The organism is Ureibacillus sp. MALMAid1270 (assembly GCF_049202975.1).
In the GTDB taxonomy this organism is placed as follows: domain Bacteria; phylum Bacillota; class Bacilli; order Bacillales_A; family Planococcaceae; genus Ureibacillus.
The window spans coordinates 1-57,671 of sequence record NZ_JBMIRP010000090.1 but is presented as its reverse complement, the minus strand read 5'-3'; the positions used below and the strand labels follow the sequence as shown (position 1 = coordinate 57,671).

58 protein-coding genes, 1 riboswitch and 2 other annotated features (1 of these 61 running past the window's edge) are annotated in these 57,671 nt (G+C 34.6%); of the genes, 54 read left to right on the top strand and 4 right to left on the bottom strand.

Annotated elements, in window-relative coordinates; translation table 11 throughout:
• The 8 genes from ACOQFO_RS12015 to trhA all read left to right on the top strand — a co-directional run.
• A protein-coding gene (locus ACOQFO_RS12015; protein WP_421689905.1) for an ABC transporter permease crosses the window boundary here: on the top strand, window positions 1–100 show its end. Its footprint begins 875 nt before the window's first position; the window shows 100 of its 975 coding nt (coding positions 876–975); its start codon lies off the left edge, out of view; the stop codon is at window positions 98–100.
• A gap of 11 nt (window positions 101–111) precedes the next feature.
• Window positions 112–1,170 (top strand): ABC transporter ATP-binding protein, encoded by a 1,059-nt coding sequence (locus tag ACOQFO_RS12010; RefSeq protein ID WP_421689904.1) that lies wholly within the window; start codon window positions 112–114, stop codon window positions 1,168–1,170.
• Window positions 1,163–2,110, top strand: coding sequence for an ATP-binding cassette domain-containing protein (locus ACOQFO_RS12005; protein WP_421689903.1), 948 nt, complete (start codon window positions 1,163–1,165; stop codon window positions 2,108–2,110). Before ACOQFO_RS12010 ends, ACOQFO_RS12005 begins: the two co-directional genes overlap by 8 nt.
• A complete protein-coding gene (locus ACOQFO_RS12000) occupies window positions 2,107–3,039 on the top strand; it encodes a S66 peptidase family protein (protein WP_421689902.1) in 933 nt (310 codons plus the stop codon). The genes ACOQFO_RS12005 and ACOQFO_RS12000 overlap by 4 nt, the downstream gene beginning before the upstream one ends.
• Before the next feature lie 9 nt (window positions 3,040–3,048).
• Entirely contained in the window at window positions 3,049–3,852 is an 804-nt protein-coding gene (locus ACOQFO_RS11995; protein WP_421689901.1) for a serine hydrolase, read from the top strand.
• Window positions 3,833–4,660, top strand: coding sequence for an NlpC/P60 family protein (locus ACOQFO_RS11990; RefSeq protein ID WP_421689900.1), 828 nt, complete (start codon window positions 3,833–3,835; stop codon window positions 4,658–4,660). Before ACOQFO_RS11995 ends, ACOQFO_RS11990 begins: the two co-directional genes overlap by 20 nt.
• A 150-nt stretch (window positions 4,661–4,810) precedes the next feature.
• Window positions 4,811–5,227, top strand: coding sequence for a universal stress protein (locus ACOQFO_RS11985; RefSeq protein ID WP_421689899.1), 417 nt, complete (start codon window positions 4,811–4,813; stop codon window positions 5,225–5,227).
• A 232-nt stretch (window positions 5,228–5,459) separates the two neighbouring features.
• Window positions 5,460–6,101, top strand: a complete 642-nt coding sequence (gene trhA / locus ACOQFO_RS11980; protein WP_421689898.1) for a PAQR family membrane homeostasis protein TrhA — start codon at window positions 5,460–5,462, stop codon at window positions 6,099–6,101.
• A gap of 62 nt (window positions 6,102–6,163) precedes the next feature.
• On the opposite strand, the gene ACOQFO_RS11975 is transcribed toward trhA, so the two are convergent.
• Together ACOQFO_RS11975 and ACOQFO_RS11970 are read right to left on the bottom strand one after the other, a co-directional pair.
• On the bottom strand, window positions 6,164–6,712 hold the full coding sequence (locus tag ACOQFO_RS11975) for a hypothetical protein (protein ID WP_421689897.1): 549 nt from the start codon (window positions 6,710–6,712) through the stop codon (window positions 6,164–6,166).
• Window positions 6,713–6,800: 88 nt separating this feature from the next.
• Window positions 6,801–7,553 (bottom strand): glucose 1-dehydrogenase, encoded by a 753-nt coding sequence (locus ACOQFO_RS11970; protein WP_421689896.1) that lies wholly within the window; start codon window positions 7,551–7,553, stop codon window positions 6,801–6,803.
• A 210-nt stretch (window positions 7,554–7,763) separates the two neighbouring features.
• Between ACOQFO_RS11970 and ACOQFO_RS11965 the strand changes: the two genes are divergently transcribed.
• The 36 genes from ACOQFO_RS11965 to pheA all read left to right on the top strand — a co-directional run bounded on the left by ACOQFO_RS11965 (window position 7,764) and on the right by pheA (window position 44,631).
• Window positions 7,764–8,069: a PadR family transcriptional regulator gene (locus ACOQFO_RS11965; RefSeq protein WP_421689895.1), complete on the top strand. Its 306-nt coding sequence runs from the start codon at window positions 7,764–7,766 to the stop codon at window positions 8,067–8,069.
• A gap of 11 nt (window positions 8,070–8,080) precedes the next feature.
• The gene (locus ACOQFO_RS11960) at window positions 8,081–9,133 is read left to right on the top strand and encodes a DUF4097 family beta strand repeat-containing protein (protein ID WP_421689894.1); all 1,053 of its coding nucleotides are present in this window, start codon (window positions 8,081–8,083) and stop codon (window positions 9,131–9,133) included.
• A gap of 24 nt (window positions 9,134–9,157) precedes the next feature.
• The gene (locus ACOQFO_RS11955; RefSeq protein WP_421689893.1) at window positions 9,158–10,042 is read left to right on the top strand and encodes an NAD-dependent epimerase/dehydratase family protein; all 885 of its coding nucleotides are present in this window, start codon (window positions 9,158–9,160) and stop codon (window positions 10,040–10,042) included.
• A gap of 105 nt (window positions 10,043–10,147) precedes the next feature.
• Window positions 10,148–10,255, top strand: a riboswitch (TPP riboswitch).
• Between the two features lie 120 nt (window positions 10,256–10,375).
• The gene (gene thiT, locus ACOQFO_RS11950; protein ID WP_421689892.1) at window positions 10,376–10,936 is read left to right on the top strand and encodes an energy-coupled thiamine transporter ThiT; all 561 of its coding nucleotides are present in this window, start codon (window positions 10,376–10,378) and stop codon (window positions 10,934–10,936) included.
• A gap of 354 nt (window positions 10,937–11,290) precedes the next feature.
• Window positions 11,291–12,298 (top strand): hypothetical protein, encoded by a 1,008-nt coding sequence (locus ACOQFO_RS11945; RefSeq protein WP_421689891.1) that lies wholly within the window; start codon window positions 11,291–11,293, stop codon window positions 12,296–12,298.
• A gap of 104 nt (window positions 12,299–12,402) precedes the next feature.
• On the top strand, window positions 12,403–13,695 hold the full coding sequence (gene tig / locus ACOQFO_RS11940) for a trigger factor (protein WP_421689890.1): 1,293 nt from the start codon (window positions 12,403–12,405) through the stop codon (window positions 13,693–13,695).
• Between the two features lie 199 nt (window positions 13,696–13,894).
• Window positions 13,895–15,160, top strand: coding sequence for an ATP-dependent protease ATP-binding subunit ClpX (gene clpX / locus ACOQFO_RS11935; RefSeq protein WP_421689889.1), 1,266 nt, complete (start codon window positions 13,895–13,897; stop codon window positions 15,158–15,160).
• Between the two features lie 249 nt (window positions 15,161–15,409).
• Window positions 15,410–17,743, top strand: coding sequence for an endopeptidase La (gene lon, locus ACOQFO_RS11930; protein WP_421689888.1), 2,334 nt, complete (start codon window positions 15,410–15,412; stop codon window positions 17,741–17,743).
• Complete coding sequence (yihA, locus tag ACOQFO_RS11925; RefSeq protein ID WP_421689887.1) at window positions 17,730–18,311, top strand: ribosome biogenesis GTP-binding protein YihA/YsxC; 582 nt, start codon at window positions 17,730–17,732, stop codon at window positions 18,309–18,311. The genes lon and yihA overlap by 14 nt, the downstream gene beginning before the upstream one ends.
• Before the next feature lie 279 nt (window positions 18,312–18,590).
• Complete coding sequence (hemA, locus tag ACOQFO_RS11920) at window positions 18,591–19,943, top strand: glutamyl-tRNA reductase (protein ID WP_421689886.1); 1,353 nt, start codon at window positions 18,591–18,593, stop codon at window positions 19,941–19,943.
• A 129-nt stretch (window positions 19,944–20,072) separates the two neighbouring features.
• The gene (gene ccsA, locus ACOQFO_RS11915) at window positions 20,073–20,900 is read left to right on the top strand and encodes a cytochrome c biogenesis protein CcsA (RefSeq protein WP_421689885.1); all 828 of its coding nucleotides are present in this window, start codon (window positions 20,073–20,075) and stop codon (window positions 20,898–20,900) included.
• Between the two features lie 76 nt (window positions 20,901–20,976).
• A complete protein-coding gene (hemC, locus tag ACOQFO_RS11910; RefSeq protein WP_421689884.1) occupies window positions 20,977–21,906 on the top strand; it encodes a hydroxymethylbilane synthase in 930 nt (309 codons plus the stop codon).
• The gene (locus tag ACOQFO_RS11905; RefSeq protein WP_421689883.1) at window positions 21,899–22,645 is read left to right on the top strand and encodes a uroporphyrinogen-III synthase; all 747 of its coding nucleotides are present in this window, start codon (window positions 21,899–21,901) and stop codon (window positions 22,643–22,645) included. Before hemC ends, ACOQFO_RS11905 begins: the two co-directional genes overlap by 8 nt.
• Window positions 22,646–22,659: 14 nt before the next feature.
• Complete coding sequence (gene hemB, locus ACOQFO_RS11900; protein WP_421689882.1) at window positions 22,660–23,640, top strand: porphobilinogen synthase; 981 nt, start codon at window positions 22,660–22,662, stop codon at window positions 23,638–23,640.
• Window position 23,641: 1 nt separating this feature from the next.
• Window positions 23,642–24,931 (top strand): glutamate-1-semialdehyde 2,1-aminomutase, encoded by a 1,290-nt coding sequence (gene hemL / locus ACOQFO_RS11895; protein WP_421689881.1) that lies wholly within the window; start codon window positions 23,642–23,644, stop codon window positions 24,929–24,931.
• Window positions 24,932–25,120: 189 nt separating this feature from the next.
• Window positions 25,121–26,029, top strand: a complete 909-nt coding sequence (locus ACOQFO_RS11890; protein ID WP_421689880.1) for a hypothetical protein — start codon at window positions 25,121–25,123, stop codon at window positions 26,027–26,029.
• Between the two features lie 339 nt (window positions 26,030–26,368).
• Window positions 26,369–26,619, top strand: a binding site (T-box leader).
• Window positions 26,620–26,676: 57 nt separating this feature from the next.
• Window positions 26,677–29,325 carry a valine--tRNA ligase gene (locus ACOQFO_RS11885; RefSeq protein ID WP_421689879.1) on the top strand — a complete coding sequence of 883 codons (2,649 nt, stop codon included), beginning with the start codon at window positions 26,677–26,679 and terminating at the stop codon, window positions 29,323–29,325.
• Window positions 29,326–29,399: 74 nt separating this feature from the next.
• Window positions 29,400–30,668, top strand: a complete 1,269-nt coding sequence (locus tag ACOQFO_RS11880; protein ID WP_421689878.1) for a bifunctional folylpolyglutamate synthase/dihydrofolate synthase — start codon at window positions 29,400–29,402, stop codon at window positions 30,666–30,668.
• A gap of 25 nt (window positions 30,669–30,693) precedes the next feature.
• Window positions 30,694–31,956, top strand: a complete 1,263-nt coding sequence (locus ACOQFO_RS11875; RefSeq protein ID WP_421689877.1) for a bifunctional folylpolyglutamate synthase/dihydrofolate synthase — start codon at window positions 30,694–30,696, stop codon at window positions 31,954–31,956.
• Window positions 31,957–32,121: 165 nt separating this feature from the next.
• Window positions 32,122–32,778, top strand: coding sequence for a hypothetical protein (locus ACOQFO_RS11870; RefSeq protein ID WP_421689876.1), 657 nt, complete (start codon window positions 32,122–32,124; stop codon window positions 32,776–32,778).
• Window positions 32,779–32,873: 95 nt separating this feature from the next.
• Entirely contained in the window at window positions 32,874–33,470 is a 597-nt protein-coding gene (locus tag ACOQFO_RS11865; protein ID WP_421689875.1) for a Maf family protein, read from the top strand.
• A 34-nt stretch (window positions 33,471–33,504) separates the two neighbouring features.
• Window positions 33,505–34,176 carry a RadC family protein gene (gene radC, locus ACOQFO_RS11860; protein ID WP_421689910.1) on the top strand — a complete coding sequence of 224 codons (672 nt, stop codon included), beginning with the start codon at window positions 33,505–33,507 and terminating at the stop codon, window positions 34,174–34,176.
• A 441-nt stretch (window positions 34,177–34,617) separates the two neighbouring features.
• Window positions 34,618–35,640, top strand: a complete 1,023-nt coding sequence (locus tag ACOQFO_RS11855; protein ID WP_421689874.1) for a rod shape-determining protein — start codon at window positions 34,618–34,620, stop codon at window positions 35,638–35,640.
• A gap of 12 nt (window positions 35,641–35,652) precedes the next feature.
• Window positions 35,653–36,552, top strand: a complete 900-nt coding sequence (gene mreC / locus ACOQFO_RS11850; RefSeq protein ID WP_421689873.1) for a rod shape-determining protein MreC — start codon at window positions 35,653–35,655, stop codon at window positions 36,550–36,552.
• Window positions 36,552–37,079, top strand: coding sequence for a rod shape-determining protein MreD (mreD, locus tag ACOQFO_RS11845; protein ID WP_421689872.1), 528 nt, complete (start codon window positions 36,552–36,554; stop codon window positions 37,077–37,079). The genes mreC and mreD overlap by 1 nt, the downstream gene beginning before the upstream one ends.
• A 23-nt stretch (window positions 37,080–37,102) precedes the next feature.
• Window positions 37,103–37,771 (top strand): septum site-determining protein MinC, encoded by a 669-nt coding sequence (locus ACOQFO_RS11840; RefSeq protein ID WP_421689871.1) that lies wholly within the window; start codon window positions 37,103–37,105, stop codon window positions 37,769–37,771.
• Window position 37,772: 1 nt separating this feature from the next.
• On the top strand, window positions 37,773–38,570 hold the full coding sequence (gene minD, locus ACOQFO_RS11835; RefSeq protein ID WP_421689870.1) for a septum site-determining protein MinD: 798 nt from the start codon (window positions 37,773–37,775) through the stop codon (window positions 38,568–38,570).
• Window positions 38,571–38,767: 197 nt separating this feature from the next.
• Window positions 38,768–39,322, top strand: a complete 555-nt coding sequence (locus ACOQFO_RS11830) for a M23 family metallopeptidase (protein WP_421689869.1) — start codon at window positions 38,768–38,770, stop codon at window positions 39,320–39,322.
• Entirely contained in the window at window positions 39,295–39,933 is a 639-nt protein-coding gene (locus ACOQFO_RS11825; protein WP_421689868.1) for a site-2 protease family protein, read from the top strand. The genes ACOQFO_RS11830 and ACOQFO_RS11825 overlap by 28 nt, the downstream gene beginning before the upstream one ends.
• 42 nt (window positions 39,934–39,975) lie before the next feature.
• Window positions 39,976–40,052 (top strand) — a sequence feature (ribosomal protein L21 leader region).
• Between the two features lie 14 nt (window positions 40,053–40,066).
• Window positions 40,067–40,375, top strand: a complete 309-nt coding sequence (gene rplU / locus ACOQFO_RS11820; protein ID WP_421689867.1) for a 50S ribosomal protein L21 — start codon at window positions 40,067–40,069, stop codon at window positions 40,373–40,375.
• Between the two features lie 16 nt (window positions 40,376–40,391).
• Window positions 40,392–40,748 (top strand): ribosomal-processing cysteine protease Prp, encoded by a 357-nt coding sequence (locus tag ACOQFO_RS11815; RefSeq protein WP_421689866.1) that lies wholly within the window; start codon window positions 40,392–40,394, stop codon window positions 40,746–40,748.
• Window positions 40,749–40,753: 5 nt separating this feature from the next.
• Window positions 40,754–41,044: a 50S ribosomal protein L27 gene (rpmA, locus tag ACOQFO_RS11810; protein ID WP_421689909.1), complete on the top strand. Its 291-nt coding sequence runs from the start codon at window positions 40,754–40,756 to the stop codon at window positions 41,042–41,044.
• Window positions 41,045–41,319: 275 nt separating this feature from the next.
• Window positions 41,320–41,844: a Spo0B domain-containing protein gene (locus ACOQFO_RS11805; protein ID WP_421689865.1), complete on the top strand. Its 525-nt coding sequence runs from the start codon at window positions 41,320–41,322 to the stop codon at window positions 41,842–41,844.
• 12 nt (window positions 41,845–41,856) lie between these two features.
• Complete coding sequence (gene obgE, locus ACOQFO_RS11800) at window positions 41,857–43,146, top strand: GTPase ObgE (RefSeq protein WP_421689864.1); 1,290 nt, start codon at window positions 41,857–41,859, stop codon at window positions 43,144–43,146.
• A 97-nt stretch (window positions 43,147–43,243) separates the two neighbouring features.
• Window positions 43,244–43,699 (top strand): ACT domain-containing protein, encoded by a 456-nt coding sequence (locus ACOQFO_RS11795; protein WP_421689863.1) that lies wholly within the window; start codon window positions 43,244–43,246, stop codon window positions 43,697–43,699.
• Window positions 43,700–43,755: 56 nt separating this feature from the next.
• Window positions 43,756–44,631 (top strand): prephenate dehydratase, encoded by an 876-nt coding sequence (gene pheA / locus ACOQFO_RS11790; protein WP_421689862.1) that lies wholly within the window; start codon window positions 43,756–43,758, stop codon window positions 44,629–44,631.
• Window positions 44,632–44,698: 67 nt separating this feature from the next.
• Here the strand turns inward: pheA and ACOQFO_RS11785 are convergent, their stop codons facing one another.
• A complete protein-coding gene (locus ACOQFO_RS11785; protein ID WP_421689861.1) occupies window positions 44,699–45,229 on the bottom strand; it encodes a transcription repressor NadR in 531 nt (176 codons plus the stop codon).
• Between the two features lie 187 nt (window positions 45,230–45,416).
• Here ACOQFO_RS11785 and ACOQFO_RS11780 point away from each other — a divergent pair, with 187 nt between their 5' ends.
• The 8 genes from ACOQFO_RS11780 to ACOQFO_RS11745 all read left to right on the top strand — a co-directional run bounded on the left by ACOQFO_RS11780 (window position 45,417) and on the right by ACOQFO_RS11745 (window position 53,022).
• Window positions 45,417–46,838, top strand: a complete 1,422-nt coding sequence (locus tag ACOQFO_RS11780) for a LysM peptidoglycan-binding domain-containing protein (protein ID WP_421689860.1) — start codon at window positions 45,417–45,419, stop codon at window positions 46,836–46,838.
• 1 nt (window position 46,839) lies between these two features.
• Window positions 46,840–47,688 (top strand): phosphotransferase family protein, encoded by an 849-nt coding sequence (locus ACOQFO_RS11775; protein WP_421689859.1) that lies wholly within the window; start codon window positions 46,840–46,842, stop codon window positions 47,686–47,688.
• A 223-nt stretch (window positions 47,689–47,911) separates the two neighbouring features.
• Complete coding sequence (gene ruvA / locus ACOQFO_RS11770) at window positions 47,912–48,538, top strand: Holliday junction branch migration protein RuvA (RefSeq protein ID WP_421689858.1); 627 nt, start codon at window positions 47,912–47,914, stop codon at window positions 48,536–48,538.
• 12 nt (window positions 48,539–48,550) lie between these two features.
• Complete coding sequence (gene ruvB, locus ACOQFO_RS11765) at window positions 48,551–49,549, top strand: Holliday junction branch migration DNA helicase RuvB (protein ID WP_421689857.1); 999 nt, start codon at window positions 48,551–48,553, stop codon at window positions 49,547–49,549.
• Window positions 49,550–49,565: 16 nt separating this feature from the next.
• Entirely contained in the window at window positions 49,566–50,606 is a 1,041-nt protein-coding gene (gene queA, locus ACOQFO_RS11760) for a tRNA preQ1(34) S-adenosylmethionine ribosyltransferase-isomerase QueA (protein ID WP_421689856.1), read from the top strand.
• Window positions 50,607–50,699: 93 nt separating this feature from the next.
• Window positions 50,700–51,845, top strand: coding sequence for a tRNA guanosine(34) transglycosylase Tgt (gene tgt, locus ACOQFO_RS11755; RefSeq protein ID WP_421689855.1), 1,146 nt, complete (start codon window positions 50,700–50,702; stop codon window positions 51,843–51,845).
• 147 nt (window positions 51,846–51,992) lie between these two features.
• Window positions 51,993–52,256, top strand: coding sequence for a preprotein translocase subunit YajC (gene yajC / locus ACOQFO_RS11750; protein WP_421689854.1), 264 nt, complete (start codon window positions 51,993–51,995; stop codon window positions 52,254–52,256).
• Window positions 52,257–52,368: 112 nt separating this feature from the next.
• On the top strand, window positions 52,369–53,022 hold the full coding sequence (locus tag ACOQFO_RS11745; RefSeq protein ID WP_421689853.1) for a DUF421 domain-containing protein: 654 nt from the start codon (window positions 52,369–52,371) through the stop codon (window positions 53,020–53,022).
• On the opposite strand, the gene ACOQFO_RS11740 is transcribed toward ACOQFO_RS11745, so the two are convergent.
• The gene (locus ACOQFO_RS11740; RefSeq protein ID WP_421689852.1) at window positions 53,003–54,517 is read right to left on the bottom strand and encodes a putative polysaccharide biosynthesis protein; all 1,515 of its coding nucleotides are present in this window, start codon (window positions 54,515–54,517) and stop codon (window positions 53,003–53,005) included. The genes ACOQFO_RS11745 and ACOQFO_RS11740 overlap by 20 nt on opposite strands.
• 100 nt (window positions 54,518–54,617) lie before the next feature.
• Here ACOQFO_RS11740 and ACOQFO_RS11735 point away from each other — a divergent pair, with 100 nt between their 5' ends.
• Window positions 54,618–54,932 carry a post-transcriptional regulator gene (locus ACOQFO_RS11735; RefSeq protein WP_421689851.1) on the top strand — a complete coding sequence of 105 codons (315 nt, stop codon included), beginning with the start codon at window positions 54,618–54,620 and terminating at the stop codon, window positions 54,930–54,932.
• Window positions 54,933–55,217: 285 nt separating this feature from the next.
• Entirely contained in the window at window positions 55,218–57,494 is a 2,277-nt protein-coding gene (gene secDF, locus ACOQFO_RS11730) for a protein translocase subunit SecDF (RefSeq protein WP_421689850.1), read from the top strand.
• Window positions 57,495–57,671: the final 177 nt, after the last annotated feature.

Genomic DNA, 57,671 nt, shown 5'->3' with positions numbered 1-57,671 from the left:
GCTCATTTTCCCGAGTGTTGTATTAAGTGTCATTACAATTTCCTTCTATATAATAGGAAACTCGTTTGCTGATGCAGCTGATCCGAAAAATCACGTATAGGAGGGATTACGATGGAAGAAACACAAACAAAGACAAAAATCCTAGAAATAAAAAACTTAATTATAAAATTCAAATTACGTGGGCAAGTATTAACAGCGATTCGAGACATTTCCCTAGATTTATATAAAGGGGAAAGTCTTGCAATCGTTGGTGAATCAGGATCTGGTAAATCAGTTCTTGTGAAATCTATTATGGGTTTGCTCGATAAAAATGGATATATAGATCAAGGAAGTATTGTCTATAAAAATGACGATATCGCTCAATACAAAACGGAACAAGATTGGCTAAAAATTCGCGGAAAAGAAATCGCGATGGTTACCCAAGATCCAATGACTTCTTTAAATCCATTAAAAACTATCGGTAAGCAAATTGAAGAAGCAGTTATCTTACACCAAGGTTTATCAGGTAAAGAGGCTTATGAAAAAGTTCTTCAATTACTAAGAGATGTTGGAATTCATGATGTTGAAAAAAGATATAAACAGTATCCTCATGAATTCTCGGGTGGTATGCGTCAACGTATTGTTATTGCAATAGCTATTGCATGTAATCCAAAGGTATTAATTTGTGATGAACCAACAACAGCACTTGATGTAACAATCCAAGCGCAAATCTTACAACTATTAAAAAATTTACAAGAAAAATATCTATTAACTACAATCTATATTACCCATGATCTAGGCGTAGTTGCGAAAGTAGCCGATCGCATTGCAGTAATGTATGCAGGGGATATTATTGAAGTTGGAAAAACAGATGAAATATTTTTTGATGCAAAACACCCATATACATGGGCATTAATTTCCTCATTACCTCAACTTGGGGTAAAAGGGGAAGAGCTATATTCTATTAAAGGAACACCTCCTAATCTATTTAAAGAAATTAAAGGGGATGCCTTTGCACCGCGTAATCCTTATGCGTTAAAAATAGATTTTGAGGAAAGACCTCCTTATTTTAAATTAAGCGAAACACATTATGCCAAAACATGGTTGCTTCATCCGAATGCACCTAAAGTAGAGCCTCCTGAATCGTTAAAAAAATTCTTTGAAGAAGGGAGACAATACGCAAATGGCTGATAAAGAAGTATTAATAGAAGTAAAAAACTTAAATGTCACTTTTGGTAAAGGGAAAAACCAGTTCGAAGCGATTAAAGATGTAAGCTTTAATATTTATAAAGGTGAAACTTTCGGGCTAGTTGGTGAGTCTGGTTCAGGGAAGACGACAATTGGTCGTGCTATTATGCGAATCAATGAAGTTACTGGCGGTCAAATTTTGTTCAAAGGAAAACCAATCAATGGCAAAATTTCGAGAGAATGGGATCGTGAAATCACTCAAAAAATCCAGATGATTTTCCAAGATCCAATGGCTTCATTGAATGAACGAGCAAAAGTAGACTATATCATTAGTGAAGGTTTAGTTAATACGAAGAAATTTGCTAATGAAATTGAACGTCAAGAGAAAGTGAAGAATGCTTTACTTCAAGTTGGATTATTACCTGAATTTGCGTCTCGATTCCCACACGAGTTTTCTGGTGGTCAACGTCAACGTATCGGGATAGCACGTGCGTTAGTAATGGAACCGGAGTTTATCATTGCTGATGAACCAATCTCCGCATTAGACGTATCGATTCGAGCACAAGTTTTGAATTTACTAGCGAAACTGCAACAAGAAAATGATTTAACATATTTATTTATTGCCCATGACTTATCGATCGTTCGATTTATAACAGACCGAACAGCCGTTATTTATAAAGGGAATATTGTTGAATTAGCCGAAACGCAAGAATTGTTCTCAAATCCAATTCATCCTTATACTCGTGCATTAATTTCAGCAGTACCTGAACCAAACCCTCATAAGGAACGAAGTAAAAAGGTTGAAGTTTACGACCCATCTCAACATAACTATGAAAAGAATCCACCTTCATTTGTTGAATTAGAAGAAGGTCATTTTGTCCTTGCTAACGAAGAAGAAGTCGAAAGATATCGCCAATCACAAAAGATGGGGGTTAGCTCATGAGGATACCAAAATCATTAAAAAAAGGGGATACAATTGGGCTAATTGGAGCTTCGAGCCCAACACCACCGGAAAATTTGCAAAAAGCGATTGAAGCAGTTGAGAATCTTGGATTTAATGTAGTTGTTGGTGAAACTTGCAGTGCTCGTCATGGATACCTTGCAGGATTAGATGAATTAAGAGCGCGTGAAGTAAATGAAATGTTTGGTAATCCAAATATTGATGGGATATTTTGTATCAGAGGTGGGTATGGAGCTCATCGTATAGTTCCATTGCTAGATCTAGAGTTAATCAAAGCGAACCCAAAAGTATTTGCTGGATATAGTGATGTAACAGCTCTTCATATTGTATTTAATCAACTTTGTGATTTTGTAACATTCCATTCACCAATGCCATCTACAGAGTTTATCAAACCTGGAATGGATGAGTATACGTGGAATTCCTTTATCAATCAGGTTACTGATACAGAAGGAAAAGACTATTTGTTAGAAAATGCTGAGGGTACTGAAGTGAATACACTTGTAGCTGGTGAAGCAACTGGGCAAATTGTTGGAGGAAACTTAACTCTAGTAACAGCTTCTCTTGGTACACCATATGAGATTGATACAAAAGGCAAAATATTATTTTTAGAAGATATTGATGAATATGAGCGAAGTGTCGACCGTATGTTAACACAACTTAAGTTGGCTGGAAAACTGGACGATGCTGCAGGAATTCTACTTGGTGCTTGGACAAATTGTAATCCGGCAAATCCAGAAAAACCTGAACAAAGCTTGCGTTTACAAACAATATTTGAAGAAATTATTGCTCCAACTGGCACACCAGCATTAATGGATGTTACATGTGGTCATGTTTTACCTACTTTGACTTTACCACTAGGTAAAACTGTAACATTTAATACAGAGACGAAGAAGATAAAAGTACTTGGGTAGGTGGACGAATTGAATCAAAAAATACGTCCACTACTTGAAGACGTTGACTTTAAGGTGCATCTCTTTGTAAAAGATTTGAAAAGCGATCAATTTCTTATTGACGATAAATTGGATGAAATCTTTTCAAGTGCTAGTCTCATAAAAATTCCAATATTACTTGGTGTACTAGATTACGTACAGAAAAATAATCTACCATTAGACTATGAAATTGCGATTGATACCGAAAATAAAGTTGATTTTAGTGTTGTAACTGAACAAGATCTAACTAGTTGTACATTGTACGAATTATTAGTATGGATGATCATTACTAGTGATAATTCTGCAACGAATGTATTGATTGATTTTCTAGGTATGGATGAATTGAATAAGTACTTTAACCAAATTGGATTATTAAGTACAAAGCTACAACGAAAAATGATGGATTTTGAAAGAGCTAACAGAGGATTTGATAATGTAACGACTGCTCGAGATATGGCACACCTTTATTCACGAATTTATCAACAAAATTTACTTTCAGAACAATATAGTAATCTAGTAATAGATATATTGTGTAGACAAAGAGTTCATGAAGGTTTAAAAAGATACATCGCCGATGATGTTCGTATTGCCCATAAAACAGGTAGTCTTGATACAGTCTGTCATGATGTAGGAATCGTCTATCTTGATCAATCGGACTATATCATTGGAGTTTTCCTGACAGAAATGAGTGATGTAGAAGCTGGGAAAAGGCTAATAGGTCGAATATCAAAAATGGTTTATGAAAATATTGGTTTGCCTGAGGGGAGGTCTTCAATTGAAAGCAATCGTAAATGACATGATTGTGAACTTGCATGCGAAACCTGATACAACATCTGAACTAATCGATGAAGTGTTATACGGAATGACTGTAAATATATTAGAATTTTGTGATGAGCGATGGGTTCGTATTAAAACGAACTATCACTACGAAGGTTATTGTTTAAAAGAAAAACTAATTATTGATAATGTTAAAGCGTCACAATGGCAAGAAGAGGCTAATAATGTTATTATCCAAAACATTGCTGATATATTAACTGGGCCAAAAATTCAATGTTCAAAAATCCTTACATTAGTAAGAGGGTCTAATGTTACATTAGTTGAAGATAATGAACTTGGCAAAGAGTGGACCAAAGTTAAATTAGCAAATGGTGAAATTGGTTTTACACGTTCTTTCTGGGTTCGTAAACGTATTGTTGAAAGCGTTTCAGAAGAAGAATTTAGAGAAAATGTTGTTCAAACCGCGTTAAGCTATATTACAACGCCATATCGTTGGGGAGGTAAATCTCCTCTAGGAATTGATTGTTCAGGACTTTGTTCAATGGCATATATGTTAAATGGTGTACTCATTTACCGTGATGCAAAAATAGTGGAAGGTTTCCCTATTAAAGAAATACCGTTTGAACAAATTCAAAAGGGTGATTTACTGTATTTCCCTGGCCATATTGCAATGTACATAGGTGATGGACTTTATGTGCATTCATCTCTTGGAGGGAATGAGGTTGGAATAAATAGTCTCAATGAGAAACATCCACATTTTCGAAAAGATTTGGCTACGACGATTACAGCGGTAGGGAGTCTATTTGCGAGCGAATTAGTTCATTAAATATACCTTTAAAAAGTGCAGTCTAACTGCACTTTTTTCATAAGAAGCAGCTTTTCAATAATCTGTCAAAATTGATTGTGAAATTTTTGTAAACTTCTGTATGGGTAACTAAAATTTGCTATTATTGAAGTAACAAGGGGAGTGATGATAATGCCATCTTATAATAAAATTGTTGTAGCAATTGACTTTTCTGAGCAATCAATCAAAGCATTCCATCGTGCCATTAATATTGCAGTAGAAAACAATGCTACTTTACAATTAGTTCATGTCATTGATACTAAATCATTTGGAATCGGAGCTTATAATATCAAGTATGCCGATCAAGTAAAAGCAAAAAGCCTTTCAGAAATTGAAAAGTTTAAAAGTGAAGCAAAAGCTGCTGGTTTAGAAAATGTTGAGATTCTCGTAGAGGAAGGATCTCCAATAAAAGTATTAACTCAATTACCAGAAGCAGACCTCATTGTTTGTGGTGCTACTGGTTATAATTCAATTGAAAATATAGTAATTGGTTCGGTTGCAGAACGTATTGTTCGTTTTTCTAAAAACGATGTTTTAATCGTTCGATAAAGTGATGTAATATTAAAATAATTAACCCCCAAAAAAACAATTTATATTTGTATTTTTTGGAGGTTTTTTATATTTGGAAAAAGGCGATAGAATAAAACTTATTATTAAGTGGCTTCTCGTATATTAGTTTCCCATATTTTAGAAACAAATGACAATTATCATGTAATTAATATTACGTCTAACTATATTAAAAATTGTATTATCTTGAGATAATAATGATGAGGTGATAAAGATGGCACAATTAATTATGGAAAAAAGTGCATATAGTAAAAAGGAAGAATTCTGGAATGCTCTTACTCATGGTATAGGTGCATTATTAGCAATACCTGCAACAATAGTGTTAACAATGAAAGCATTAGAAAGAGGATCTAATGTCGAATTAGTTAGTTATATTATTTTTGGAGTATCAATGTTTCTCCTTTACTTAGCCTCGACACTTTATCATTCGTTACCTAATCATAAAAGTTTTTTAAAGAAAATGGATCATAGTTCGATATTTTTACTAATAGCAGGTACTTACACACCAGTTGCTTTAGTCGCAATAGGTGGTACTACAGGTTGGATTCTTGTAGGAGTAGAATGGGGACTTGCATTGATCGGTGTAGTATTAAAACAATTTTTTGTTCACCGTTTTAAAAGAATTTCGCTTTTAGTATATATCGGAATGGGTTGGTTAGTTATTTTTGTATATCAACCTGTAATAGAGTACCTTACAATAAATGGTGTTTTAGTATTATTAGCTGGTGGACTTAGTTATACGATTGGAACTTATTTTTATAGAAACAATAAAATACCTTATAACCATGCAATTTGGCATGTTTTTGTAATGGGTGGAAGCGTATTTATGTTTTTAGCAATATACTATTTTTGTTAATTAAAAACTCCAATGGGTGATGTGATAAAGTCTAACACATCTTCCATTGGAGTTTTTCTTATTTAAAATCCGTATTGTGTGATAATATCCTGAATCATTTTTGTAAATTGACCTTCAAAACCTTGTACATTAGAAATCATTTCATTTGCTGAATTTACGACTGAATAATTTCCTGATTGAATACCCTTTACAACATTTTCAAGTGCTTCATTTTGTGTCGTCACAGCATTAAGTAATACATCATTGATCATTGCAGTGGCATCTGTTGGAGGAATAAAGCCTTCAATTTGTGTCATTAACGATTCATTCAATGGTAACATCTCATTTGTAACCACTGATACTAGCTGCTCGTTTGTGATTTCACCATTTGATAATGCATTGAAAGTGTTAGTCCATTGACTACTAATATTCAATATTTCCTGAAATGTTCCTTGAGTTGTTTGAACATATGTTAAGACTTGACTAGCATTTTCTATTAAACCTGTTGTATTTGAAACAACCTCTGTAATTGATTCATTAAACTCATTTAATGGTGATTCTTCATTATTTAAACTACAGGCAGATAAACTAGTCACTAGCATTATTAATAATACATATTTTACAATCTTCATTCGTTTCCTCCTAATTTTCAATATAAAAAGTATACTATAATATGGAATTTGATTATTAATTCAGCCTCATTATTACAATCCAATTTTATTACTCTTCATAGATCATCTTTTTGGTCATACCACCATCGACAGTTAGATTGACACCGGTAACAAAATCGTTTCGTTCATCGGTAAGGTAGAAACATGCACGTGCAATATCTTCTGGTACTCCCACACGTCGAGAAAAATGCTGTTCATGGTCAATAGCTCTTAACTGTTCGTAATCCCCAGTTTCAATCCAACCTGGAGAAATACAGTTAACTCTAATTCGGTCAGGAGAAAGTGAACTTGCGAGAGCATGGGTAAGTGATATAATGCCACCTTTTGTTGCAGCATAGGACTCTGTGTGAGGCTCTGACATAAACGCCCTTGTTGAAGCCATGGAAACGATAGAGCCACCATTTTTATTTAACCTCATATACTTTGCAGCTTCCCTGGAACATAAAAATACGCTACGCAAATTAGTGTTCATTACATTGTCCCATTCATCAATTGAAAGGTCATAAGGTGAAATTGGTTTGAAAATACCTGCATTATTAATTAATATATTTATCTTTCCAAACTTCTCGACTGCATTTTTCATAAGTTGAATGGCATCTTGTTCAACTCGAACATCTGTAGGTACAAAAATAGCACAATCGCCATCAGAACAAATTGCCTTAAGTGTTTGTTGCCCGATCTCTTCATTTATGTCAGCTAAAACCACTTTAGCTCCTTGTTTCACATATTGGGTTGCGATTTCTTTTCCAATACCGTGAGCTGCCCCTGTTACAACGACAACTTTATTCTGGAATTGATTCATTTAATTTCCTCCAAAGTAATCTAAATAATCATTAAATTTACTATATCATGGAAATTTAATTGATTAATAATAATAACTTTTATCTATTGGAAATGAATCTAATCAACATTTTGAAAAAATTATTTATATTCAAAGATGAGTACCTTGCAATGTATAATACCTTCATGATATGCTACTGTATAATAAACAGTAGTGAGGAAGGTGTGGTACTTGAACGTTCAATTTAAAAAAGGTGTATTGAATTTATGTGTATTAGCCCTTTTAGAGCGCCAAGACATGTATGGTTATGAACTAGTACAGGCAATTTCAAACCAAATCGAAATATCTGAAGGATCTGTATATCCACTTTTAAGGAGACTGACGAACGAAGGGTATTTCACGACTTATCTGAAAGAATCCAATGAAGGCCCACCACGTAAGTATTATCAAATTACAGATTTAGGTCGTAAGCATTCAGAGGAACTACGACAAGATTGGAAGAATTTTATCAAGGGAGTCAATGAATTAATTGATTAGGAGGAACGGAAATGACTGAGGAGAAATTTCTATCACAATTAGCACAAGGTTTAAAATCCTTAAATGAAGAGGAAAGACAGGATATTATTCGAGATTTTCGTGAGCATTTTGTTAATGCAAGAGCAGAAGGTAAAAATGATCAAGAAATTATTGAAGCCCTTGGTCCAACGGCTATTCTTGCAGAAGAACTAGTGGAATCATATTCAGGAAAAATGGAAGATAAAGCTATTGAGATGGATCCTATAAACGTACCTTTATTTAAAAATGTTGAGATTATTTCTGATTCAGCCGATTTAACGATTATTCCATCTATAGATAATCAACCATATATCAACGTTAGAGATAAAGATGGAAAAACAACGACAAAGATGGAAGTAGTAAATGATACACTAAAAATTAGAATTAGTCGTGAAGATGCGGTAAAAAAGTTTTTCTTTATGAGTATAAATGTCAATTTTGCCTCTGATGCACATGCAATTATTCAACTCCCTCAAAAGTTATATGAGCAGATCTTGGTGAAAAGTGGTAATGGGAAAATTCAAATGGCTGAGCAACAAGCTAAAGGTATCCGCTTAGAAACAGATAATGGAAAAATTATAATGAAATTTTTATTATCAAGCTCAATGAAAGCTGAAACAGATAATGGTCGGATTGAAATCGAAAAATGTAATTTTACAAATGCTGTATTCTCAACGGATAATGGGCGAATTGTAACGAAATCATCAAGATCTGAAAAATTTGAGTTCTCAACTGATAATGGAAGAATAGAATTAGATGAGGTGTTTGGAGAAATCCAAGCTACTACAGATAACGGCCGAATCCAAGCTTACATTCCTACAATCACGAAACCAATCGTGTTTAAATCAGATAATGGAAGCATTACATTAAAATCCGATGAAAAAATTAATAATGCTTCTATATCTGTAAAGTCTGACTTTGGAAGAATTTCTGTTTACGGAGAAAAAGGAAAATGCTTCGTATTTGGCGAAGGTAATATCCCTATACAGTTAAAAACAGATAATGGACGAATAACTGTAACTACTGAAAGTTTACAAGAAGTATAACTTCATTCATCAAGGGGGATTAATTTGAAGATTTTAGTATTAGGTGGAACAAGATTTTTTGGGAAGAAATTAGTAAATCTTCTAATACAAGAAGGACACGACGTTACGATTGCTACTCGTGGTAATGTACAACATGATTTTGGTGAAAAAGTGAAACAAGTAAAATTAGATCGCAAAAATGCAGATTCATTGAAACAAGCAGTAAGGGAAGAAAATTGGGATATAGTTTACGATAATATTTGCTTTTCTTCGAATGAAGCCCAGGTAGCTTGTGATATTTTTGAAGGGAAGATTAAAAAATATGTCTTTACTTCAACTCTTTCAACATTAGATCGAGAATTAGGTGCAAATCTTTCTGAAGAGGAATTTAATCCATTTGAATATGAAATTCAATATGGTAATGTTGAGGATTTCTCTTATGGTGAAGGGAAGCGTCAAGCAGAAGCAGTGTTCTTCCAAAAGGCGAAGTTCCCTGTTGTGGCTGTTAGATTCCCAATCGTACTAGGTGAAGACGATTACACAAAAAGATTACATTTCCATGTAGAGCGAGTTGCCAATGAAAAGGCAATTGGCTTCGTTAATATGGATGCGCGGATGTCTTATATACTATCAGACGATGCGGCAGGATTCTTGAAATTTGCTGGTATCTCAAATATCAAGGGTCCATACAATGCAACATCAACAGGAGCTTATTCTATGAATGAACTAATTAATCTAATAGAAGAGGCTACAGGTAAAAAAGCAAAAATTACACTTATAGGCGATGATGAAAGTCGTTCGCCATTTGGTGTGCCAAAAGATTGGTTCATGAATCCACAAAAAGGTATCGAAGCAGGTTTTCAATTCCTTCAACTAGACGATTGGTTACCTAATTTGATTAAGAAACTAGCAAGTGAAGTGTATGCTTAAACGAAATCAACTTATTTATCGCATAAAGCATTGGGGAAATTTGTAGAATAGTTGAAAATATGAAATATTCTGCTAGAATTAAAGTGTTCAAACAATTATTGATGTATAACCCACAGGGGGAGCTGAATAAGTCAGCTGAGATTGTGCACGTATTGCACTAACCCTTCGAACCTGTAAGTTAGTACTTGCGTAGGGATGTGGATAGAAACCGACTCCAAAATGGTGTCAGGCTCTGTCCTGATGCCATTTTTTTGCTTAAATGGAGATGAAAAAAATCGATTTCTATTCCCTTCTCACTAGTTCTACATCGGAATAAAAGAGAGGAGAGTTGTTATGAACAAATTAAGATTACTTATGCTTGTGGAGATTGCTATTTTTGTAGCAGTCGGTCTAGTTTTAGACAAAATTTCTTTTTCACTTTGGGCTCAAGGTGGATCTATTAGTTTTGTCATGTTGCCAATTTTAATTATGGCAGTTCGTTGGGGTTTAGTAGCGGGACTTACAACAGGGTTATTGATAGGAGTATTACAAATCGCATTAGGTGCTTATGTCATGCATTGGGCACAAGCATTACTTGACTATGTAATAGCATTCACAGTCGTTGGGTTAGCAGGACTTTTCAGACAACAAATCCTAATTGCTGCACAAACCTTAAATAAGAAAAAGCTTAGTATTTATATTGTCTTAGGGATTGTTTTAGGCGGCCTTTTACGTTTCGCTGCACATTCACTTGCAGGCGCTGTATTCTTTTGGGAATACGCAGGAGATCAAAATGTATGGATCTACACATTAAGCTATAATGGTTCATACATGATTCCAGCTATTATTTTAACAGCTATTGTGGGTGTTTTCATTTTTACTAATGCACCAAGATTATTAAAATCGGCTTCTTAAATAATAACTAAAAGAGCAATCTTCCAAGAGATTGCTCTTTTTAATATTGGAAAAGGTTATCCTGTTTATTTTATAGAAAAAGTTTTAGTACAGTTTAGCAGTGGGAAAATGTAAGATGTTTTTTTAGGAAAATAAATTCAAACGACAAATCACGATTGTATCCAACACTAACAACACCAAAAAAACATATTAAAAGATTAAATTTTTACATCACTGGTAACATTGATTAATAACATTAAATGATATCTAAAAATAGTGATTAATAAAATCTTGTTGTAGGGAAATGTCAATAAAGGTAAAATGACATTGTTAATGGTTATATTTTCTTAAATTTACAGCACGGGGTGACACGCATTGAAAAAGAAAAATATGAAGAAAAAAATACAAATGTATAAAAATGTGGTCGTTTTCCCTGGAACGGTTGAAAGATTGATCTCAGAAGCGCATCAATATGTGGAGAATTATCAGTTTGACCTTGCAAACAAACACTTTTCAGAAGCGTTACAATATACAGAAGGTGATGAGCTAACATTAAGCGTGTTCGCTTATTCATTATATGAATCTAAGGCCTATGAAAAAGCCAAGGAAATTTGTGAAAAGCTTTTAAGTTTAGGCCCAACAATGTATTTAGAAGTAATGGAATTATATTTAACTATTTGCATGCAATTGAAACAATATAAGCAAGTGGAACAAATTATTAGCTCCTTACTGGAAGAAGGGGCAATCCCGGAAAGTCAAATCGATAAATTTGAAAGATTAAAAAACTTAAATGCAAATATTGCCGAATCTAAGGTTGAGTTTGATGAAGTCACTTATTCCAATAAAGATGTTCTTGATTTTGAAAAATATGAGGTGAATAACTTTCTGTCATTGCCATCTCATCAACAATTACTACTAATCCAAGAACTGACTGACTCGAATATAAGACCGATCGTGCAACAATTAAAAATTATCATTGAAGATAAAAATACCCATCCTTTTGTTAAAAGTCTAATTTTAATATTATTAGTGGAACAAGAAGTGGATATAGAACTATCAATCAATAAATTTAATAGACAAATGGATGTAAATCCAGCTAAGTTATTATTACCAACAAAACTACCTCAATATCAGAAGGTTCTGTCTATTGTAAGAGAACGACTAGATCAAGAACCATCTAAATTAGAGATGGTGGAGTACTTAATATCGAAGCATGTAATCGGTACTTTTCCATTTGAATGGATTGACTATGACCCAGAAGATGTAGCTTATGCCTATATCGATTTTGTTAGTTTAATGTTTGGTCAGATACAAGAAATGGATGATGAACTGATTGACTTTTTGCAAAAGTTAGAAAAAATAACAGATCTATTAGAAGTATGAAAAAAGTTGAAACTATGACCAACTATGATATACTAAAATGGTTGTCAAATCGTATAAAACGAAATGTTTGTCAAACTGTAAACTAAATTTGGAGGTATTTATATATGTCAGCAAAATGGGAAAAACAAGAAGGTAATTCTGGCCTATTAACAATTGAAGTGCCAGTTGAAGAAGTAAATAAAGCAATTGATAAAGCGTTTGCTAAAGTAGTAAAAGAAATTAACGTTCCTGGTTTCCGTAAAGGGAAAATGCCACGTCAATTATTTGAAAAACGTTTTGGCGTAGAAGCATTATACCAAGATGCTCTTGAAATCTTAGTTCCAGATGCTTACTCTAATGCGATCGATGAAACTGGAATTGTACCAGTAGATTATCCACAAATCGATGGAACAGAAAACTTTGCAAAAGACCAAGCATTTACTTTCACAGCTACAGTTACTGTAAAACCTGAACCTAAATTAGGTGAATATAAAGGATTAGAAGTAACTAAATTAAGCACAGAAGTAACTGATGAAGAAATTGAAGAACAAATTCAAGCTCAAGTTGCTCGTAAAGCTGAATTAGAAATTAAAGAAGACGAACCAATCGTAAATGGTGATACAGCTGTTATCGATTTCGAAGGTTTTGTTGGTGGAGAAGCTTTTGAAGGTGGAAAAGGTGAAGACTATCCACTTGAAATCGGTTCTGGATCTTTCATCCCTGGTTTTGAAGAACAATTAGTAGGTGTTAAAGCAGGCGAATCTAAAGATGTAGTTGTAACATTCCCTGAAGAATACCACGCTGCAGAACTTGCTGGTAAAGAAGCTACTTTCAAAGTAACTGTAAAAGAAGTTAAAACAAAAGTTTTACCAGAACTTAACGATGAATTAGCTAAAGAAATCGATCCAGAAGTTGAATCGTTAGATGCTTTACGTGCAAAACTAAAAGAGCAAGCTATTGAGCAAAAAAATGCTGAAGCTGAAGCAACATTACGTGATGAACTAGTTGAGAAAGCAGCTGAAAATGCTGAAGTGGAGATTCCAGAATCGATGACTCATAACGAAATTCACCGTATGATCGATGAATTTGGTCAACGTTTACAAATGCAAGGAATGACTTTAGATCTTTACTACCAATTCTCTGGTCAAGACGAACATGCTTTACATGAACAAATGCGTCCAGACGCTGAAAAACGCGTACGCATTTCATTAACATTAGAAGCAATTGCTAAAGCAGAAGGTATTGAAGTTACTCAAGAAGATATCGATGCAGAACTTGAAAAAATGGGTGCACAATTCGGTATGTCTAAAGAACAAATTTTAACTGCTTTAGGTGGATCTTCTGAAATTTTAGAGAACGATATTCGTGCTCAAAAAACAGTTGAATTTTTAGTTGAAAACGCAAAAATTACTGAATAATACTTAAATATTTGGTAAAATTCAATATATAGTAAAACAAGGTACGGATACTCCCGTGCCTTGTTTTATCACATATAAAAGTTTCAAAAGATACATAAAATATGCTTGTGGAATTATCTACTGGCAATAAAAAAAGACAACTTATTTGATAAAGAGAAGAGAATCTTGTAAGATAGTTGCTTGAATAGGGGTGAAGTTAATGTTTAAATTTAATGACGAGAAGGGCAATTTAAAGTGCTCGTTCTGTGGGAAAACGCAAGAACAAGTTCGAAGACTAGTTGCAGGTCCTGGTGTTTACATTTGTGATGAGTGTGTTGAACTTTGCTCTGAAATTGTTGTTGAAGAGCTAGGCGTTGAAGAGGAAATCGAATTTCAAGATATTCCAAAACCAAAAGAAATATTATCGATTTTAGATGAATATGTTATTGGACAAGAGCGTGCGAAGAAAGCCCTTGCAGTTGCTGTGTACAATCACTATAAACGTATTAATTCAAACAGTAAAATAGACGATGTAGAATTATCAAAATCAAATATTGTACTAATTGGACCTACAGGTAGTGGTAAAACATTACTTGCCCAAACTTTAGCGCGTATTTTAAACGTTCCATTTGCTATTGCAGATGCTACATCATTAACTGAAGCGGGATATGTTGGAGAAGATGTTGAAAATATTTTACTTAAACTAATTCAAGCTGCAGATTATGATATTGAACGTGCTGAAAAGGGAATCATTTATATTGACGAAATCGATAAAGTTGCACGTAAATCAGAAAATCCATCAATTACACGTGACGTTTCTGGTGAAGGTGTGCAACAAGCATTGTTAAAAATTCTAGAAGGTACAGTTGCAAGCGTTCCTCCTCAAGGTGGTCGTAAACATCCACATCAAGAATTTTTACAAATAGATACGACAAACATCTTATTTATCGTTGGTGGAGCATTCGATGGAATCGAGCAAATTATTAAACGCCGTCAAGGTGAGAAAGTAATTGGTTTCGGCTCAACTAATGCGAAAAAAGATGAAAGTGGATCAGTATTAGCTCATTTAATCCCTGAAGATTTACTAAAATTTGGTTTAATTCCAGAGTTTATTGGTCGTTTACCAGTGTTGGCTTCTCTTGAACAATTAGATGAGGAAGCACTTGTACGTATTTTAACGGAACCAAAAAATGCATTAGTAAAACAATATCAAAAAATGCTTGAACTAGATAAAGTTGAGCTTGAATTTGATGAGGAAGCTTTAAATGCAATTGCAAAAGAAGCAATCGAGCGAAAAACGGGTGCACGTGGATTAAGATCCATTATTGAGTCAACTATGCTTGATATGATGTTTGAACTACCATCACGTGATGATATTGTTAAATGTGTCATTACGAAAGAAACAATTTTAGAAAATAAACCACCTAAATTGTTTTTAAAAGATGGCTCTGAACTAAAAAGCCTAAACGAAAAAACTTCAGCATAAAGAACAACTAAGACTAACTACGTCAATGTTAAGTAATATAGGAGCTGACTTCGCAATATACGTTTTTACGTGTAATGGTCGTAAGTCAGCTTTTTCTTACACGATAAATAGATATACATAAAATGTTAAAGCTTTTTTGTACATGTACTCTCTAAAAATTGTTAACACTATGCCTAGAGAAATGTTAGTTTTTTATCACATACTAGGTAAGCGTATGTTATAGATAAAAAAATGGAGGTGAATAATCGCATGAGCAAAACAAATTTAAAAAAACCATTATTGCCTTTGCGTGGATTATTAGTTTACCCTTCAATGGTTTTACATATTGATGTAGGTAGAGCACGATCAGTTGCTGCATTAGAACATGCGATGCTGGATGATAATCAAATATTTTTAGCAACTCAAAAAGATTTACGAGTTGAAAGTCCGGAACAAGAAGACTTATATACAATTGGTACCCTTGTTAATGTTAAACAAATGTTAAAGTTGCCAAATGGAACATTACGAATTTTAGTTGAAGGTATTAGCCGAGGCGAAATCAAAGAATACTCAGAAGAAAAAAAATTTACTACTGTTACTGTTGAATTATATGAAGATCCGGTTGATAAAGATGCAGAAACAGAAGCATTGATGCGTACATTATTGAACTACTTTGAAAAGTATGCTAAATCTTCTAATAAAATTACTACGGAAACAATCGATTCAGTAGTAGATATTAATGAACCAGGTCGTCTTGCAGATGTGATTGCGTCACATCTTCCTTTGAAAATTGCAGAAAAACAAGAAATCTTAAGTATTTTTAATATTAAAAAGCGATTAGATAACCTCATTATTCGACTGCATGATGAGCAAGAAGTACTCAATTTAGAGAAGAAAATTAACTCTAAAGTAAAGCAAGCAATGGAACGTACTCAAAAAGAGTATTATCTAAGAGAACAAATGAAAGCAATTCAATCTGAACTAGGTGACCGTGAAGGAAAAACTGGTGAAATCGCTGAATTGCGTAAAAAAATCGAAAGCTCTGGAATGCCGGAATCTACACAAAAAGTGGCATATAAAGAGTTAGATCGTTACGAAAAATTACCAGCTGCGAGTGCAGAAAGTGGCGTAATCCGTAACTATATTGAATGGCTTGTTTCGATACCTTGGACAATTGCTACTACAGACCGATTAGATATTAAACATGCTGAAGAAATATTAAATCGTGATCATGACGGACTAGAAAAGGTTAAGGAACGTATTTTAGAATATTTATCAGTCCGTCAGTTAACCCAATCCGTTCGAGGACCAATTCTTTGTTTAGTTGGACCTCCTGGTGTAGGGAAAACGTCATTAGCAAAATCTGTAGCTGAAAGTCTTGATCGTAAATTTGTTCGTATTTCATTAGGTGGTGTACGCGATGAATCAGAAATTCGTGGTCACCGTCGTACCTATGTTGGGGCTATGCCTGGTCGCATTATTCAAGGTATGAAAAAGGCAGGAACTATTAACCCTGTATTTTTACTTGATGAAATAGATAAAATGTCGAACGATTTTAGAGGAGATCCTTCTGCAGCAATGCTTGAAGTACTTGACCCTGAACAAAATCACAATTTTAGTGATCATTATCTTGAAGAACCTTACAATCTGTCTCAAGTAATGTTTATCGCTACAGCAAACGATTTAAGTACAATTCCAGGTCCACTTTTAGACCGTATGGAAGTTATATCGATTGCTGGTTATACAGAATTTGAAAAAACACAAATTGCGAAAAACCATTTAATTCCAAAACAAGTAGAGGAAAATGGATTGAAGAAAACGCAATTTGCTCTTAAGGATGAGGCAATTATTGATCTTATCCGTTATTACACTCGTGAAGCAGGAGTTCGTAATTTACAACGTCAAATAGCAACACTTTGTCGTAAAGCAGCAAAAATCATTGTATCAGGCGATAAAAAGCGTGTTACTGTTAATCAAAAAGTATTAATTGAATTGTTAGGAAAACATAAATTCCATTATGGGCAAGCAGAAACTGAAAACCAAATAGGTGTAGCAACTGGTCTTGCTTATACGACTGTTGGTGGAGATACTTTACAAATTGAGGTTGCATTAACTCCAGGTAAAGGCAAAATCCAACTTACTGGTAAACTTGGTGAAGTAATGAAAGAATCTGCTCAAACAGCTTTATCTTATGTACGTTCATTATCCAGTCAATTAGGAATAGATAATAACTACTTCGATGAACATGATATTCACATCCACGTTCCGGAAGGGGCAGTACCAAAAGACGGTCCTTCTGCTGGAATAACAATGTGCACAGCTTTAGTATCTGCAATTACAAACAAACCAATTAAACGTGAAGTAGGTATGACAGGTGAGATTACATTACGAGGAAGGGTATTACCAATTGGTGGGTTAAAAGAAAAATCCCTAGGTGCCCATAGAGCTGGATTAACAACAATTGTCATTCCTAAGGATAACATCCGAGATATTGACGATATTCCTGAAAGTATTCGTGAACAGTTAACATTTAAGCCGGTTTCTTCTGCTGACGAAGTGCTCAATATAGCACTAGTTGGAGGTTTTAAAAATGAAAGTAAATAATGTTGAAATGGTGATTAGTGCTGTAAAACCAGAACAGTATCCTATCGATGACCTGCCGGAGTTTGCATTAGCTGGCCGGTCGAATGTAGGGAAATCATCATTCATTAATAAAATGATTGGAAGAAAAGCGTTAGCTCGAACTTCATCTAAGCCTGGAAAAACTCAGACTTTAAACTTCTATAAAATAGAGGAGCAATTATTCTTTGTTGACGTACCAGGTTATGGATATGCAAAAGTATCAAAAAAAGATCGAGAAGCTTGGGGCCAAATGATTGAACGATATATTACAGCACGTAATGTTTTACGTGCTGTACTTTTAATCGTTGATCTAAGACATTCCCCAACAGAAGATGATCGGATGATGTATGATTTCTTAAAACATTACAACATTCCGACAATTGTAATTGCAACAAAAGCCGATAAAATTCCAAAAGGTAAATGGGACAAGCATAAAAAAGTTGTAAAAACAACGTTAAACATGGACCCATCAGATCCACTAATTGTGTTTTCTTCAGAAACAGGACTTGGACTTGACCAAGCATGGAATGAAATTAAAAAAAGAATGTAATTGATGTACATATCTTCTGTATCATTTTAGAAAGAAAGATGTTTTTAACTAAATTGATTCATCGGTTTTAAAAACATCTTTTTTTCTTAATAATAAACTGTATACATTATTTCAATCCGATTCGTTGAAAATCGATGCTATATTTGATACACTTAGTTTAGAATTATTCTAAATAAGAAATCGTTATCAATTCATAGCATGTTCACAAATTACTGTTGGACATCCCAATCTTTATGTTAAAATAAAAACTGGAATAAATAAGGTGAGGTGTAGAGTTCAATGCATACACTAGTAGTAGGCTTGAATTACAAAACTGCCCCTGTCGAAATTCGAGAAAAATTGTCATTTATTGAAAGCGATTTACCGAATGCAATGGCAGCGCTGAGAAAAGAAAAAAGCATATTAGAAGACGTAATTGTTTCAACATGTAATCGAACAGAAATTTATGCAGTTGTCGATCAATTACATACAGGACGTTATTATATCAAACAATTTTTAGCAAAATGGTTTGATATCCCAGTTGAAGAATTTGATCAACATTTATATATTCGTGAAAATGATGATTCCCTAAATCATTTATTCCGTGTAACAAGTGGAATTGACTCGATGGTATTAGGTGAAACACAAATTCTTGGACAAGTTAAGAAAAGTTTTATGAAAGCACAAGAAGTTGGGGCAACTGGCACAGTTTATAATCATTTATTTAAACAGGCAGTTACTTTTGCTAAACGTGCACATAACGAAACAACTATTAATGAAAATGCAGTATCTGTGTCTTATGCAGCAGTTGAATTAGCAAAGAAAATATTTGGTTCATTAAAACATAAGCATGTTGCGATATTAGGTGCTGGTAAAATGGGTGAGTTAGCTGCTCAAAATTTAGCAGGTAGTGGTGTTGGAAAAGTTACAGTTATTAATCGTACTTTTGAAAAAGCACAAAAATTAGCTGAAAAATTCAACGGACAAGCTAAATCGATGCAGGAATTACAATGCACATTACTAGAAGCTGACATTTTAATCAGCTCAACTGGATCGACTGATTATGTCATTGATTTAGAATTAATGCAATTTGTTGAACGCTTAAGAAAAGGGAAACCATTATTCATGGTTGATATCGCTGTACCACGAGATCTAGATCCGAAAATCGGGGATTTACCAAACGTTTTCCTATATGATATCGATGATTTACAAGGTATCGTTGAAGCAAATCTGGCAGAACGTGAAAAAGCTGCAAGAGAAATATCTCACATGATTACAGACGAGGTTTCTCAATTTAAAGATTGGATTGCTACTCTAGGAGTTGTTCCAGTTATTTCAGCATTACGTAAGAAGGCGAGTCGCATACAAGAAGAAACAATGACAAGTATTGAAAATAAAATGCCTAATTTAACAGATCGTGAAAGAAAAATACTAAATAAGCATACGAAATCCATTATTAATCAATTGTTAAAAGAACCGATTCTTCAGGCAAAAGAGTTAGCAAATTCAAAACAAGCCAACGAACAGTTACAATTATTCCAACAAATTTTTGGAATTGAGGAAGCGGTTCAAGAAGAATTGCAAAAGCAACAACAAACTTCACAACATATAGCTAATACTGAGTTAGTTGTAAATACCAAACTATCTTATTAAATAATGTGTTGAGATTGTATTAAGAATCTACATGAGGCGTTTTCGTATCTATATGATAAACTAGATACGAAAAACGCTTTTATTATTTTTGATGAAGTTTTTGTAATTTTTTATGGAGAAGGGATGCGAATGATTGACGTTACAATGACCCGTGCTTATGAGATGATGGTCATCTTATATGCGTTGAGTATTGTTCTTTATTTCATCGATTATTTTTATAAACAAGCAAAAATACGCCGTACAGCTTTTTGGATTGTTTCAATTGTATGGGTCATGCAAACGGTTTTCTTTTTATTGTACATTATGGAAATGAAAAGGTTTCCAGTCTTAACGTTAATAGAAGGTGTCTATTTTTACGCTTGGCTGCTGATCACCATTTCAATCATATTACATTGTATTGCTAGAGTGGATTTACCTGTTTTCTTTATCAATATTTTAGGTTTTATATTTGTTACGATTCATTTATTTGCACCTGATCAAGTGCAAAATCCACTTGGTGAATCTGCTGTATCTGAAATGTTGATCATTCATATAAGTTTTGCGATTTTATCTTACGCAACTTTTACTCTAACTTTTGTATTTTCTGTTTTATATTTAATTTTGTACAAAATTCTAAAAAAGAAAAAGTTTTCAAAATTATGGAGTAGATTACCTTCTCTACAACAAATCAGCATGTGGATCAATAGCTCAATATTAATTGGGAATCCCCTATTTTTTATAAGTATACTTTTAGGGTTAGAATGGGCATTTATGACTTTAGAGGGATTGTCCGTGATTGATGCGAAAATCATTGGTTCTTTCATCATTTTTGTTATCTATTTAATAATCTTAGTTTTACATCGTAGAGGAAAACTTTCTGGATTAAATTATTCGTGGGCAAATATTTATACTTTTTTACTAGTAGTGATCAATTTCTTTTTAGGAAGTAAACTTTCAAACTTCCACTTATGGTATTAGATTTCGTTTTAAGATGAACACTTGCGACGAAATTACCTATATAAGCACACATCGAGGATAGAAAGGTCTGATTTAGTTGAGAAAAATTATAGTAGGTTCTAGAAAAAGTAAATTAGCATTAACCCAAACAAATTGGTTTATCGAACAGATGAAAAAAGCTGGTGCTCCATTTGAATTTGAAGTGAAGGAAATTGTCACTAAAGGGGACCGTATATTAGATGTACAGCTTTCAAAGGTTGGTGGAAAAGGCTTGTTTGTTAAAGAAATTGAACAAGCTTTAATGGATAAAGAAATTGATTTTGCTGTTCACTCTATGAAGGATATGCCTGCTGTGTTACCGGACGGATTAGTAATTGGCTGTATCCCAAAAAGAGAAGACCCACGTGATGCCTTCATCTCAAAAGGTCATGTGAAATTTAAAGAACTACCTCAATACGCAATTGTTGGGACAAGCTCATTACGTCGTAGCGCACAATTGAAAAAAGTACGTCCAGATTTAGAAATCAAATGGATTCGTGGAAACGTTGATACACGTTTAGCTAAATTAGAAAATGAAAACTATGATGCAATTATTTTAGCAGCAGCTGGATTAAAACGCTTAGGTTGGAATGACGATGTTGTAACGGAATATTTAGATACAAACATTTGTTTACCAGCTGTAGCTCAAGGAACACTTGGTATTGAATGTCGAGCTGATGACGAAGAGTTATTAGCTGAATTAGCAAAATTAACAGATCAAACTACGTGGAATGAAGCCTTTGCTGAAAGAGCCTTTTTAGCTGCTATGGATGGTGGCTGTCAGGTACCAATTGCTGGATTTGCACAAACAACTGGAGATACGATTACTTTTAAAGGACTTGTAGCACATCCAGATGCAACGGTATTCTTTGAAGAGACAAAGACTGGTTCTAATCCTGTTGAGTTAGGTAAAGAAGTTGCTAAGAAATTAACTGAGCAAGGAGCATATGAGCTGATTCAACAAGTAAAGGCTGAGCTAGATGCTTAAATCTCAACCCTTATCAGGAAAAACAGTTGTTGTTACTGGTTCATCGGTGACGACAACTGTTTTACAGAAAATTGAGCAATTAGGTGGAGAAGCGATTGCTTGCCCACTTATTCAAACCGTAGAAATTATTGAACCTTATGACTATATGCAATTAGAAATGGCAAGAAATTTTGATTGGTTGATATTTACTAGTCAAAACGGAGTTGAAACATTTGGTGCAAAAATGAATCGACATCACTTTACACCCGCTGATTTTAGTGGGAAAATTGCTGCAGTCGGCTCTAAGACAAGAAAAAAGTTAATATCTAACGGATTTACTGTTCATTTTGTTCCTTCCGTTTTTAGCGCAGATGTGTTCGTAAAAGAATTTCCTAAAATAGCAGAACCTAAATCTAGTTGTTTATTTGTAAGAGGGAAAAAAGCTAGAGATACAATTAAAGAAGGCTTGCCATTTAACGTAACGGAATGGAATGTTTATGATACTGAAGAGTCGAGTAATCATCTTCAAAAGTTAAAGAGTTTGATCGAAAATCGATCTGAACTTTTAGTGATATTTGCAAGTCCATCTGCAGTGGATGCATTTGCTATACATATTGCACCTTCTGTGGGTTGGGATAAGATTAAAATTGCTAGTATTGGTCATATTACAAGCAATGCCCTTAAGAAACATGGAGCACATGTCACTTATCAACCAAACACTTACACAATGGAATCAGTTTTAGATGAAATCATTAAATAGGAGGATTTATCTATATGACACAATTGAATTTTAGTAGACACCGAAGATTACGTTCATCCGCTAAAATGCGTTCTATGGTAAAAGAAACTTACTTACACAAAGAAGATTTAATATATCCTATATTCGTAATGGATGGGGAAAATATTAAAAATCCGGTTAAGTCGATGCCTGGAGTATTTCAATACTCTTTAGATCGTTTAGACGAAGAAGTAGATGAGGTAGTAAGTCTCGGAATTCCTGCAATTATTTTATTTGGAATTCCAGCTGAAAAGGATGCTGTTGGTACAGGTGCTTTTCATGACCATGGAATCGTACAAAAAGCGACTCGTCAGATTAAAGAACGCCATCCAGAACTTTTAGTTATTGCGGATACATGTTTATGTGAATTTACCGATCATGGACATTGTGGAGTTGTAGAAGGTGAAAAAATTCTAAACGATCCGTCCCTTGATATATTAGCTCGTACAGCTATATCTCAAGCTAAAGCTGGAGCAGATATTATTGCTCCATCGAATATGATGGATGGATTTGTGATTGCAATTCGTACAGCATTAGATGAAGCTGGCTTTGAGGACGTGCCAATTATGTCTTACGCTGTTAAATATGCATCTAGCTATTACGGTCCATTCCGCGAAGCTGCAGACGGAGCACCTCAATTTGGTGATCGTAAAACGTATCAAATGGATCCAGCTAACCGTTTAGAAGCTATTCGTGAAGCTCAATCAGATATCGAAGAAGGTGCAGATTTCTTAATCGTTAAACCTGCATTATCATATTTAGATATTATTCGTGACGTACGAAATAACTTCCCAGTGCCGGTTGTTGCTTATAACGTATCAGGTGAATATGCAATGATTAAAGCTGCAGCACAAAATGGTTGGATAGATGAAAAATCAGTTGTGTTAGAAACATTACTAGGCATGAAACGAGCAGGTGCAGATATTATCCTTACATATCATGCAAAAGATGTAGCTCGATGGTTGGAGGAGAAATAACATGAAAACTTATGAGAAATCGATTCACGCATTTGAAGAAGCTGTAAATTTAATGCCTGGTGGGGTTAATAGCCCTGTTCGTGCTTTTAAGTCAGTTAACATTAATCCAATTTTTATCGAATCAGGTAATGGAGCGATTATTAAAGATATTGATGGTAACGAATATATTGATTACGTATTAAGTTGGGGGCCACTTATTTTAGGTCACTCTCATCCTGATGTTGTGAAGGCAATTCAAGAACAAGCTGTGAATGGGACTTCTTTTGGTGCACCTACTCTACTAGAAAATAAATTAGCAGAGCTTGTGATTGAGCGAGTTCCATCAGTCGAAATGGTACGTTTTGTATCTTCGGGAACAGAAGCAACAATGGCTGCGTTACGTTTAGCACGTGGATACACAGGAAGAGATTTCATTTTAAAATTTGAGGGTTCTTACCATGGTCATGGAGACTCTTTATTAATTAAAGCAGGATCAGGAGTTGCAACTCTTGGGTTACCTGATAGCCCAGGTGTGCCTGCAGATATCGCCAAAAATACAATGACTGTAGCATACAATGACCTGGAAGCTGTAAAAGTTGTTTTTGAGAAATTTGGAGAACAAATTGCTGCAGTAATCGTGGAGCCTGTTGCAGGTAATATGGGTGTCGTTCCTCCTAAAGCTGGATTCTTAGAAGGATTACGCCAAGTGACTAAAGAAAATGGTTCATTACTAATTTTTGACGAAGTAATGACTGGTTTCCGAGTGGACTATCAATGTGCGCAAGGTTATTACGGAATTACTCCTGATATTACATGTCTAGGTAAAGTAGTAGGTGGAGGACTTCCTGTTGGTGCGTATGGTGGACGTCGCGACATTATGGAACATGTTGCGCCAGCTGGACCTGTTTATCAGGCTGGTACTTTATCAGGTAATCCGCTTGCAATGACTGCAGGTATTGAGACATTATCTCGTTTAACACCTGAATCATATGAATACTTTAAAAAGCTTGGCGACAAACTTGAAGCTGGCATTCGTGAAGCTGCAACGAAGTTTAATATTCCTCATACTGTTAACCGTGCAGGTTCAATGATTGGTTTATTCTTAACAAATGAAGATGTAGTAGACTTTGCAACAGCGAAAACATCTGATCTTGCATTATTTGCTGAGTATTATAAACTAATGGCTGAGGAAGGTATTTACTTACCACCGTCTCAGTTCGAAGGTTTATTTATCTCAACTGCTCATACAGAAGAGCATATTGAGAAAACAATTCAAGCGTTCCATACAGTATTTGAAAAATTAGCTAGATAAAATAAAAGGTGTCTTGACTCTAATGTATAGAGCAAGGCACTTTTTTCATTGATGTTTATACATAGATATTAGGTAGTTAATTGTTCAGAATAATAGGTTGAAAATGAATAATCTATTATTTCAATTTGAATGGAGCTATTTTGCATACTTGAAATTCTATCGCATATTGTATTAGCGGGAGGGATATCAGTGCAAAATTATAATTGGGATTTAAGAACACAATTTGTTTTTCCAGAAGAGTTAGGGATTGTAGAAGATGTTGTTTCTGTTGATATAAAACCACGTTGGCAATTGATTGAGACAGAAGATTGTTTTAGATTAGTAGGGATATACCATATCACTTCAACTGTACGTTTTGATCCGCATGAGTTACCTGAATACAGTGAAGGAACACTTATTGAACATTTAGAATTAAACGATAATAATGGGTATTTTGAGTATGCTTTACCTTTAGAAGTGAACTTACCGAAAGAAAAATTACCAGTTGGTAGCAACCCAGAAATTACTGTAGATAATATTCAACACAATGTATATGACGGTTCATGTGCTACAGTAAGCTGGGATGTTTGTTGTACAATCTCTGAGGAAGCGGTTGAACTTCAATTTGAGGAAGCGGTTGAACCTCAATTTGAGGAAATAAATCAGACATTTGAATCTTATTTAGAATCAAGCAGTGTACCTCTTGAAATACCTAGTGCAACTGCTTTTGCCGAAATGATTCAAGAGCCAAATACTGAAAAACTAGATCTAGTTGAGGTAAGCGAAGAGCCATTTGAAGTTGAAAGTGATTTAGAAAATCAGTTAGAAGAAAGACTTGATGAAGTACAGATTCCGGAAGAAGCAATCTTTGAAGAAAGTATTACAAATTTCTTTGAACCTGATGAGATTATACTTTCATCAAATGATGTAGAGCCTGAAGTTGAAGAAATTTTTGTTGAAAGTCAAAAAGAAAATCAGCAAAATGATTATGTTCAAACATCAAATATATTACAACAACAAACAAAAGACGCTGCATTTGATGATGATGATTTCTTCTCCAGTTTAAGTGAATCCTACACACTTCTTAATCTTAATTCAAATAAAGTCAGTCCAGAGTAACCAAGCAATAAAGATTAAAAGTATTAAAAATAAAAAATCTCCTGTTGTTGGGAAAAATAATGTTCGTAACCCTTGGAAAACAACTAATGGTATGATGATCTGTTTGCAATAAAATCTAATTTTTCTCAACTTAGGCGGTAGTAGATAAGGATTATAACCTTTTCTTCTTCTTTTCCGTTTCATAAAGGTTCACTTCCCTTCCAAATGGCTTGTTTTCGCGTGATTATTGGGAAAATTCACCCTACACAAGAAAAATTAAATCCAAGATAAATTCATTGTCACTTGAAAACTGTTAATGTTATATTATACAATATGAACAGTTTAAAATTTTAGTTCAATAGTGATGCGATGAATAGGAAGAGTAAAATGATCATGCTTGCATTAGAGAGGAAACGGTAGCTGAAAAGTTTCTGCAATCATTCATTTGAAGGTAGCCTAAGAGCAACTTTTGTGAAATAGTAGTAGCAAAATGTCGGTTAAACACCGTTATCGATTCGAGAGCTAAGACGATCTCAATGTTTTATACTTGATCATCGACTTAGAATAAAGGTGGTACCGCGGAATAAATGTAAAACTCCTTCGTCCTTTTTAAGACGAGAGGGGTTTTTTTATTTTTCTTTTTATTACTACAAGGAGGAGTCAAACATATGACAGAACAAAACATTTCAATGCCAACAAAATACGATCCACAAAGTATTGAAGCTGGTCGTTACGAATGGTGGCTACAAGGAAAGTACTTCGAAGCACAACCGGAAAGTGGGAAAGAACCATATTCAATTGTAATTCCACCTCCAAACGTAACGGGTAAATTACATCTTGGTCATGCATGGGATACAACATTACAAGACATTCTTATTCGTATGAAACGTATGCAAGGTTATGATGCATTATGGTTACCTGGTATGGACCATGCAGGGATTGCAACTCAAGCAAAAGTCGAGGAAAAATTACGTGCTGAAGGATTATCCCGCTATGATTTAGGACGTGAAAAATTCCTTGAAAAAACTTGGGAATGGAAAGAGGAATATGCTAGTCATATTCGTGCACAATGGTCAAAGCTTGGTTTAGCTCTTGATTACACACGTGAACGTTTTACATTAGATAAAGGTCTTTCAGATGCGGTAAAAGAAGTTTTCGTTAAATTATACGAAAAAGGATTAATTTATCGTGGAGAACGTATTATTAACTGGGATCCAGCTGCAAAAACTGCACTTTCCGATATTGAAGTAATTCATAAAGAGGTTGAAGGTGCATTCTATCATATGGAATATCCTTTAGCTGATGGCTCAGGTAAATTAAGAGTAGCTACAACACGTCCGGAAACAATGTTAGGTGACTCTGGTGTTGCAGTACATCCTGAAGATGAACGTTATAAACATTTAGTTGGTAAAACTGTAATTCTTCCAATCGTTGGTCGTGAAATCCCTATTGTTGCTGATGATTATGTTGATATGGAATTTGGAACTGGTGTAGTTAAAATGACTCCTGCTCATGATCCAAATGACTTTGAAGTAGGTAACCGTCATAACTTAGAAAGAATTTTAGTTATGAATGAAGACGGAACAATGAATGACCTTGCAGGTAAATACGCAGGAATGGATCGTTTCGAATGCCGTAAACAAATCGTAAAAGATTTACAAGAAGCTGGCGTTCTTGTTGAGATCGAACCACATACGCATCAAGTTGGTCACTCTGAACGTTCTGGTGCAGTTGTTGAACCGTACTTATCTGCACAATGGTTCGTAAAAATGGGACCACTTGCAGAGCAAGCATTAGAAATCCAAAAACACGAAGATGAGAAAGTAAACTTTGTTCCTAACCGCTTTGAGAACACTTATAACCGTTGGATGGAAAATATTCACGACTGGTGTATTTCTCGTCAACTTTGGTGGGGCCATCAAATCCCAGCTTGGTACCACAACGAAACTGGCGAAATTTATGTTGGTAAAGAAGCACCAGCAGATAGCGAAAACTGGACACAAGATGAAGACGTTCTTGATACTTGGTTCTCATCTGCATTATGGCCGTTTTCAACTATGGGTTGGCCAGATACAGAAAATGAAGAATATAAACGCTACTACCCAACAAATACATTAGTAACTGGTTATGACATTATTTTCTTCTGGGTTAGCCGTATGATTTTCCAAGGGAAAGAATTTACAGGTGTTCGTCCATTTAAAGATGTTTTAATCCACGGTTTAGTTCGTGACGGAGAAGGACGTAAAATGAGTAAGTCTCTTGGTAACGGTGTAGATCCAATGGATGTAATTGACCAATACGGTGCTGACTCACTACGTTACTTCCTAGCAACAGGTTCATCTCCTGGTCAAGACTTACGTTATACAAATGAGAAAGTTGAATCAACTTGGAATTTTGCTAACAAAATTTGGAATGCTTCCCGTTTCGCACTTATGAACATGGAAGGTTTAACATTCGAAGAGATCGACTTAACTGGCAATTTGAATGTTGCCGATAAATGGATATTAACTCGTTTAAATGAAACAATTGAACGTGTGACAACTTTATCTGACAAATATGAATTTGGAGAAGTTGGTCGTGAACTTTATAACTTCATCTGGGATGACTTCTGTTCATGGTATATCGAAATGGCGAAACTTCCATTATACGGTGAAGATGAAGCTGCAAAGAAAACAACTCGTTCTGTATTAGCATATGTTCTAGACAATACAATGCGATTATTACATCCAATGATGCCATTTATTACGGAAGAAATTTGGCAACACCTTCCACATGAAGGGGAATCTATTACTATTGCTCCATGGCCGACAGTGAAAGAAGAATTTAATTTTGCACAAGATGCAGACAGCATGAAGCTTTTAACAGAAATCATTCGCTCTGTTCGTAATATTCGTGCAGAAGTAAATACACCGATGAGTAAGCAAGTTCCTTTATATATTGCTGCAAAAGATGAGGCAACTAAAGTGGTTCTTGAAGAAAATCGTGCGTATTTAGAAAAATTCTGTAATCCAGAAACACTTACAATTGGCGTAAATATCGAAGCACCAGCACAATCAATGACAGCTGTAGTAACTGGTGCAGAATTGTTCTTACCATTAGCTGGGTTAATTAACCTAGAGGAAGAAATTGAACGTTTATCTAAAGAGCTTGAAAAATGGGCTAAAGAAGTTAAACTTGTTTCAGGTAAACTATCTAACGAAAAATTCGTTTCTAAAGCACCAGAAGCTCTTGTTGCAAAAGAACGTGAAAAACTAGCTGATTACCAAGAAAAATATGAAGCAGTTGAAAAACGTTTAGCAGAATTAAAAAATATGTAATATCATTAAAGATGTCCTAGTGTAAGCTAGGGCATTTTTTCTTAAACTTATCAACTTAATCGAGGCGATTACATATGTTTCAGACGATTGAAGAATGTACGAATTTTATTTTTCAGTTAAAGGCTAGCCAATATAAGGGAAAGCCGTTAGAAGCTGTTCAGATTATATTAAAAGAATTAGGAAATCCACACTGGTCCATCCAGTTTATGCACTTTGCGGGTTCCAATGGGAAAGGTTCAACCCTAAATGCGACTAGAGAAATATTAATGACTCATGGATTACAAGTTGGTGCATTTACATCGCCACATTTAGAAAGAGCGAACGAACGGGTTACGATCAATAAAAAACAAATATCGGATGAGAAATTCCTTACTTATGCCAATAGAATAGCAACGATTATTGAGGATAAGCTCGAAGGTAAGTACCCGACATTTTTTGAAGTGATGATGCTTATTGCATTTCAACATTTTGCTGATGAAAGAGTGGACATAGCACTAATTGAAGCTGGCATCGGTGGCCGAATCGATTCAACGAATGTTATTACACCTAAAGTGTCAATCATTACAACTATTTCTTTAGAACATACAGAAATATTAGGAGACACTTATGGAAAAATAGCTTCAGAAAAAGCGGGAATTATTAAAAATAATATTCCAGTTGTTGTAGGTGTTAAAAATGCTGAAGCAATTGAAGTGATTAATAAACAAGCACAAGAAATGAATTCCCAAATTTATTTTCTAGGAAAAGATATTCAAACTAAAGTGATAGAAAAAGGAAATCCTTTATATTTTAATTACCGCTCCTCGTTAAATGAAATAGAGGAAATTCCACTTGTAATGGAGGGGAGCCATCAAGTAGATAATGCAGCTTTAGCGATTACTGCTTCTTTAATTTATGCTCCTACCATTACAAAAGATACAATACGAGTAGCTTTAGGAAAAGCTAAATGGGAAGGTAGATTTGAAAGAATCGGGAAGCAAATTATTATTGATGGTGCCCATAATTCTGAAGGGACAAGTGCACTAATAAGCACATTAAAGGATGTTGAGCCAAATAAAAAGTACAAATTTATCTATGCAGCATTATTAGATAAGGACCATCAGAAAAGTATTGAATTGATGGATCAAGTTGCTCAAAAAATGTGCTTTACAGAAATTCCATTACCAAGACGAGCAGAAGCGGAATTACTTGCTTCACAATCAAAACATCCTACAGTTATTGTAAATAAAGATTGGAAACAATTGATTGAATCAGAAATAGATGAATTAGCTAATGATGAACTACTTGTGATAACTGGTTCATTGTACTTTATTGCTGAAGTTAGACAAACTCTAATTCAATGAATATTAGAAAGAAGGATCAGTTTATATGATTCCAAAACTAGATGAATACAAGAAAAAATGGGAAGTAAATAGTGATGCATCCATTAAACCTGGTTTAGAAGCGATAAAAAGTGCATTGCATTTATTAGATAATCCACATAAATCATTACAAGTGGTCCATTTAGCTGGAACGAATGGAAAAGGGTCCACACTTACTTTCATAGAAAACATCGCGTTAAATCATGGTTTAACCGTTGGAAAATTTATGTCACCGTGTATTGTAGATGTTCATGATCAAATACAAATTAACGGGAACCCCATCTCACCAAAAGAAATGGATGGAATATTTGCTACTTTTAAGAAATTGAATATAAGTGGATTACTTACTGATTTTGAATTGCTTACTTGTGCAGCATTCCTTCATTTTAAAAATCATAATGTTGATTTAGTTTTACTGGAAGCAGGAATGGGTGGTAGAGAAGATAGTACAAATGTGATTACCCCTATTGTTTCGGTTATTCCTAGCATTTCGTTAGAACATACTCGTTTCCTTGGTAACTCAATTGAGAGTATCGCATCTCATAAAGCTGGTATTATTAAGGAAAATAGACCAGTAGTTATCGGTAACTTACCGGAAGAAGCAATAGAAGTTATCGAAAAGGAAGCAAAACAAAATAATGCACCACTTTATCGAATAGGTTCTGATTTTCAAGTGGAACTAAGTAATGATGGTGATATTTATGTAAATGAAAATAAAAACATTCGAATTGATCATTTACATCGTGCATTACTTGGAGACCATCAAGGCAACAATATGGCATTAGCAATAACTGCCTTCATAGAAGTTGCACAACATTTTCAAATCAACATTTCAGATAGTAAGGTTCGAGAAGCGATTGAAAATGCTAAGGTACCTGGTCGATTTGAAGAAGTTCTATATAATGTATATTTTGACGGTGCACATAACCCTGACAGTGCAAATAAGCTTGCTCAAACGATTAAACAACATTTTCAAAATGAAGAGATTACATTTGTCGTTGGTATGTTAGCAGATAAAGATATTAAAAACGTACTTTCAATATTGGAAAATGTAAGCAATCAATTTTATTTTGTTGACTTTTCGAATCCACGCGCAATGAATGCAGAAGAAATGTTGAATTTGTCGAATGCGAACAATAAGATTGTTCTGAAGGATCCAATTGCCTTTTTAAAGACTAGAAGTATGGCCGAGGGAAAAACAATTGTAACAGGTTCCCTTTACTTACTAGCTGAAATCCGCCAGCAATTACTGGATAACAATAAGATGTGATGAAGGACCCTTAAATTACATTGTCATGACTTTTTCATAATAAATAGAATTATGTATATTTTTAACGATTTATGGGCATTATTGCGATAAATATTTTTGACGAGGCGACATAGTCCTTGTCTTTTTTTGTTTTAGGTTTGATACGGTAGACTAGAGGTGATATGCATGAAATTTTCAAGAATAATCGGTCGAAAAGAACTCATTCAAGCAACAATATTTGGTTCAATAGCTGGCATAATTGGTGTTGTCTTTTTTGTCTTTATTTTAAACTCGATGAAATCAGAAGAACTACAACAAGAGACTGCTGAACAAAGTGAAGAGGCAGGACAGGAAGAAACTGTACCTGTTGTGTCTGAACAAACAAATACACCTTCTAGCGATTTATTTGATAAACAATTTTATGCAAATCAATACGGTGTTTTTTCGTCATTTAATGGTGCTACGGAATTCATGGCTAGTTATCCTTCATTAAATCTAAGTGCTATTGTAAAAGTGGACAATAGTTATTACATTTGGTCAGAAATTTCATCAACTAAAGAGGGAATTACTAAAACAGATGATCCGGCTTCATTCATAAAATCATTTACATTCTCTGGTGGTGCCTGTACAAACCCATCGATTCAAAATGTTCCAATTTTACTATCAAGTGAAGAACGTTCAAAATATTATTTTGAAGGTACTGATATTCCGGAAAATTTACCTACTGATTGGCAAACGATAACTACAGCAATGTCAAACCTTTCAAGTGATTTAGATGTTACGCGTGTTCATTTATTAAAGCATTATTTTGAGCAAAATAACTGCTTGAAAATACAATTTTAACATGATGATTTATAGTCAAAAGTCGTTTTTTTAACTACCAATCAAATTTTTCAAAACAATTCTCCTAGGGTATGATAGAGCTAGGAGGAATGGTCATGAAATTTAAAACAAACCACAAAATCGTACTCGCTTCTGCTTCACCGAGACGAAAAGAATTGCTTTCTAAACTTGGCGTACCTTTTGAGGTTGTATCAAGTGATGTGGAGGAAACATCTGTCAAAGCAGATACGATGGAAAACTATGTGCGGGAAGTAGCATTATTGAAAGCTCGTGATGTTGCTAAAAAAGAACCAGGTAAAACGATCATTGGTGCAGATACTGTTGTTGTTTTTCAAAATCAACTTCTTCATAAACCAAAAACAATAGAAGAGGCAATTGATCATTTAGAGAAGCTTTCAAATAATTGCCATTCTGTCATGACTGCTATAGCAGTTATTAATAGCAATGGAAATGAAGAAACCTTTGTTGAAGAAACGAAAGTATATTTTAAAAACCTATCACCCGCTCTAATTAAAGCCTATGTTGATACCGGAGATCCTTTTGATAAGGCAGGAGGATATGGTATTCAAACTGGTGGTGCATTGTTTATCGACCGCATAGAAGGTGATTATAATAACGTCGTCGGATTTCCATTAGCAGCGGTTTTTGAAAAGTTGATCACTTTAAATATTCTACATATTTTTAGGAAGTGATGAATGATTGGTAGTGAATGCTTTTCCAGAATTAATGATTCGTGATGTCCATATAAATGATCGTCCAAGGGAAAGGTTGATGAGACAAGGTGCTCAAAGTCTGTCCAACCAAGAATTAATAGCTATACTACTTCGAACTGGTACAAAACAAGAATCTGTTTTGTCACTAGCAAATCGGGTATTAACTTATTTCGAACAAATACATGAACTAAAACATGCGACTCTAGAGGAAATCGTATCGATAAAAGGGATTGGTGAAGCTAAAGCGGTACAGCTTTTGGCTGCAATAGAGCTCGGTAGAAGATTAGCACAAATGCAAGTCAATAATCGTTTTACAATCCGTTCTCCCCATGATGCGGCCAGCTTCCTAATGCCGGAAATGTCGTCCTTAAACCAAGAACATTTTGTCGTACTATTTCTAAATACAAAAAATCAAATTATCCATAAACAAACCATCTTTATAGGCAGTCTTAACTCCTCAATTGTACATCCACGTGAAATATTTCGAGAAGCAGTGAAACGATCAGCCGCTTCAATTATTTGTTCCCATAATCATCCAAGTGGGGTACCGACTCCTAGTCCAGAAGATATTGATGTTACTAAGAGATTGCAAGAGGCAGGTTATATTATTGGAATTGACCTCATCGATCATATCATTATTGGGGATCATCAATTTATTAGTTTAAAGGAAAAAGGTTATATGTAATGTAAAAAATATTTTTTTTAAAAAACATTATATTTCATCAAATATTAGCTATATTAAAAACTCGATCTATTTTTGGTCGAGTTTTTTACAATATTACATAAACATTTCGAAAGAACCTATTTTATTTTAATACGTCTTGTTATTTGGAGAATTTAGTCATACGAATGTAATAAGTTCAATAAATTTTTTATTTGTTCTATGGGCAAAATACAAATACAATGAAAGTTGACGATTTGGAAAACACAACGAAATAAAAGTAATAGTTGATGTATTTTCAATTGAAGGTAGTTTGTTCTCCTATCAACACTAAAAAACAAAGTTCTACAAATTTTAGTGAAGGATTACATCTATACTATAATTTTTCTAATTAATCAGCTATAATAAATCTTATGATTTAAGGACTAGATTTTTGTCCTGGCTTAGAGAAAGGGAGTACAAAACTTGTTTGGACTAGGAAATAAAGATGTCGGGATCGATCTTGGCACAGCTAATACATTAGTATTTATTAAAGGGAAGGGAATTGTTTTACGTGAACCTTCAGTCGTAGCCAAGAATACTAAAACTGGAGATATTGTCGCAGTAGGAAATGATGCAAAGAACATGATTGGTCGTACACCAGGTTCAATTGTTGCCATTCGACCAATGAAAGATGGAGTAATTGCAGATTTTGATATTACGACTGCAATGATCCAATATTATTTAAGACAAGCGCTTAAAAATTCAGGTTCTAATTGGAAAAAACCAAATGTTATGATTTGTGTACCTTACGGAATAACTACTGTAGAACAACGCGCGGTAATTGATGCAAGTAGACAAGCTGGTGCAAAAGAAGCGTTTACAATTGAAGAACCATTTGCAGCTGCAATCGGTGCTAATTTACCAGTATGGGATCCAACGGGTTCTATGGTTGTTGATATTGGTGGAGGAACTACTGAAGTTGCGGTTATTTCATTAGGTGGTATTGTAACAAGTGATTCAGTTCGTATCGGTGGAGATGCAATGGATCAAGCAATTATTAGCTATATTCGTAAAGCATATAATCTAACAATTGGTGAGCGTACTGCCGAAAATATTAAAATTGAAATTGGTACAGCTCGTGTAGAGAGCGACAACATCGAAAAAATGGAAATTCGTGGACGAGATTTAGTTACAGGATTACCAAAAACAATTGAAATTACTTCTCAAGAAATATCAGATTCATTAAAAGAAGCAATTGCTTCTATTATTGATGGGGTTAAAAAGACGCTAGAACAGACACCTCCAGAACTTTCTGCAGACGTAATGGAAAGAGGAATCGTTCTTACAGGTGGTGGAGCGTTACTTAGAAATCTTGACAAAGTCATAAGTGATGAAACGAAAATGCCTGTATTTATTGCAGAAAATCCTTTAGATTGTGTTGCAATTGGTACTGGAAAAGCATTAGATCATATTGATTTAGTTCGTTCTCAACAATTAAAGAAATAAGGAGGAAGTACAATGCCACATTTTTCAAACAAGAAATTAATATTGCTATTAGTTAGCATGATTTTCATTGTGGCATTGATTAGCTTCTCATTACGTGACCGTCAAAACGCAACATTACCCGAACAATTCATAAAAGATACTGTTGGTTTAGCGCAAGGTTTTATTGCTAAACCAGCAAATTACATAACAGGAATTTTTAATGACATTAATTCTTTATTAAATACTTATGAAGAAAATAAACGTTTAAAAACACGTTTAGAAGACTTTGCGGTATTACAATCTGAAGTGAATACGCTAAAAAATGAAAATAACTCATTGCGTGATATCGTGGAAAAAGAAGACAGTCTACGAGAATACATTCCTATTCAAGCAACTGTAATCGCACGAAATCCTGACCAATGGGAAGAAAAGATTATTTTAGATAAAGGTTCTTCACACGGTATAGAAGTGAATATGGCAGTCATGACATCTAAAGGATTAATTGGTAAAATAAGTCTAGTTACACCCTTAACTTCAGAGGTGGAACTTATTCAAACCAACAATCCGAATTTTCGTGTTTCTGCCGTTATTCAGGGAGAAAATGAAGAGATTTTCGGTTTAATAGAAGGATTTGATGTTGAACGTAATGAATTAATAATGAAGCGAATCGATTCAAGCTTTGAAGTTAAAGAAGGAGAACTCGTTATTTCTTCTGGATTAGGTGGAATATTCCCAAAAGGAATTTTAATTGGAGAAATTACTGAAGTTACAACGGATGATTTTGGCTTAACGAAAATGGCCTTTATTAAACCAGCGGCAGATTTTTCAATGTTACAAGATGTCATGATTGCGAAACGAAATGTTATTACGATCGATGAACATGAACAATTGAAAAACGAACAAACTGAAACACAAGTTGAAGGTGATTCATAATGGTTGTTCGATTTCTCATTCCATTAACAGCAATTTTATTATTTTTATTAGAACCTGAATTTGCACTTTTTTCACCGATTGAACTAAATGGACAAATTGTCTATTTAGTTCCTCGCTTTTTAATTTTATATTTAATTTTCGTATCGATATACTACAGCCGCAAACGAGCAGTAGTATATGGTGTTATATTTGGACTCTTGTATGATGTTTTTTACATTGATATTATTGGATTATATACAGTTCTTTACCCATTAATTGGACTAATTGCGGGTTCGACTGTTAAATTTATCCATCAACATTTAATTATCACTACGTTTCTATCAGTAATTCTCGTCGCTTTGATGGAAATAGTACTATACTATTTCTTCTTATTTATCAATTTTACATCGATTTCAATAACTGATTTTATGATGATCCGCTTAATACCAACGATGATTGCTAATTTACTATTCTTAGTAATGCTCGGATGGGTATTCAAATACTTAATCAATGCGCGTGTATTACAACGTGCTAGTGAAAATACTTAGACTTGCGTGAGGTGTCGCTTTATATGAAAAAACAGCTTGTCCATATTAAAGGGACAAAAGAAGGATTGGTACTTCGACTTGATGACTGTTGCGCCTACGCTGATTTAATAGAAGAGCTTGAAAGTAGAGTTTCTGAAGGCGGTATCGATAATAAAGTAGATGTTCAACTTGATTTGGGGTACCGTTTTTTGACAAAAGAACAGAAAAAAGATTTAGTTCAAGTTGTAGAGCAATCTGGTAAAATGCATGTATCAAATGTTTATAGTGAAGTGATTAGTGTTGAAGAAAGTAATGAGCTGATTCTTGCAAGTAAACGTGACACCTTTTTTGGAATTGTTCGCTCAGGTCAAATTGTAAAAGCTACGGGGGACATCGTTATTATTGGTGACGTGAATCCAAATGGACGAGTTGAAGCAGGGGGTAGTATTTACGTTCTTGGTAAACTGAAAGGACAAGTTCATGCTGGGATTGAAGGAAATCAAGAATCGATTATTGCTGCTTCCCATTTTGAACCAACACATGTCGCAATTGCAGATAAAATGGACGTTATGTCAAATGAAAAACCATTCGTTAGTCAACATTTAGATCAAATATTCGCATTTATCGATCATAATGGCGTCATTACTTATGATCGCTTGCAAGAAGCAAGGAATTTACGTCCGACTTTAAATATTGTACAAGGGGGAAGCTAATGTGGGTGAAGCAATTGTAATTACTTCAGGAAAAGGCGGTGTTGGTAAAACGACGACTACCGCAAATCTTGGAACTGCATTGGCTCTTCAAGGTAAAAAAGTATGTTTAGTAGATACTGATATTGGTTTACGTAATCTTGATGTTGTACTAGGTCTAGAGAATCGTATCATTTATGATTTAGTAGATGTAATCGAAGGCCGTTGTAAGATTCATCAAGCAATCGTAAGAGACAAACGTGTTGATGAGAAACTATTTTTATTGCCTGCTGCTCAAACGACAGATAAAAATGCTGTTAATCCAAAGCAGATGAAGAGCTTAATAGACGAGTTAAAACGCGAATATGATTATGTTTTAATCGATTGCCCTGCTGGAATTGAGCAAGGGTATCGTAATGCTGTGGCTGGTGCTGATCGCGCAATAGTTGTAACGACTCCAGAAATTTCTGCAGTTCGTGATGCAGACCGAATTATCGGCTTATTAGAACAAGAAGAAATAGAACCGCCACGTTTAATTATTAATCGTGTTCGTAAAAAGCTGATGAATAACGGAGATACACTAGATGTAAACGACATTACAACTCACTTATCTATTGATCTATTAGGTATTATTGTTGAGGCAGATGAAGTAATCAGTTCTTCCAATAAAGGAGAACCGATTGTAATGGATCCGAATAATAAAGCTTCATTAGGTTACCGCAATATTGCTCGTAGAATTTTAGGCGAATCAGTTCCTTTAATGTCATTAGACGATGATCAAAAAGGTGTATTTGCAAAAATTAAATCTCTTTTTTCTAGATAGCTTACATGTTGATCCCTTAAGTATGTTGTTGCTTAAGGGATTTTTATATTTTAGATTACTAGTTTTTTATATTGAATCGAGGTATTTAGAGGACTCTACTGTATTAGCATAAATTTTTCACTTTTTCTTTTACCATTCTCTTAGAATCTTAATTTAATAACTTTCATATACTATAAAAAATGGGAATGGATGATATCTTGTTAAAAAAGTGGAAATGGATTGGTGCTGGGATTTTATGTGTAACAGTTCTTGCAACAAATCATTTACAAGAGAGCGGAAAAATGAATACCGATATTAAAAAAATTGTATATAGTTCTGAAGACTTGAACTTTATGCGAAATGTATTACGGGATGTATTCGTAACGGAGGAAGATCCCACTATTGCAGTTTCTTCTGAAGCAGTTGATAATGAATTATTATCATTTGTAGCGGTTAAACCGTATAATGACGGGTATTTATTAACATTTGAACAAGGTCTACCAATTGTGGCCATTGAAAATGGACTAGTCGTCTATACTGGACATAATACGTATACGGGCAAAACCATTTCTGTATTTTATGAAAATAACACGACTGTAACATATGGATTTGTCGATGCTTTTACGACATTACCATATACTTCAATCGGAAAAGGCCAGACCATTGCTAACAAAGAAAATTCAGGGGATTTATATATTCAAATTGAAACGAATGGGAAACGTTTGAATTTAGATGAAACCATTAAATGGATGAGAGAGTTCGTACCATCGTGAAAGGAATGGTCATTCATCCACTATTTTTACCATTACTCTTTGGGATGGTCCTATACGGAGATGTAGCGTATTATGCAATGATTTTAACGTCTTTAATTGTTCATGAACTTGGGCACTTAATTGCAGCTTGGTTAACTAAAGTAAAAGTTGAACGATGTGTTATCATGCCTTATGGCGGGGAAATAGAGCTTGCAGGTGGTACATCCCTAAATCCAAAAAAGCAATTAATTATAGCAATAGGTGGTCCAATCGCTACTTTTTGTTGCATGATGATTACCCCAATGCTAGATCCATTATTTGCAGAACCTTTTTTAAAAATACAATTAATTTTATTATTAATTAACTTAGTTCCTATTTGGCCATTAGATGGTGGTAGGATTGTTTTTTCTTTAATACTTCTTTACAGTAGGAAAGCTAGAAATTATGAATGGTTTATGTTAATTTCATTGCTAACCATTTCATTAGCACTTATTATTACCTTTATTCTCTTACCTCGATCTCTTTTTATATTTGTTTTATGTATTTTTTTATTCATCAAGATTGTACAAGAATGGAGATATCGAAAATATCGTTTGGCCTTTCAAAAACATGTCATGAAAAGATTGACTTAAAAGTAGTGATGTGTTAGTATTTTAATGTTATTGTTTGTAGCACCCGTGCTACAACCGCTCTGGAAAGGTTTAAGTATCGATAAGATCACCTTTCATATCAGGCGAGTCTTAGACTTAGAGGAGGTGCAGTTAAATGTACGCAATTATCGAAACTGGTGGTAAACAAATCAAAGTAGAAGCTGGACAAGAAATCTATGTTGAAAAACTAGGTGTTGCAGCTAACGAAGTAGTAACTTTTGATAAAGTTTTATTTGTAGGTGGAGAAACAGTAAAAGTTGGAGCTCCAACTGTTGAAGGTGCTACTGTTACAGCGAAAGTTGTAAAAGAAGGACGTGCTAAAAAAATCACTGTATTCAAATACAAAGCGAAGAAAAACTACCGTCGTAAACAAGGTCATCGTCAACCATACACTAAATTAGTTGTTGAATCAATCAACGCTTAATATTAGGAGTGATGACATGATAACTGTTACGATTCATCACGATGAAAATAGACATGTATCTGCATTTGAATTTTCAGGTCATGCTGAGTACGATCAAACAGGCAAAGATTTAGTTTGCGCAGGTGCATCGACAATTGCCTTTGGTACAGTCAATGCTATCTATGCTTTACTTAATATTGAGCCTAAAATTGAACAGGCTAATGAAGGGGGAGGCTATTTACGAATAGAACTTCCATCTGACATAGATTCTGAGATCGATGCAAAACTACAGCTAATTGTCCAAGTAATGACTGCTCAAGTGTATTCTATGGTGCAGAGTTATGGACAATATATTCGTATCAACTACAACCTAGTAGGAGGTGGAACAGAATGAAATTATTGTTATCTTTAGATCTTCAATTTTTCGCTTCGAAAAAAGGGGTAGGTTCTACTAAGAACGGTCGTGACTCTGAAGCAAAACGTTTAGGTGCTAAACGTGCTGACGGTCAATTCGTAACTGGTGGTTCAATTCTTTACCGTCAACGCGGTACAAAAATTTACCCAGGTACAAACGTTGGTCGTGGTGGAGATGACACACTTTTCGCTAAAGTTGACGGCGTTGTTAAATTCGAACGTATGGGCCGTGACAAGAAAAAAGTTAGTGTATACCCAGTAGCTCAAGAAGCATAATAATCGAAAGGACTGCTTGATGCAGTCCTTTTCTTTTTAAAAGCACATGAACTTTCAGGACTGCATTACGCAGTCCTTTTTTCGCTTCAAGAAAAGTAATTACATCAATCATATTGCATACTTACTCAATGCTGGATGGATTAATATAACATTTATTCCAACTAACTAACCTTCCAAGTTATATAAATGAAGGAAAAAGTTAGCCAAACTTGATATACTAAAATATAGTTGTGTTATTTTTTGGTTGATTTTAAGTAGTATGTTGGGAGAAAATTATGGATAGTAAAAAAGCATTAACAGTAGTTGAATCAATACGTTTAGCAAATCATGATTTTTTAAATCATTTTCAACTAATCCAATTACATTTGGAATTAGGAAATGTGGATGAAGCAAAAAATATAATGAAAGATATTTCAACAAAATATAAAACATATTCATCACTAAATAAGTTATCTTTACCTAAAACAGTGGAATGGTTATATACGTGTGGTTGGCGATTTCCAGCAATTCAACTTTCAATAAATTGTAAAGCAACAGATTCAAATTATACTCAAAATGATGATGAAATTGTACAATACTTAGAAGAAACGTTGAAACATGTTTATAATGATTTAGATCCATTTAGTGAACAGAATTTATTAATTACTATTGAGTCAGCACAAAATCAATTTAAACTTCAATTCCATCTAAAAGGAAAGTGGAGTTCAAAATCATTTCAAACTGTATTAATGGAAAATATAAAAGTACAAACATATGAAGAGACACAACAATCTTGGAAATATGAATTGACTTCAGATTAGGAGTGAAATCAATTGTTCGTAGATCACGTTAAGATTTATGTAAAAGGCGGAGACGGCGGAGATGGAATGGTAGCCTTCCGTCGTGAGAAATATGTACCCAATGGTGGTCCAGCTGGTGGTGATGGAGGAAATGGTGGTAACATTGTTTTCCAAGTTGAAGAAGGACTAAGAACTTTAATGGACTTCCGTTATAAACGTCACTTTAAAGCTGAGCGCGGAGAACATGGGATGAGTAAAGGGATGCATGGGAAAAATGCAGAAGATTTAGTAGTAAAAGTCCCACCTGGTACAGTTGTGAAAAATGAGGAAACTGGTACGGTCATTGCGGATTTAGTAGAGCATGGACAAACCGCAGTAATCGCCCGTGGCGGACGTGGAGGAAGAGGAAATACACGTTTTTCAACACCTGCAAACCCTGCACCAGAAATTGCAGAAAAAGGTGAGCCAGGCCAAGAAATTAATGTTATATTAGAATTGAAAGTATTGGCAGATGTTGGTTTAGTTGGTTTCCCGAGTGTTGGTAAATCAACAATTCTTTCTGTCGTATCAGCAGCTAAACCAAAAATTGGTGCATACCATTTTACAACAATAGTTCCTAATTTAGGAATGGTAGAAACGGATGACGGTCGTAGCTTTGCGATGGCAGATTTACCTGGATTAATCGAAGGGGCACATCAAGGGGTTGGTTTAGGTATGCAATTCCTTCGACACATTGAACGTACACGTGTAATTGTTCATGTGGTCGATATGAGTGGCATGGAAGGACGTGATCCATATGAGGATTACGTTACGATTAATGAAGAACTTAAACAATATAATCTGCGTTTAATGGAAAGACCTCAAATTGTAGTTGCCAATAAAATGGATCTTCCTGATGCAGAGGAGAATTTACAGGAATTTAAAAAGAAAGTTGGAGATTCTGTTAAAGTATTTCCAATTTCGGCAGTTTCTCGTCAAGGGTTAAAACCAGTATTATATGAGATTGCTGACTTATTAGAAGTTACACCTGAATTCACTTTACATGAAATTGAAGAAGAAGAAAGCGATGCAACTGTTCTATATAAACATGAGAAGAAAGGCGATGACTTTGAAATTACACGTGATGATGATGGTGCATATGTAATTTCAGGGTACTCAATTGAACGTCTATTTAAGATGACAGACTTCAGTCGTGAAGATGGTATACGTCGCTTTGCAAGACAACTTCGTGCTATGGGGGTTGACGATGCGTTACGTGCAAGAGGCGCACAAGATGGGGATACAGTACGCTTATTAGAATTTGAATTTGAGTTTGTAGATTAACAAATTTCAAATAATTATTTATGAGGTCAAATGACAGGTGATATTTGACCTCAGTTTTCTTTTAACTTTTAAAGCGAATGTTATTAGGGGGATACAAATGAAAAACATTGCAAATCAGCGTTATTACTTAGTAAGAGAAGATGTTCTAACAGATGCAATGCAGAAAACATTAGAGGCTAAACAACTTCTAGAGAGTGGTACAGTCTCGTCAATATGGGATGCAGTGAAGAAAGTTGATTTGTCTAGAAGCGCCTTTTATAAATATCGTGATGCGGTATTCCCGTTCCACTCTATTGTAAAAGAACGTATTTTAACAATTATAATCCAATTGCAAGATCAAAAGGGGACTCTTGCAAACTTACTTGGAATTATTAACAATGCACATTGCAATGTTTTAACGATTCACCAAACGATTCCTATTCAAGGACGTGCAAATGTGACCCTATCATTGGATGTTACGAGCATGGATGTTGATTTAAACGAATTAATCGAAAGCATTCAAAAACTAGAGTTCGTGGAATCGGCGGAAGTGATTAGTTCAGGTGCATTGTAGGTAGATCGATCAATGCTCAAATTCGCTTTTCAATTTAAAGAAATGGGGTCATCGTAGTGAATACGGATTATTTGCAACAAAAAATCGCCTATTTAGGTCCAGAAGCTTCATTTACATATATAGCAACAGAAAGTTTATTTCCAAAAGAACAACTAATCCCAATGACTACAATTCCAGAGTGTATTGATGCAGTCGTTGAAGGAAAAGTAAACTACGCTGTTGTTCCGTTAGAAAATGCAATAGAGGGAATCGTCCCACTAACAATCGATTACTTATATCATGAAGTTGAATTATTTGTTGTAGGTGAAATTTTAGAAAAAATTCAACAGCATTTAATGGTTAATAAATCACAAGTAAAAAATTGGTCTGAGCTAGAAGAGATTTATTCGCATCCACATGCATTAGCTCAATGTCATAAGTATTTATTTTACCGTTTTAGTGGTGTTCCACTTCGCCAAAGTTCTTCTACAGCAGCTGCAGCAAAATTTGTTGCAGAGAATCCTAAACGTTGTATAGGGGCAATTGGAAATACGTCTTCTGCTGTGAAATATGGTTTAGAAATAGTAGAGAAAAATATTCATGATTTTCATTTCAATCATACTCGATTTTTCGTACTATCTAAACAGAATACAAGGTTACCAACAGAACACTCTGATAAGAAGCCTAAAACAACTTTAATGCTAACATTACCATCGGATGAATCAGGAACTCTACATCAAGTATTATCTGTTTTTGCATGGAGAAAATTAAATTTAAGTAAAATTGAGTCTAGACCATTAAAGACCGGTTTAGGTCAATATTTCTTTATTGCTGACGTATTAGCAGATGAAAATGATGTCATGATGAAAGGCGCATTCGAAGAGTTAAATTCGATTGGCGTTACAGTTAAGTCTTTAGGAACATATTACACTTACACAGTTCCAGAAATATAATGCTATCACATGTAAACAAATAGGAAGATACGAATTGCCTGAATGACAATTGGTATCTTCCTATTTTTTATGATTCCACAAGATATCCCTTTTCGCGTAATAATTGTTCTGCTCGATCTAATTGTTCAATGGATGGTGCGCTTATTAAGTGGAGATGAGTGCCGTTAGTTAATACAGATAAATAATTCGCATGTGTTTCTTTTACTCGCTTTGTAAAATTTTGAACATCTAATCGATTTGAAACCATAATAGAAGCAGTAATTTCTCCGTAAACTGGATGTTCTACACTTACATTTTTTAATGTGACACCACAATCTACTATCGTAAACATTTCATCCTCAGCTTGTTCAGCGGTATGTACACAAACGATTTTTCTTTCATAACTATTGTTCGTATCTTCTGTATTTAAATAGACATAGCCCTGACTAGTTGCAACGATTGGTTCATTTCGCGCTTTTAATAAGTTCATATCATTGACTATGACTTGACGTGAGACATTTGCAAGTTTTGCTAAGTCGGTTCCAGTTACAGGTGATTGAGCGTTTTTAAGGATGGAAAGAAGTTCATTTCTTCTATCTTCACCTAACAGTTTTTTCATATAGATCCTCCTCGTATAAGAATGATAAGTGTTTCCCTTGTTATTTTTTGGGGATAAATCTGTTTTTCTAATGTATAAACATTACTCCATCATACATAGTTTAACACGAGGAATAAAATCATCCTTATATTTTTGTGTCCTTTTCATTGGATTGACATATTATAAAACGAGAAAAGGAGGATGTTTTGTGAGAACTCATGTTGTTCAAAAAGGCGATACACTTTGGAAAATTGCCAAACAGTATGGTATAAGTTTTGATGAATTAAAGCGACTAAATGGACATTTAGCGAATCCTGATTATGTTGTCCCTGGAATGGAGATTATTTTACCTGATGCAGTTTCAAATAATTCAGCAGGAAATACAGGTAATAAAGCTCCAATCAGAACAACAAGCTATAAAGAAAAATTAACTGAACCAATTGCTCCAATCGTTGAACAAACACAACCTACTAGAGAGGTGGCTCCTTCAAAAGAGCAGTTGACTAGACCGATGCCTGAGTTACCACCTCAACCTGCAGCAGAAGTTAAACCATCAAAAGAAAAATTTACACAACCATTACCAGAATATGTTATGCCAACACCGCCACCACAACCGGCACCTATGCCTCAAATTCAACCAGAAATTATGCCAGAATTCCATTTTGCTCCACAATTTACATTTACATCGCCACAACCAATGCCACCATCTGAGAAAATTATTATGACACAACCAATGCCACAACCAATTCCACAACCACAACCACAGCCAGTACCGATGCCAATACCACAACCAATTATGATTGAAATTCCAAAACCAGAAGTGAGAATTGAGGAAAAAGAAGTCGTTAAAACAGAATATGTACCGGTTCCACAACCATATTATGTATATGTTCCATATTGTCCTTGCCCTGAACCAATGCCTATGAAAAAGCCATGTAAATGTAAAAAACATCATCATGTAAAACCATGTGGATGTGGTGGTGGAATGCAACAACCAATGCCTATGCAAATGCCAATACAACATATGGATGATCCTTGTGATTGCAACGATTCCGCACCGTATAATCATATGATGATGCCATATGATTATAATTTCATGCAACCAGATTATATGGAACCAAACTATGAGATGGGTCCAATGATGGATATGGATGACCATGGAAAAGATTCTATTTTACCAGATTGGTTAGTTGATTCAACTAATGCAACAAGTGTTATGGGATCCTATGAACAAGCGAAAAGTCATATGAGTGACGATGTATTAGGAGATAAAGGTGTTAAAGGTGACGATTTCTATCATCATATGAAAAAAGATGATGATTACAGTCCAACACATTATGATCATGTTCAATACGATATGAATTACCCACAATATCAATTCATGCCTCAGCATGTAATGCCGGAACAATACAACATGCAACCGTATATGCCTGAACACTATAACATGCCATACCAAGCAATGCCTGAACAATACACTATGCAAGATTACTATATGCAACAATCTATGCCATATCACATGATGCCTCAACAACATATGATGCCACAACATATGAACTATCCATCACAACCATACTATCCAACTTGCAACTGTAACCAACAATCACCTGACTTTAGACCTTGGAATTATTAAAATGCAAATCAAAAGCAATATATGGAAACAAGAATCACCAGATGATACATTGTTTATAAAAAAGTACGATAATGAAATGGTGGCAGAAAAAGTTAAATTCATTCATCAACAACTAGAAGCAATCGAGTTTCCATATGCAATTCCTTTAAAAAAAACGAATGAACCGAATTTAATAGTACAAAGTTGGCAACATCGTAGCTATAGTGCAGATTTCTCAGACAGACATCACAGAAGAGAAGTAGTCAGGATTTTAAAATCATTACATGATACAAATAAAATGATTAATTGGAAAAACCACGTAATTATTCCAAGACAAAATTTATACAATAAATGGACTGCGCGGCTTGAACGTTTCTTATCCTATGAAAAAGAGTTAGTTCCGTATTTACAACATTCTTATTATGATATTACGCTGTATGCGGACAGAATTCTAAGGAAAATGCGGAAACAAGCCGAAAAAAAATCATCAAATTTCAATCTTACTTTATTGCATGGAGATGTTGTTCATCATAATTTTTTAATTACAAGAGAAGGCATGAAATTGATTGATTTTGATTTATCGGTCGTCGGAGATCCAGCCGATGAACTAATTTTATGGTTACATCGAGCCCTACCAACAGTTGGCTATGACCTTCAGAAGTTAATAAGTGAAAGTCAATATTTAAGCGAGTTGTGTCTACCAAAATTGCATTATCTCCAATATCCTAACGAATTGTTAAGAGAATGGTTGTATATATTGCAGCTTGGCGATCTTGAAAAAGAAGAATTCTTAGACTATTTAATGCCGTTTACTGAAAAAGCATTAAGACATTGGCCTGAGTTAATTGTAAAAACTGAAAAATTAAAATGAATATAAGTTTGCATGGCTAGGTTAACTTTGTTCAATATGTTAATATAAAACTATTAAAATAGTGATCCATTCATACATTTAAGACCGTCTAACTTGGACGGTCTTTCATTTCATAATAAGTTTTTTAAGGTTCGTTCATGTTTAGTTTGAACGATTTCCCACCTAGTTCGTGATCTTATTTTGATATGCTATAATGGATTGATGTGAATGCGAGGGATTATTAATGTACGATTATATTATTGGACAAGTTAAAAGAGTTACACCAGAATATATTGTCCTAGAACAAAACCAAATAGGATGGTGTTTACATACACCGAATCCATTTGCCTTTCAAATTAATGAATCTAACCAACAAGTTTTTATACATATGCATGTACGAGAAGATGCTCATCTACTGTTTGGATTTAAAACAATGACCCAACGTGAGCTATTTAGAAAATTAATACAAGTTTCTGGGATCGGACCAAAAGGAGCTTTGGCAATTTTAGCTAGCGGAAATCCTACTCATGTAGTGTCAGCAATTGAAAATGAAGATGAATCTTTCCTTATCAAATTCCCTGGAGTAGGGAAAAAAACAGCTCGCCAAATGATTCTGGATTTAAAAGGAAAGTTAGGAAATCTAGTGTCAGAGGCAAATGTAGTTATACCTAGTAAAGATGATGAATTGCCACTATTTGGAGTTAATCCAAATCAACATCAATTAGATGAGGCGATTTTAGCATTAAGTGCCCTTGGTTATTCAGAAAAAGAACTTGCTAAAATTAAGCCACAGCTTGAGGAGAACGATTCTCTTTCAACTACTGAAAATTATATGAAAAATGCTTTACAACTGTTACTAACGTTGAAGTAAGGGGGAGATGAGATGTCTGACCGTATAATTTCAAATAATGCAAATGAATATGATGAACAATTCGAACTTTCCCTTAGACCACAAATGTTGTCACAATATATTGGACAATCTAAAGTAAAGGAAAGTTTAAAAATATTTATTGAAGCCGCAAAAATTCGAGAAGAAAGTTTAGATCACGTCTTGTTATATGGTCCACCAGGACTTGGTAAAACAACTCTAGCTAGTATTATTGCAAATGAAATGAATGTTAATATTCGCATGACGAGTGGACCTGCTATTGAACGACCAGGTGACTTAGCGGCCATTGTAAGCTCACTTGAACCAGGAGATGTATTGTTTATTGATGAGATCCATCGACTATCGAGAGCTATTGAAGAAGTACTTTATCCTGCGATGGAAGACTACTCCTTAGATATTGTCATAGGAAAGGGGCATGAAGCTAGAACGGTACGTTTGGACTTACCACCATTTACATTGGTAGGAGCTACAACAAGAGCAGGTGCGTTATCTGCTCCTTTTAGAGACCGTTTTGGCGTCATGCTTCGATTAGATTATTATGACGAATCCTCTCTAGTTGAAATTGTTTTAAGAAGTGCTAAACTATTTGAAGTTGATATAGATAAGTTAGCGGCAAGAGAAATTGCAAGACGTTCTCGTGGTACCCCAAGAATAGCCAATCGATTATTAAAAAGAGTGCGGGATTATGCACAAGTCATTGGAGATGGTGTAATTTCACTATCAATTGCCAATCAGGCACTCCAACTACTCCAAGTAGATCCTTTAGGCCTTGATCATATTGACCATAAATTAATAAAAAGTATGATTGAAAGTTTTAAAGGAGGGCCTGTTGGGTTGGATACTCTTGCTGCATCAATTGGTGAAGAAAGGGTAACAATTGAGGATGTATACGAACCGTATTTAATGCAAATTGGATTTATACAAAGAACACCACGTGGTCGTGTTGCAAGCGTCTTAGCGTACGATCATTTTGGTTACCCACATCAAACTTAAAAAAGGAAGTTTCAACATGAAAGTAGAAGATTTTGATTTTGAATTACCTGAAGAACTAATAGCTCAAACACCATTAGAAGATAGAACTGCAAGTCGGTTAATGGTTGTCGACCGTCAAACGGGTGAAGTAGAACACCATCAATTTCCCCATATTCTAGATGAATTACAAGAAGGAGATTGTCTTGTTTTAAACGATACACGAGTTATGCCGGCCAGACTTTTTGGTACAAAGGAAGGTACAGGTGCTCATATCGAATTGTTGTTATTAAAACAAGGTCAAGATGATGAGTGGGAAACGTTAGTAAAACCAGCAAAACGAGTAAAAATCGGTACAGAAATAACATTTGGTAATGGTTTGCTAAAAGCTATTTGTACCGGCGAATTAGACCACGGTGGGCGAATGTTTAAGTTCAGTTATGACGGTATTTTTTATGAGATATTAGATCAGCTTGGAGAAATGCCACTTCCACCATATATACATGAGAAGTTAGACGATCGTGAACGTTATCAAACAGTCTACTCTAAAGAGATTGGTTCCGCTGCAGCACCTACAGCAGGGTTACACTTTACTAATGAAATTTTAGAAAAAATAAAAGATAAAGGCGTAGAAATAGTCTTTATTACACTACATGTTGGGCTTGGTACTTTCCGTCCAGTAAGTGTAGATTCTATTGAAAATCACGATATGCATTCTGAATTCTATAGTGTTTCAGAGGAAGCAGCGAATACGATTAATCGCACAAAAGCTAATGGCGGAAAAGTAATTGCTGTAGGGACAACATCTACTCGAACACTAGAAACGATTGCTCAAAAATTTGATGGCGAAATTCGTGCCGAACACGGATGGACAAACATCTTTATCTATCCAGGTTTCGAATATAAAGCAATAGATGGGTTAATTACAAACTTCCATTTACCTAAATCTACTTTAGTTATGTTAGTAAGTGCATTAACATCAAGGGATATAATATTAAATGCATATAAACAAGCTGTTGAAGAAAAATATCGATTCTTCAGCTTTGGAGATGCGATGTTTATTCGCCCGATACGTGATTAACATTAGTTGAATTTGATAAAAATACAAGAAAATGGGGAAACCTGAAGGGAAACTGGAGTACTGTTTTTACTCCAAAAATGAAAGGAATTTATTATGACACAACCAGCAATAAGATACGAACATATTAAAACATGTAAACAAACTGGAGCGAGACTTGGGATCGTTCATACACCACATGGATCATTTGAGACACCTGCATTTATGCCAGTAGGTACACAAGCAACTGTAAAAACGATGGCACCAGAAGAAGTTAAAGAGATGGGTGCAGGGATCATTTTATCAAACACATATCATTTATGGTTACGTCCAGGAAATGAGATAGTGAAAGAAGCGGGTGGACTCCACAAATTTATGAACTGGGACCGTGCAATTTTAACTGATTCTGGTGGATTCCAAGTATTTTCACTTAGTGATTTTCGTAAAATCGAAGAAGATGGAGTTTACTTCCGCAACCATTTAAATGGGGACAAGCTATTTTTAAGCCCAGAAAAATCAATCCAAGTTCAAAATGATTTAGGTGCAGATATTATTATGGCTTTCGATGAATGTCCACCATATCCAGCATCTTATGAGTATATGTTAGCTTCTGTTGACCGTACAACAAGATGGGCTAAGCGCTGTAAAGAAGCACATAGTCGCCCAGAAGACCAAGGATTATTTGGGATAATTCAAGGTGGGGAATATGAGGATTTAAGAAAACGTTCAGCTGAAGCATTAGTTGAATTAGATTTCCCAGGATATGCAATTGGTGGTTTATCTGTAGGTGAACCAAAAGATGTTATGAATAAGGTATTAGAGTTTACTACACCGCTTATGCCGTTTGATAAACCACGTTACTTAATGGGAGTAGGTTCTCCTGATTCTCTTATTGATGGTGCAATACGTGGAGTTGATATGTTTGACTGTGTACTACCAACACGAATTGCTCGTAATGGAACACTAATGACTTCAGAAGGAAGACTAGTTGTTAAAAATGCACAGTATGCGAAAGATTTTGGGCCACTTGACCCTAATTGTGATTGTTATACTTGTAAAAACTATTCACGTGCTTATATTAGACATTTGATAAAAACAGGTGAAACATTCGGCATTCGTTTAACAACATATCATAATTTACATTTCTTATTGAAACTAATGGAGCAAGTACGTCAAGCTATCCGAGAAGATCGTTTAGGGGATTTCAGAGAAGAATTCTTCGAAAAATACGGTTTCAACAAACCAGATGCAAAAAACTTCTAATTTTTATATAATAGTGAAAATACAAGAAATTGTTGTTAAATTTTAAAAAATAGGATTATTTTCATTGAAAGTAATAGTTTCAAATCGCTTTTTAAGTGCATTTTATACTATACTATTTAAGGAGAATTAGAAAGGGGGACATAATATATGCAAGATACATTATTAAATTTGCTACCAATCATAATTTTATTTGCGGCTATGTGGTTTATCTTAATCCGTCCAGCTCAAAAGAGACAAAAAGCAACTGTACAAATGCAAAGCAGCTTAAAACGCGGTGATCGTGTAGTAACAATTGGTGGACTTCACGGAGAAATCGATGCAATTGAAGATACAGCGGTATATATCTTAGTTGATGGTAACACTCGTTTGAAGTTTGAGCGTCAAGCAATTGGTCGCGTAATTACAGAATAGTAGGAAAAGCTTACGAAATTGGACAAGTTCCACTGCGTAAGCTTTTTTCATGGTCAAAATTGAATAATTATCATGTCCATAGCAAACAATTATTTGAGAAAGGGAGTTTGTTATGGAATTATATTTAGAAATCGCTTTTCGAACAATACTTTTATATATTTTAATCTTAGTCATTTTTAGGTTAATGGGAAAAAGAGAAGTTGGCGAATTAAGTATTATGGACTTAGTTGTGTTTGTTCTTATTGCAGAGTGTGTTGCCTTTGCATTAGAAGACATGGATAAAGCATTATTCCCGATGATTTTTCCTATCCTATTATTATTTGTCATCCAATATTGCAATTCACTTCTAGCATTAAAAAGTAAAAAAGTAAGAGATTTAATCGATGGCGACCCGTCACTCATTGTTAAAAATGGTGTCATCAATGAAGAAGAAATGAGAAAACAACGGTATAATCTAGATGACTTATTCCAACAATTACGTGAAGCGAGTGTACCATCGATCAAAAACATAGCTTATGCATACTTAGAACCATCAGGAAAACTATCCGTTTTCCTAAAAGATGAAGATCCATTAGTTTTACCTTTAATTGTAGATGGTGATGTTATTGAAAGACATCTTAAAATGATTGAAAAAGATGAACTATGGCTAAAAGAAACATTGAAAACAAAAGGATATTCAAATCTTGATGAGATATTTTATTGTTGTTTGGAAGATTATGATTTATATGTTCAATTAAAAGGTACAACTATCGACGGGAAACAATAGAACGAAAATATCTAAAATCACTTAATCGGAATTGGTGTAATAGGATTAATAAAATCGTTACGATCCCTATAGTGATTGAACTATTTGTCCAAAAATCAAAATGCAACATTGGCAAAAAATAGCTTTGAATCACACAAGTCACGATAAATACCGCGTAAGGAACTACGAAGAAACGAAAACCTCCAGCAATCATTTTATGTTGACGAATCGTCGCGATATGTAAAAATGATGTCATTAATACACCAAATCCAATCGCAATGATTGCACCATATTCAGCAATTGAGGCTTGGGAAGCTAGTACAAACATGATGAATAATTTACCCAATCCACCGTAAATTGAGTTCATCATCGCAGCGCGAGCCTCGTCTACTGCTTGTAAAATGGATTGAAGCGGACTTTGAATATAGTAAAAATAAAAAATCGGTGCTAATATTCGCATATAGCCCTTTGTATCTTCTAATCCAAATAACATTAATGCTAGTTCATCACCGTGTAAGAAAAAGTAAGTCGCTGCATAACAACCAATCAGCGAAGACATCCGTAAAGATATTTCAATACGGTCGTTTAATAATGAATAATTATTACGAGCAATGGCGCTACTTACCGCTGGGATGAGTACAATAGCTAAAGCGTTCGGTATAAATGATGGAAATAGTAATAATGGAATATGAACACCTGATATTACCCCGTATAAAGTTGTTGCTCCAGCTGCAGTTAATCCAGCTATTGTCAATGCTTGTAAGAAAACGATTGGTTCTAAAAACCACGTAAAGGTACCGAATAGTTTACTACCTGCTGAAGGTACTGCAATTCGAAGTAACGGCATTGCAGGATATGGCTTTGGCTTGTCTGATGATTTCAGTTTTGATTTTGTATATAGATAATGGAAATACAAATATAAAAGGGATACTACTTCACCTACTGCAGTAATAGCCATTGCATATGCTGCAGTCAATTCTGGATTACCAGGTACAATAAATCCAGGTAGTATCATTGAGATGAGTGCAATACGAACTAACTGTTCAATCATCTGAGACCAAGCTGTCGGAGAAATTCTCGTTAGCCCTTGTAAATACCCTCTAATAAGACCAGAAAATACAACGATTGGTACAGCACCCAAGGCAATATACAATGTCACTTTTGTTGCTTCATTATGTAAAAGTGTTCCAGCTAAAAATGGAATGAAGAAGTAAAGAATTGGTATGAAAATAATCATGGAAGCAACGGACCACTTAATTGCAGTTACCATTACGGACTTAAGTTGTCCAATCCGTTTTTTCGCATAAAATTCAGCTATAATCTTTGCAACAGCGATAGGTAGTCCAATTTGTACAAGCGAAATAAAGAATATATAAGCAGGGTAGGCTGTCATATACACTCCTACTGCTTCTTCCCCAGCAACCCTCATAAATTGCATTCTATATACAAAGCCAAATAACTTAGATAAAAAAATAACAATCATTAAAAAAACGGTCCCTCTAACAAACGATCCCATTCATTCAATCCCTTCTCATTTCAAGAAATATCCGCTACAATATTTGTATGCTCGTACTACACATGTTAAAACAAATCAAATGCTCTGAGGTGAAAACAAATTGAATATTGAACATTCGAATTTATTTCAAAAAGTCTTACCAGCTTTATTAAGCAAAATAGAAGAATTCCAGCATTTTGGTTATGACCATATTACAAAAGAAGATTTGTGGAACTATTGTGTAAAGAAAAAATGGAGAAAAAAGATTATTGAAGATTTAAAGCTTCATGAAGTTGTGGAGACTATCTTTTCCATTTCCGCTTCAGAGATTGTTAGTTTTACTCAGATCAAATCATTCCAAAAGACTGATTGGTTTGGAGAGTTAAATAAAGACGAATTAAATGAGCTATTTAGAAAACAACCAACAAAAGAATAAATATGATTCGCAATAAGCTCATTGTGTTGAATTGACAGCATGAACTTCGTGTTACATAATAAGTTTGTTGTTTAAAACATATTATTTTTTTTAGTTTTGTCATGTACTAAACTGTGCTACCATTAGACGAATGAAAGCATCTTAGCAAAAGGCTTCCTTTGCTTTATTAGCGGATTGCTTATAATTAAATTCCATAATCTGCCAAAGAAGCACAGTTCGACTTATACTAGTCGAACTGAGTCTTTCTAGTCTCAGTTGTATACATACACCCAAGGAGGATTATGCATGAAGTTAAAAAGCCGTATTTTAACTTTTCTACTAGTAATTGTTGTGTTATTTGCAGCAATGGGTGGAACAGTTAAAGGTATATTAGATGATGTAAAACTCGGCTTAGATTTACAAGGTGGTTTTGAGGTTTTATATGAAGTAGAACCATTAGATGGACAAGAAATTACGCCATCAATTTTGACCGATACAACAAGTGCCTTGAACAATCGTGTTGACCAATTCGGTGTTAGTGAACCTAGCATTCAAGTTGAAGGGGAAAATCGAATTCGTGTTCAATTGGCAGGACTAGACGACCAATCATCTGCCCGTGAATTACTATCAAGTACTGCTGAATTAACATTCCGTGATGTGAATGATAATGTATTAATGGATGGAACAGATTTAGTTGAGGGCGGCGCTGCTGGTACATTTAACGATTCAAATCAACCAATTGTTACATTAAAGCTAAAGGACGCTTCGAAATTTGCTAGTGTAACTAAACAAGTATCAGAAATGCCTGAAGGTCAAAATTTACTAGTCGTTTGGTTAGATTTTGAAGAAGGCGTCGATTCTTACGCTCAAGAAGTGTTAAAACCTAAAGAAGATCAAAAATTCGTTTCTGCAGCACGTGTTGGACAAGTGTTAAATACGACTGATGTAATGATTGAAGGTAATTTTACAGTTCAAGAAACGAAAGATTTAGCGAGTGTTTTAAATGCAGGTGCCCTTCCAGTTAAATTGACAGAAGTATTTTCAACTTCTGTTGGTGCACAATTTGGTGAGCATGCATTAAAATCAACAGTTTACGCTGGTATTATAGGATCTGTTTTAATTTTCTTATTCCTAATGTTCTATTATCGTCTACCTGGACTGATTGCAAATATTACATTAGTTATTTACATTTATCTAAACTTATTAATATTCGTATTGATTAATGGAGTTCTTACTTTACCGGGAATTGCAGGTCTTGTATTAGGGATTGCAATGGCTGTCGATGCGAATATCCTAACAGCTGAAAGAATAAGAGAAGAGCTCCGCATTGGTAAAACGATTAAGCAAGCATTTGCTGAAGGTACTAAATCATCATGGTCTGCGATTTTAGACGCAAACGTAACATCCTTTATTGCAGCAGTGGTATTATTCTACTTTGGTACAAGTTCTGTAAAAGGGTTTGCAACAATTTTAGTAATTAGTATTTTAATAAGTTTCTTAACAGCAGTTTGGGGATCACGTATCCTTCTTGGTTTATTAGTGAATAGTGGTTATTTTGATAACAAACCAGGATTCTTTGGTGTAAGAAAATCAAAAATCCATTCAATTGAAGAAAACGTAAGTTCATTAGATTTATCTACGAATTTCGACAGATTCGACTTTGTACACACTAGAAAACGATATTTTACTTTATCGATTATATTAATATTAGCTGGTGCAATCGTTCTAGGTCTATTTAAATTAAACTTAGGTATTGATTTTGCAAGTGGTACTCGTGTTGATGTATTAGCACAAGAATCACTTACAGAGGAAAAAGTATCTTCGTATATGGAAAGTATTGGATATCCATCGGATGATATTATCATTTCTGGTGAAACGCAAAACATAGCAGCAATCCAATATACTGAGGAATTCACACAACAACAAATCCTAGAAATAAAAGAAAAAATGCATGAAGAATTTGGTGCAGAGCCAAATGTAAGTGCTGTTTCATCAATTGTAGGACAAGAACTTGTGAAAAATGCAATTTATGCTTTAATCATTGCAGCTATTGGAATTATTATCTACGTTGCAATTCGATTCGAATGGCGTATGGGTATTGCTTCTATCATCGGTGTACTCCATGATATTTTCCTAATGGTAGCAATATTTAGCTTTACACGTTTTGAAGTCGATTTAACATTTATAGCGGCCTTACTAACAGTTGTTGGTTACTCTATCAATGATAAGATTGTTACATTCGACCGTATCCGTGAAAACTTAGATCGTGTGAAAAAAATCGAGAACTCAGACGAACTTGCAGAAATTGTTAACAAATCATTAAGACAAACACTTGGACGTTCTGTTAACATCGTTTTAAATATTGCATTTGTTGTCGTTGCACTATTATTATTTGGTGCAGAAGCTATCCGAAATTTCTCATGGGCTCTGTTCTTAGGTTTACTAGCAGGAACGTATTCATCGATTTACATTTCCGCTCAAATTTGGTATTCAATCATGAAAAAAGGCTTGAATAAAACTGGTGGTAAAATTGATGTAGAAAGAAAGAAAAAACAATGGGGTTCAGACGAGCCAGTTGTATAATAGTAAAAGTCCCAAAGGCAATCTTGCTTTTGGGACTTTTTATTGTGCGCCCGGCATGGGCTATAACTTGGTGGTGAAAGTCCACTACAGGCTTGGCAGTAGGAACTGTTAGCTAATGGCAAGGGTGTCCACCGTGAGGTGGAATCTGAAGGAAGCCGGAGGCAAATTCCCGAACTG

Coding starts and splice junctions, on each gene's coding strand:
- mreD (WP_421689872.1), top strand. CDS start 36,552: ATGGTTGTTCGATTTCTCATTCCATTAACAGCAATTTTATTATTTTTA.
- ruvB (WP_421689857.1), top strand. CDS start 48,551: ATGTCTGACCGTATAATTTCAAATAATGCAAATGAATATGATGAACAA.
- thiT (WP_421689892.1), top strand. CDS start 10,376: ATGAACAAATTAAGATTACTTATGCTTGTGGAGATTGCTATTTTTGTA.
- yajC (WP_421689854.1), top strand. CDS start 51,993: ATGCAAGATACATTATTAAATTTGCTACCAATCATAATTTTATTTGCG.
- ACOQFO_RS11815 (WP_421689866.1), top strand. CDS start 40,392: ATGATAACTGTTACGATTCATCACGATGAAAATAGACATGTATCTGCA.
- ACOQFO_RS11805 (WP_421689865.1), top strand. CDS start 41,320: ATGGATAGTAAAAAAGCATTAACAGTAGTTGAATCAATACGTTTAGCA.
- radC (WP_421689910.1), top strand. CDS start 33,505: ATGATTCGTGATGTCCATATAAATGATCGTCCAAGGGAAAGGTTGATG.
- ACOQFO_RS11825 (WP_421689868.1), top strand. CDS start 39,295: ATGGATGAGAGAGTTCGTACCATCGTGAAAGGAATGGTCATTCATCCA.
- lon (WP_421689888.1), top strand. CDS start 15,410: ATGAGCAAAACAAATTTAAAAAAACCATTATTGCCTTTGCGTGGATTA.
- clpX (WP_421689889.1), top strand. CDS start 13,895: ATGTTTAAATTTAATGACGAGAAGGGCAATTTAAAGTGCTCGTTCTGT.
- ACOQFO_RS11795 (WP_421689863.1), top strand. CDS start 43,244: ATGAAAAACATTGCAAATCAGCGTTATTACTTAGTAAGAGAAGATGTT.
- rplU (WP_421689867.1), top strand. CDS start 40,067: ATGTACGCAATTATCGAAACTGGTGGTAAACAAATCAAAGTAGAAGCT.
- ACOQFO_RS11970 (WP_421689896.1), bottom strand. CDS start 7,553: ATGAATCAATTCCAGAATAAAGTTGTCGTTGTAACAGGGGCAGCTCAC.
- queA (WP_421689856.1), top strand. CDS start 49,566: ATGAAAGTAGAAGATTTTGATTTTGAATTACCTGAAGAACTAATAGCT.
- ACOQFO_RS11875 (WP_421689877.1), top strand. CDS start 30,694: ATGATTCCAAAACTAGATGAATACAAGAAAAAATGGGAAGTAAATAGT.
- ACOQFO_RS12005 (WP_421689903.1), top strand. CDS start 1,163: ATGGCTGATAAAGAAGTATTAATAGAAGTAAAAAACTTAAATGTCACT.
- ACOQFO_RS11740 (WP_421689852.1), bottom strand. CDS start 54,517: ATGGGATCGTTTGTTAGAGGGACCGTTTTTTTAATGATTGTTATTTTT.
- ACOQFO_RS11865 (WP_421689875.1), top strand. CDS start 32,874: ATGAAATTTAAAACAAACCACAAAATCGTACTCGCTTCTGCTTCACCG.
- ACOQFO_RS11985 (WP_421689899.1), top strand. CDS start 4,811: ATGCCATCTTATAATAAAATTGTTGTAGCAATTGACTTTTCTGAGCAA.
- ACOQFO_RS12010 (WP_421689904.1), top strand. CDS start 112: ATGGAAGAAACACAAACAAAGACAAAAATCCTAGAAATAAAAAACTTA.
- tig (WP_421689890.1), top strand. CDS start 12,403: ATGTCAGCAAAATGGGAAAAACAAGAAGGTAATTCTGGCCTATTAACA.
- ACOQFO_RS11960 (WP_421689894.1), top strand. CDS start 8,081: ATGACTGAGGAGAAATTTCTATCACAATTAGCACAAGGTTTAAAATCC.
- ccsA (WP_421689885.1), top strand. CDS start 20,073: ATGATTGACGTTACAATGACCCGTGCTTATGAGATGATGGTCATCTTA.
- ACOQFO_RS11905 (WP_421689883.1), top strand. CDS start 21,899: ATGCTTAAATCTCAACCCTTATCAGGAAAAACAGTTGTTGTTACTGGT.
- hemA (WP_421689886.1), top strand. CDS start 18,591: ATGCATACACTAGTAGTAGGCTTGAATTACAAAACTGCCCCTGTCGAA.
- mreC (WP_421689873.1), top strand. CDS start 35,653: ATGCCACATTTTTCAAACAAGAAATTAATATTGCTATTAGTTAGCATG.
- tgt (WP_421689855.1), top strand. CDS start 50,700: ATGACACAACCAGCAATAAGATACGAACATATTAAAACATGTAAACAA.
- ruvA (WP_421689858.1), top strand. CDS start 47,912: ATGTACGATTATATTATTGGACAAGTTAAAAGAGTTACACCAGAATAT.
- ACOQFO_RS11880 (WP_421689878.1), top strand. CDS start 29,400: ATGTTTCAGACGATTGAAGAATGTACGAATTTTATTTTTCAGTTAAAG.
- ACOQFO_RS11785 (WP_421689861.1), bottom strand. CDS start 45,229: ATGAAAAAACTGTTAGGTGAAGATAGAAGAAATGAACTTCTTTCCATC.
- secDF (WP_421689850.1), top strand. CDS start 55,218: ATGAAGTTAAAAAGCCGTATTTTAACTTTTCTACTAGTAATTGTTGTG.
- ACOQFO_RS11870 (WP_421689876.1), top strand. CDS start 32,122: ATGAAATTTTCAAGAATAATCGGTCGAAAAGAACTCATTCAAGCAACA.
- ACOQFO_RS12000 (WP_421689902.1), top strand. CDS start 2,107: ATGAGGATACCAAAATCATTAAAAAAAGGGGATACAATTGGGCTAATT.
- hemL (WP_421689881.1), top strand. CDS start 23,642: ATGAAAACTTATGAGAAATCGATTCACGCATTTGAAGAAGCTGTAAAT.
- ACOQFO_RS11840 (WP_421689871.1), top strand. CDS start 37,103: ATGAAAAAACAGCTTGTCCATATTAAAGGGACAAAAGAAGGATTGGTA.
- trhA (WP_421689898.1), top strand. CDS start 5,460: ATGGCACAATTAATTATGGAAAAAAGTGCATATAGTAAAAAGGAAGAA.
- hemB (WP_421689882.1), top strand. CDS start 22,660: ATGACACAATTGAATTTTAGTAGACACCGAAGATTACGTTCATCCGCT.
- ACOQFO_RS11745 (WP_421689853.1), top strand. CDS start 52,369: ATGGAATTATATTTAGAAATCGCTTTTCGAACAATACTTTTATATATT.
- yihA (WP_421689887.1), top strand. CDS start 17,730: ATGAAAGTAAATAATGTTGAAATGGTGATTAGTGCTGTAAAACCAGAA.
- ACOQFO_RS11975 (WP_421689897.1), bottom strand. CDS start 6,712: ATGAAGATTGTAAAATATGTATTATTAATAATGCTAGTGACTAGTTTA.
- ACOQFO_RS11775 (WP_421689859.1), top strand. CDS start 46,840: ATGCAAATCAAAAGCAATATATGGAAACAAGAATCACCAGATGATACA.
- ACOQFO_RS11885 (WP_421689879.1), top strand. CDS start 26,677: ATGACAGAACAAAACATTTCAATGCCAACAAAATACGATCCACAAAGT.